Annotated in this window: 55 protein-coding genes and 1 riboswitch (2 of these 56 cut by a window edge); of the genes, 29 read left to right on the forward strand and 26 right to left on the reverse strand. The window is 72.7% G+C overall.

Annotated features, from left to right (window positions below; translation table 11 throughout):
* Positions 1–486 carry the 5' portion of an HAD-IIA family hydrolase gene (locus tag PZC42_RS01535; RefSeq protein ID WP_277207678.1) on the reverse strand. Its footprint begins 291 nt before the window's first position, so 486 of the gene's 777 nt are visible here — the first part of the coding sequence; the start codon lies at positions 484–486; the stop codon falls past the left edge of the window.
* A 31-nt stretch (positions 487–517) separates the two neighbouring features.
* Between PZC42_RS01535 and PZC42_RS01540 the strand changes: the two genes are divergently transcribed.
* The 3 genes from PZC42_RS01540 to fbaA all read left to right on the forward strand — a co-directional run bounded on the left by PZC42_RS01540 (position 518) and on the right by fbaA (position 3331).
* On the forward strand, positions 518–1495 hold the full coding sequence (locus PZC42_RS01540; RefSeq protein WP_277207680.1) for a DUF368 domain-containing protein: 978 nt from the start codon (positions 518–520) through the stop codon (positions 1493–1495).
* Entirely contained in the window at positions 1488–2120 is a 633-nt protein-coding gene (locus PZC42_RS01545; RefSeq protein WP_277207682.1) for a TrmH family RNA methyltransferase, read from the forward strand. The genes PZC42_RS01540 and PZC42_RS01545 overlap by 8 nt, the downstream gene beginning before the upstream one ends.
* A 191-nt stretch (positions 2121–2311) precedes the next feature.
* The gene (gene fbaA / locus PZC42_RS01550; protein ID WP_277207684.1) at positions 2312–3331 is read left to right on the forward strand and encodes a class II fructose-bisphosphate aldolase; all 1020 of its coding nucleotides are present in this window, start codon (positions 2312–2314) and stop codon (positions 3329–3331) included.
* A gap of 112 nt (positions 3332–3443) precedes the next feature.
* Here the strand turns inward: fbaA and PZC42_RS01555 are convergent, their stop codons facing one another.
* Positions 3444–3866 (reverse strand): STAS domain-containing protein, encoded by a 423-nt coding sequence (locus PZC42_RS01555; RefSeq protein WP_277207685.1) that lies wholly within the window; start codon positions 3864–3866, stop codon positions 3444–3446.
* Positions 3867–3980: 114 nt separating this feature from the next.
* Between PZC42_RS01555 and PZC42_RS01560 the strand changes: the two genes are divergently transcribed.
* The 4 genes from PZC42_RS01560 to PZC42_RS01575 all read left to right on the forward strand — a co-directional run bounded on the left by PZC42_RS01560 (position 3981) and on the right by PZC42_RS01575 (position 11535).
* Complete coding sequence (locus PZC42_RS01560) at positions 3981–6242, forward strand: ATP-binding SpoIIE family protein phosphatase (protein WP_277207688.1); 2262 nt, start codon at positions 3981–3983, stop codon at positions 6240–6242.
* Positions 6243–6459: 217 nt separating this feature from the next.
* Positions 6460–9732 (forward strand): DUF4978 domain-containing protein, encoded by a 3273-nt coding sequence (locus PZC42_RS01565; protein WP_277207691.1) that lies wholly within the window; start codon positions 6460–6462, stop codon positions 9730–9732.
* A gap of 25 nt (positions 9733–9757) precedes the next feature.
* A complete protein-coding gene (locus PZC42_RS01570) occupies positions 9758–10375 on the forward strand; it encodes a hypothetical protein (protein ID WP_277207693.1) in 618 nt (205 codons plus the stop codon).
* A 104-nt stretch (positions 10376–10479) separates the two neighbouring features.
* Positions 10480–11535: a hypothetical protein gene (locus PZC42_RS01575; protein WP_277207695.1), complete on the forward strand. Its 1056-nt coding sequence runs from the start codon at positions 10480–10482 to the stop codon at positions 11533–11535.
* A 154-nt stretch (positions 11536–11689) separates the two neighbouring features.
* Here the strand turns inward: PZC42_RS01575 and PZC42_RS01580 are convergent, their stop codons facing one another.
* Positions 11690–12133: a DUF3151 domain-containing protein gene (locus PZC42_RS01580; protein ID WP_277207698.1), complete on the reverse strand. Its 444-nt coding sequence runs from the start codon at positions 12131–12133 to the stop codon at positions 11690–11692.
* A 102-nt stretch (positions 12134–12235) separates the two neighbouring features.
* Here PZC42_RS01580 and PZC42_RS01585 point away from each other — a divergent pair, with 102 nt between their 5' ends.
* The 4 genes from PZC42_RS01585 to PZC42_RS01600 all read left to right on the forward strand — a co-directional run bounded on the left by PZC42_RS01585 (position 12236) and on the right by PZC42_RS01600 (position 16358).
* Positions 12236–12613, forward strand: a complete 378-nt coding sequence (locus PZC42_RS01585) for an STAS domain-containing protein (protein ID WP_277207699.1) — start codon at positions 12236–12238, stop codon at positions 12611–12613.
* Positions 12614–12743: 130 nt separating this feature from the next.
* A complete protein-coding gene (locus tag PZC42_RS01590; protein ID WP_277207701.1) occupies positions 12744–14039 on the forward strand; it encodes an adenylosuccinate synthase in 1296 nt (431 codons plus the stop codon).
* Positions 14040–14082: 43 nt separating this feature from the next.
* A complete protein-coding gene (gene purD, locus PZC42_RS01595; protein ID WP_277207703.1) occupies positions 14083–15378 on the forward strand; it encodes a phosphoribosylamine--glycine ligase in 1296 nt (431 codons plus the stop codon).
* The gene (locus PZC42_RS01600) at positions 15375–16358 is read left to right on the forward strand and encodes a phosphoribosylaminoimidazolesuccinocarboxamide synthase (protein WP_277207706.1); all 984 of its coding nucleotides are present in this window, start codon (positions 15375–15377) and stop codon (positions 16356–16358) included. Before purD ends, PZC42_RS01600 begins: the two co-directional genes overlap by 4 nt.
* 58 nt (positions 16359–16416) lie before the next feature.
* Here the strand turns inward: PZC42_RS01600 and PZC42_RS01605 are convergent, their stop codons facing one another.
* Complete coding sequence (locus PZC42_RS01605) at positions 16417–16875, reverse strand: DUF4190 domain-containing protein (RefSeq protein WP_277207709.1); 459 nt, start codon at positions 16873–16875, stop codon at positions 16417–16419.
* Positions 16876–17092: 217 nt separating this feature from the next.
* Here PZC42_RS01605 and purS point away from each other — a divergent pair, with 217 nt between their 5' ends.
* From purS to PZC42_RS01620, 3 genes are all read left to right on the forward strand, one after another.
* Positions 17093–17365, forward strand: a complete 273-nt coding sequence (gene purS, locus PZC42_RS01610; RefSeq protein WP_277207712.1) for a phosphoribosylformylglycinamidine synthase subunit PurS — start codon at positions 17093–17095, stop codon at positions 17363–17365.
* Positions 17365–18096 carry a phosphoribosylformylglycinamidine synthase subunit PurQ gene (purQ, locus tag PZC42_RS01615; RefSeq protein ID WP_277207714.1) on the forward strand — a complete coding sequence of 244 codons (732 nt, stop codon included), beginning with the start codon at positions 17365–17367 and terminating at the stop codon, positions 18094–18096. Before purS ends, purQ begins: the two co-directional genes overlap by 1 nt.
* A gap of 85 nt (positions 18097–18181) precedes the next feature.
* Positions 18182–18691, forward strand: a complete 510-nt coding sequence (locus PZC42_RS01620) for a GNAT family N-acetyltransferase (protein WP_277207715.1) — start codon at positions 18182–18184, stop codon at positions 18689–18691.
* Here the strand turns inward: PZC42_RS01620 and PZC42_RS01625 are convergent, their stop codons facing one another.
* From PZC42_RS01625 to PZC42_RS01655, 7 genes are all read right to left on the reverse strand, one after another.
* A complete protein-coding gene (locus tag PZC42_RS01625) occupies positions 18692–19597 on the reverse strand; it encodes an LLM class flavin-dependent oxidoreductase (RefSeq protein WP_277207717.1) in 906 nt (301 codons plus the stop codon).
* A 32-nt stretch (positions 19598–19629) separates the two neighbouring features.
* Positions 19630–20397 (reverse strand): MBL fold metallo-hydrolase, encoded by a 768-nt coding sequence (locus PZC42_RS01630; protein ID WP_277207718.1) that lies wholly within the window; start codon positions 20395–20397, stop codon positions 19630–19632.
* A gap of 31 nt (positions 20398–20428) precedes the next feature.
* Positions 20429–21466: an LLM class flavin-dependent oxidoreductase gene (locus tag PZC42_RS01635; RefSeq protein WP_277207720.1), complete on the reverse strand. Its 1038-nt coding sequence runs from the start codon at positions 21464–21466 to the stop codon at positions 20429–20431.
* Positions 21467–21649: 183 nt separating this feature from the next.
* On the reverse strand, positions 21650–22921 hold the full coding sequence (locus PZC42_RS01640; protein WP_438802884.1) for an O-succinylhomoserine sulfhydrylase: 1272 nt from the start codon (positions 22919–22921) through the stop codon (positions 21650–21652).
* On the reverse strand, positions 22918–23364 hold the full coding sequence (locus tag PZC42_RS01645) for a rhodanese-like domain-containing protein (RefSeq protein WP_277207721.1): 447 nt from the start codon (positions 23362–23364) through the stop codon (positions 22918–22920). The genes PZC42_RS01640 and PZC42_RS01645 overlap by 4 nt, the downstream gene beginning before the upstream one ends.
* Positions 23365–23658: 294 nt before the next feature.
* Positions 23659–24267, reverse strand: coding sequence for an OmpA family protein (locus PZC42_RS01650; protein ID WP_277207723.1), 609 nt, complete (start codon positions 24265–24267; stop codon positions 23659–23661).
* 4 nt (positions 24268–24271) lie between these two features.
* Positions 24272–24820 carry a hypothetical protein gene (locus PZC42_RS01655; RefSeq protein ID WP_277207726.1) on the reverse strand — a complete coding sequence of 183 codons (549 nt, stop codon included), beginning with the start codon at positions 24818–24820 and terminating at the stop codon, positions 24272–24274.
* Between the two features lie 184 nt (positions 24821–25004).
* Positions 25005–25120, forward strand: a riboswitch (SAM riboswitch).
* Between the two features lie 30 nt (positions 25121–25150).
* Between PZC42_RS01655 and PZC42_RS01660 the strand changes: the two genes are divergently transcribed.
* Positions 25151–26587 carry an aminotransferase class V-fold PLP-dependent enzyme gene (locus PZC42_RS01660; protein WP_277207727.1) on the forward strand — a complete coding sequence of 479 codons (1437 nt, stop codon included), beginning with the start codon at positions 25151–25153 and terminating at the stop codon, positions 26585–26587.
* A 36-nt stretch (positions 26588–26623) separates the two neighbouring features.
* On the opposite strand, the gene PZC42_RS01665 is transcribed toward PZC42_RS01660, so the two are convergent.
* Positions 26624–27115 carry a thioredoxin domain-containing protein gene (locus PZC42_RS01665; RefSeq protein ID WP_277207728.1) on the reverse strand — a complete coding sequence of 164 codons (492 nt, stop codon included), beginning with the start codon at positions 27113–27115 and terminating at the stop codon, positions 26624–26626.
* Positions 27116–27190: 75 nt separating this feature from the next.
* On the opposite strand from PZC42_RS01665, the gene PZC42_RS01670 reads away from it, so the two are divergent.
* Complete coding sequence (locus PZC42_RS01670; RefSeq protein WP_277207730.1) at positions 27191–27655, forward strand: MarR family winged helix-turn-helix transcriptional regulator; 465 nt, start codon at positions 27191–27193, stop codon at positions 27653–27655.
* Positions 27656–27661: 6 nt separating this feature from the next.
* Here PZC42_RS01670 and PZC42_RS01675 read toward each other — a convergent pair whose 3' ends face one another.
* Positions 27662–29110 (reverse strand): amidase, encoded by a 1449-nt coding sequence (locus tag PZC42_RS01675; RefSeq protein ID WP_277207733.1) that lies wholly within the window; start codon positions 29108–29110, stop codon positions 27662–27664.
* Positions 29111–29205: 95 nt separating this feature from the next.
* Here PZC42_RS01675 and PZC42_RS01680 point away from each other — a divergent pair, with 95 nt between their 5' ends.
* Complete coding sequence (locus PZC42_RS01680) at positions 29206–29964, forward strand: type 1 glutamine amidotransferase (RefSeq protein WP_277207734.1); 759 nt, start codon at positions 29206–29208, stop codon at positions 29962–29964.
* Between the two features lie 65 nt (positions 29965–30029).
* Here PZC42_RS01680 and PZC42_RS01685 read toward each other — a convergent pair whose 3' ends face one another.
* The 3 genes from PZC42_RS01685 to PZC42_RS01695 are packed head-to-tail and all read right to left on the reverse strand — an operon-like array spanning position 30030 to position 33785.
* Positions 30030–31085 (reverse strand): MaoC family dehydratase, encoded by a 1056-nt coding sequence (locus PZC42_RS01685; RefSeq protein ID WP_277207736.1) that lies wholly within the window; start codon positions 31083–31085, stop codon positions 30030–30032.
* Positions 31082–32431, reverse strand: coding sequence for a 3-oxoacyl-ACP reductase (locus PZC42_RS01690; protein ID WP_277207738.1), 1350 nt, complete (start codon positions 32429–32431; stop codon positions 31082–31084). The genes PZC42_RS01685 and PZC42_RS01690 overlap by 4 nt, the downstream gene beginning before the upstream one ends.
* Before the next feature lie 16 nt (positions 32432–32447).
* Positions 32448–33785, reverse strand: a complete 1338-nt coding sequence (locus tag PZC42_RS01695; protein WP_277207740.1) for an acetyl-CoA C-acetyltransferase — start codon at positions 33783–33785, stop codon at positions 32448–32450.
* A gap of 89 nt (positions 33786–33874) precedes the next feature.
* Between PZC42_RS01695 and PZC42_RS01700 the strand changes: the two genes are divergently transcribed.
* A complete protein-coding gene (locus PZC42_RS01700) occupies positions 33875–34609 on the forward strand; it encodes a TetR/AcrR family transcriptional regulator (RefSeq protein WP_277207742.1) in 735 nt (244 codons plus the stop codon).
* The gene (locus tag PZC42_RS01705) at positions 34609–36720 is read left to right on the forward strand and encodes an acyl-CoA dehydrogenase family protein (protein ID WP_277207744.1); all 2112 of its coding nucleotides are present in this window, start codon (positions 34609–34611) and stop codon (positions 36718–36720) included. Before PZC42_RS01700 ends, PZC42_RS01705 begins: the two co-directional genes overlap by 1 nt.
* Positions 36721–36744: 24 nt before the next feature.
* Here the strand turns inward: PZC42_RS01705 and PZC42_RS01710 are convergent, their stop codons facing one another.
* Both PZC42_RS01710 and PZC42_RS01715 read right to left on the reverse strand, forming a co-directional pair.
* A complete protein-coding gene (locus PZC42_RS01710) occupies positions 36745–37062 on the reverse strand; it encodes a hypothetical protein (RefSeq protein WP_277207746.1) in 318 nt (105 codons plus the stop codon).
* 157 nt (positions 37063–37219) lie between these two features.
* Entirely contained in the window at positions 37220–37693 is a 474-nt protein-coding gene (locus tag PZC42_RS01715; RefSeq protein WP_277207748.1) for a hypothetical protein, read from the reverse strand.
* A 154-nt stretch (positions 37694–37847) separates the two neighbouring features.
* On the opposite strand from PZC42_RS01715, the gene PZC42_RS01720 reads away from it, so the two are divergent.
* Complete coding sequence (locus PZC42_RS01720) at positions 37848–38393, forward strand: hypothetical protein (RefSeq protein WP_277207750.1); 546 nt, start codon at positions 37848–37850, stop codon at positions 38391–38393.
* On the opposite strand, the gene PZC42_RS01725 is transcribed toward PZC42_RS01720, so the two are convergent.
* Genes PZC42_RS01725 through PZC42_RS22445 form a run of 6 tightly spaced genes read right to left on the reverse strand, consistent with a single transcriptional unit; the run spans position 38359 to position 42511 of the window.
* Positions 38359–39255, reverse strand: a complete 897-nt coding sequence (locus PZC42_RS01725; RefSeq protein ID WP_277207753.1) for a prenyltransferase — start codon at positions 39253–39255, stop codon at positions 38359–38361. The genes PZC42_RS01720 and PZC42_RS01725 overlap by 35 nt on opposite strands.
* Complete coding sequence (locus tag PZC42_RS01730; RefSeq protein WP_277207756.1) at positions 39252–39563, reverse strand: lycopene cyclase domain-containing protein; 312 nt, start codon at positions 39561–39563, stop codon at positions 39252–39254. Before PZC42_RS01730 ends, PZC42_RS01725 begins: the two co-directional genes overlap by 4 nt.
* On the reverse strand, positions 39560–39910 hold the full coding sequence (locus tag PZC42_RS01735; RefSeq protein ID WP_277207759.1) for a lycopene cyclase domain-containing protein: 351 nt from the start codon (positions 39908–39910) through the stop codon (positions 39560–39562). Before PZC42_RS01735 ends, PZC42_RS01730 begins: the two co-directional genes overlap by 4 nt.
* Positions 39907–41517 (reverse strand): phytoene desaturase family protein, encoded by a 1611-nt coding sequence (gene crtI, locus PZC42_RS01740; RefSeq protein ID WP_277207761.1) that lies wholly within the window; start codon positions 41515–41517, stop codon positions 39907–39909. Before crtI ends, PZC42_RS01735 begins: the two co-directional genes overlap by 4 nt.
* Positions 41514–42374 (reverse strand): phytoene/squalene synthase family protein, encoded by an 861-nt coding sequence (locus tag PZC42_RS01745; protein ID WP_277207764.1) that lies wholly within the window; start codon positions 42372–42374, stop codon positions 41514–41516. The genes crtI and PZC42_RS01745 overlap by 4 nt, the downstream gene beginning before the upstream one ends.
* On the reverse strand, positions 42371–42511 hold the full coding sequence (locus PZC42_RS22445) for a hypothetical protein (RefSeq protein ID WP_277207766.1): 141 nt from the start codon (positions 42509–42511) through the stop codon (positions 42371–42373). The genes PZC42_RS01745 and PZC42_RS22445 overlap by 4 nt, the downstream gene beginning before the upstream one ends.
* 90 nt (positions 42512–42601) lie before the next feature.
* Here PZC42_RS22445 and PZC42_RS01755 point away from each other — a divergent pair, with 90 nt between their 5' ends.
* Positions 42602–43174, forward strand: coding sequence for a MarR family winged helix-turn-helix transcriptional regulator (locus PZC42_RS01755; RefSeq protein ID WP_277207769.1), 573 nt, complete (start codon positions 42602–42604; stop codon positions 43172–43174).
* Positions 43175–43342: 168 nt separating this feature from the next.
* Positions 43343–45688, forward strand: a complete 2346-nt coding sequence (gene purL, locus PZC42_RS01760) for a phosphoribosylformylglycinamidine synthase subunit PurL (RefSeq protein ID WP_277207770.1) — start codon at positions 43343–43345, stop codon at positions 45686–45688.
* A gap of 182 nt (positions 45689–45870) precedes the next feature.
* On the opposite strand, the gene PZC42_RS01765 is transcribed toward purL, so the two are convergent.
* Complete coding sequence (locus PZC42_RS01765) at positions 45871–46356, reverse strand: Dps family protein (protein ID WP_277207772.1); 486 nt, start codon at positions 46354–46356, stop codon at positions 45871–45873.
* A 166-nt stretch (positions 46357–46522) separates the two neighbouring features.
* Between PZC42_RS01765 and PZC42_RS01770 the strand changes: the two genes are divergently transcribed.
* The 3 genes from PZC42_RS01770 (at position 46523) to PZC42_RS01780 (ending at position 48723) form a co-directional block, all read left to right on the forward strand.
* On the forward strand, positions 46523–46915 hold the full coding sequence (locus PZC42_RS01770; protein WP_277207774.1) for a hypothetical protein: 393 nt from the start codon (positions 46523–46525) through the stop codon (positions 46913–46915).
* A 236-nt stretch (positions 46916–47151) separates the two neighbouring features.
* Positions 47152–48249 (forward strand): fatty acid desaturase family protein, encoded by a 1098-nt coding sequence (locus PZC42_RS01775; RefSeq protein ID WP_277207776.1) that lies wholly within the window; start codon positions 47152–47154, stop codon positions 48247–48249.
* Between the two features lie 111 nt (positions 48250–48360).
* On the forward strand, positions 48361–48723 hold the full coding sequence (locus PZC42_RS01780; protein WP_277207778.1) for a LapA family protein: 363 nt from the start codon (positions 48361–48363) through the stop codon (positions 48721–48723).
* 73 nt (positions 48724–48796) lie between these two features.
* Here the strand turns inward: PZC42_RS01780 and PZC42_RS01785 are convergent, their stop codons facing one another.
* The gene (locus PZC42_RS01785) at positions 48797–51028 is read right to left on the reverse strand and encodes an NADP-dependent isocitrate dehydrogenase (protein ID WP_277207780.1); all 2232 of its coding nucleotides are present in this window, start codon (positions 51026–51028) and stop codon (positions 48797–48799) included.
* Between the two features lie 122 nt (positions 51029–51150).
* Between PZC42_RS01785 and PZC42_RS01790 the strand changes: the two genes are divergently transcribed.
* From PZC42_RS01790 to PZC42_RS01805, 4 genes are all read left to right on the forward strand, one after another.
* The gene (locus PZC42_RS01790) at positions 51151–52647 is read left to right on the forward strand and encodes an RNB domain-containing ribonuclease (protein ID WP_277207784.1); all 1497 of its coding nucleotides are present in this window, start codon (positions 51151–51153) and stop codon (positions 52645–52647) included.
* A 21-nt stretch (positions 52648–52668) separates the two neighbouring features.
* A complete protein-coding gene (locus PZC42_RS01795; RefSeq protein WP_277207786.1) occupies positions 52669–53040 on the forward strand; it encodes a sterol carrier family protein in 372 nt (123 codons plus the stop codon).
* A 120-nt stretch (positions 53041–53160) separates the two neighbouring features.
* Positions 53161–53835 (forward strand): GAF and ANTAR domain-containing protein, encoded by a 675-nt coding sequence (locus PZC42_RS01800; RefSeq protein WP_277207788.1) that lies wholly within the window; start codon positions 53161–53163, stop codon positions 53833–53835.
* Positions 53836–53984: 149 nt separating this feature from the next.
* Positions 53985–55859, forward strand: the 5' portion of a protein-coding gene (locus PZC42_RS01805) for an ExeM/NucH family extracellular endonuclease (protein ID WP_277207792.1). Its footprint extends 969 nt past the window's final position; 1875 of the gene's 2844 nt are visible here — the first part of the coding sequence; its start codon is at positions 53985–53987; its stop codon lies beyond the right edge, outside the window.

Below are 55859 nucleotides of genomic sequence, written 5' to 3' on the forward strand. Positions count from 1 at the left end.
GGCGGGCAACGGCCCCTCGGCGGACGGACCGGTGGTGTCGGGGTTCGTGGCGATGAACCGCGCCCCGCCCTTGATGAGGCGGATCGCCTTGGTGATCGCCTCGAACGAGTACGTGCGGGTCTCGCCGAGCACCACGTAGTCCGGGTCGGTCTCGGTGAGGGTGTAGCCGGCAGCGTGCAGGGCAGTCGTCAGGCCGGCCTCCCCGATCGCGTAGGCCGAGCCGTTCGGCACCTGGCCGGCAAGGAACTTGGCGGTGGCCAGGGCGGACGTCCAGATCGCCGCCTCCGGCACGTCGATGCCGGAGCGCGACAGCCGCGCCGCGAGGTCGCGTGCGGTGAAGATCGAGTTGTTCGTCAGCACCAGAAACGGGCGCCCCGCGTCGCGCAGCGCCGCGATGAACTCCGCGGCCCCGGGGATCGCCTGGCCCTCGTGCACCAGGACGCCGTCCATGTCCGTCAGCCAGCAGTCGATCGTCCGCTCCGTCATGGGTCTCACCGTAGCCCGTAGGCTTCCCTGCGTGACGAACGAGGAGCAGGATCCGACGGCGCACTCCGGCGCCGTCCGCCGCCACGCGACACCCGCCACGGGCACGCCCTGGACCGCCGCACCCGGACTGGTGGTCCGCGGCGGGCTCGTGGGGCTGGCCGAGGCCGTCCCCGGAGTCTCGGGCGGCACGATCGCCCTCGTCGTCGGGCTGTACGACCGGCTCCTCGGCGCCGCGAGCGACGTGATCCACGCCGGTCGCGAGCTCGTGCAGGGCGTGGCCCAGCGACGCGGGCTGCGTCCCGGTGGTCGTGCGCTGCGCGCCGTGGACTGGCGGTTCCTCGTCCCCGTCGTCGTCGGCATGATCGTCGTGCTCCTGGTCGCCCTCAGCCTGGTCGCCCCGCTGCTCGAGGAGCACCCGGTCACCATGCGGTCGCTGTTCTTCGGCATGATCGCCGTCTCGGTCGCGGTGCCGGTGCGGATGATGCCGGGCAGGTTCCGTCCACGGGACGTCCTGCTGCTGCTCGGCGCGGCCGCCGCCGCGTTCGTACTCACCGGCCTGCCACCCGCCGGCGTCACCGACCCCCCGCTCTGGTACGTCGTCATCGGGGCGTCGATCGCGATCAACGCCCTCGTGCTGCCGGGCGTCTCCGGCTCGTTCCTCATGGTGGTCATGGGCCTGTACATCCCGGTGCAGCAGGCACTGAGCGATCGCGACCTCGCGTTCGTCGGCGCGTTCGCCCTCGGAGCGCTGATCGGGTTGTCCTGCTTCGTCAAGCTGCTGCACTGGCTGCTCGAGCACCGCCGGCAGGCCACCATGGCGGTCCTGGCGGGTCTCATGGTCGGTTCGCTGCGCGCCCTGTGGCCGTGGCAGGACGCCGACCACGCCCTCCTCGCCCCGCCGGGCACCGGCGCGGGTGCGGTGCTCGGGCCGGTGCTGATCGCCGTGGCGGGCGCCGCCGTCGTCGGCGCCGCGATCTGGTGGGAGTCGTCGCGGGCCGCGGATGAGTGAGGTCCCGGAGGGCGAGGTCGGCGTCGGACCCTGGCCCGGCGAGCCGCCCACCGACCCTCGGTACGACCCCGAGCTGCTCGCCCACGGCGACCGGCGCAACGTCGTCGACCGCTACCGCTACTGGAGCGTCGACGCGATCGTCGCGGACCTGGACGCGCGCCGGCCGGCAGGCCGGGAGCTGCACGTCGCGATCGAGAACTGGGCGCACGACCTCAACATCGGCTCGGTGGTCCGGACCGCCAACGCCTTCAACGTCGCCGGGGTGCACATCGTGGGCCGACGGCGCTGGAACCGGCGGGGAGCGATGGTCACCGACCGCTACCTGCACGTGCAGCACCATCCGGACGCGGCGGCGCTCGCGGCGTGGGCGTCGGGCGGGGAGAGCGGTGACGCGCTGCCGATCATCGGCGTCGACAACGTGCCCGGGTCGGTCCCCCTCGAGCACCGGGCGCTGCCGGGCCGGTGCGTGCTGCTCTTCGGCCAGGAGTCGACCGGGCTCACGCCCGAGGCGCAGGCGGCGAGCGACGTCGTCGTGCACATCACGCAGCACGGCTCCACGCGCTCGTTGAACGCCGGTGCGGCCGCGGCGATCGCGATGCACACCTGGGCACTGCAGCACCTGTGAGCGCAGGTCAGCGGCTCGCCGGGCGCGGTGGGCCGAGGCAACCGTCTCACCCGTGCGACGAGATGTGACGTCCATGACCCGATCGTGAGAAAATCTGGATGCATGCGGGCCCGGAGGCCGCTCGCCACCAGTGAGGGTGTCTCGCCCGCCCGCCTGCGTTCCTCGTACGTTCCCTCATTGGAGTACCGCAGATGCCTATCGCAACCCCCGAGGTCTACGCCGAGATGATCGACCGGGCGAAGGCTGGCAAGTTCGCCTACCCCGCCGTCAACATCACGTCGTCGCAGACCGTCACCGCCGCGCTCCAGGGCTTCGCCGAGGCGGAGTCGGACGGCATCATCCAGGTCTCCGTGGGCGGCGGCGAGTACGCCTCGGGCGCCACGATCAAGGACCGTGTCACCGGCTCGCTGGCCCTCGCCGCGTACGCCGCCGAGGTCGCGAAGAACTACCCCGTCAACATCGCGCTCCACACCGACCACTGCGTCAAGAAGAACCTCGACTCCTGGGTCCGCCCGCTGCTTGCTCTCGAGGCGGAGCAGGTCAAGGCCGGCAAGAACCCGACCTTCCAGTCGCACATGTTCGACGGCTCGGACATCCCGCTGGAGGAGAACCTCGTCATCGCCGAGGAGCTGCTCGAGCTGTCGCAGGCCGCGCGGACCATCCTCGAGGTCGAGATCGGCGTCGTCGGCGGCGAGGAGGACGGCCACGAGGCCGAGATCAACGACAAGCTCTACACGACCGTCGAGGACGGCCTGGCGACGGTCCGTGCCCTCGGCGCCGGTGAGAAGGGCCGCTACCTGACGGCCCTCACGTTCGGCAACGTGCACGGCGTCTACAAGCCCGGTGCCGTCAAGCTGCGTCCGGAGATCCTCGCGGAGATCCAGCGGGCCGTCGGTGCGGAGATCGGCCAGGAGAACCCGTTCGACCTCGTGTTCCACGGCGGGTCCGGCTCCACGGCCGCGGAGATCTCCGAGGCGGTCGACAACGGCGTCATCAAGATGAACATCGACACCGACACCCAGTACGCGTTCTCGCGCCCGGTGGCCGGCCACTTCTTCACCAACTACGACGGCGTCCTGAAGGTCGACGGCGAGGTCGGCAACAAGAAGGCCTACGACCCGCGCGCCTGGGGCAAGCTGGCCGAGGCCGGCATGGCCGCCCGCATCGTCGAGGCGTCGCAGCAGCTGCGCTCGGCCGGTCACAAGATGTGATCGCACCCTCTGGTGCGCAGTGCCCCTCCACCGTCGTGGTGGAGGGGCGCTGTTCGTCTCCAGGGCCGTTCGTCCCCCGGGCGCGAGACCTCGTGGCCCCGCGCCCCGTGCGTTACCGTGGGCCGGCGGTGGTGACGTCCAGGTCGACGCCCGGGTCCTCGTCGACGATCTCCAGCAGCTCGCCGATCCGGGTGACCTCGAGAAGGAACCGGACTGTCGGGGGTGCGCGCAGGACGCGCACCTTGTGCGGGCTCCGTGACGCCAGCCGGGCCAGGAACGCGACTCCGGAGGAGTCCATGAAGGTGACGTGGTGCGCGTCGAGCTCGACGGGGAGGCCTGACGCCTCGGCGTCGGAGATCGCCTCTCCGAGCTCGGCGCTGACGTCGGCGTCGATCTCGCCCGAGAGGACGACGCGTGCCCGGGAGGTGCCCACGATGACGTGGATGCTCGCGGGGTCGCCGATCTGGGGCGTCGTGTGCTCCGCGCCGGCCCCGCCCGTGGGGGCGCTCGGCGTCGCGCTCGATCCGTCCTGCACGGTGCTCCTTCCTCGAGCTGCTCGCTCTCCTCGGGTCTCAGCGGACACCAATCTACGGTTGAATGTGCAGCGAATGCACCAACTTGGCCGCGACACGTCGGAAACGGAGGGGGTATGACCGAATTGCCCCACCCTTCTGGCCTCGCAGCGCCCGTCTCGGGCGCGCAGCTCGCCGTCGCGCTGGCCACGACCACGGTCCCCACCTTCATCACCGGCTCGTGGGAGTCCGGTATGCCGGTCATCTGGGTCAACGCGGCGTTCGAACGGCTCGTGGGCGTCGGCGCGGACGACCTGCGGCTGCTGGGACCGCACCCGCTGCTGGCGCTGGTCGAGGACGATCCGAACCGGGCCGCGGCGCAGGCGGACCTCGCCGCCGGACGCGCGATGCGCCGGATCGTCAGCGCGCGCAAGCGCGACGGCGGGGTCAGCTGGCTGCAGGTGGACGTCACGCCGATGCCGCACGCGGAGGGCGAGGAGATGCGCTGGGTCGGGGTCACGACCGACGTCTCCGAGTACGTCGACCAGCAGGCCGCCCAGCTCGCCTCCCTGGAGGTCGAGCGCCGGCAGCGTGCCGACCTGGACCTGATCGCCCAGACGACGGAGCTGCTCGGTGACCTCGAGTACCCGTTCGCGTTGCGGGACATCGCCGACCTGCTGCGCTCCCTCGTCCCGTGGAGCGGGTTCTACCTCAACGACGACGGGCTGCAGTACGCCGAGGGGGTCGACGTCGCGTCCCCGCCGTCCGGCCGCGGACGCCGGCACGCCCGGTACGTGCCGGAGACCTGGCACGGCGACCACCTGGACGGCGGTGCCGACGAGGCGCAGGGCCCCGTCGAGGCCGGGTCCGATGGGAGCGCTCGCACGGCGAGTCGTGTCTCCCCGGTCGACCACGTCCAGGAGCTGCTCGACGGGGTCGTCGACGGGCCGGTGCGGCTCGACCTCGGCCGGCGCTACGAACCGCACACCGCCTCGGGCTGGTTGCGCCGGGACCTGGTGCACCGGGTCGTGGAGGAGTCCGGGGTGGTGCCGCGCTCCGTCGTCGTGCACGCCGTGGCGGGACGGCGGAGGGTGCTGGGCCTGCTCGTGACCTGGCACGGGGACGCCGCGCGCGGCCCGGGCGCCTCGGACGCCGGAGGCTGGGCGGAGCCCGGACCGGAGCACATCCTCACGGTCGTCGAGGTGGTCGCGCGCCGTGCGGGCACGGCGATCGACAACGCCCGTCTCTACGCCCGTGAGCACCGGCTGGCGGAGGCTCTGCAACGAGCGATGCTCCCCGAGCAGGCCGACGTGACCGGGCTCGACGTGTGGACCTACTACGCGCCCAACGCGGAGCACGCCCAGGTGGGCGGCGACTGGTACGACGTGCTGCAGATCGCCGAGGGCACGGTCGGTCTGGTCATCGGTGACGTCGTCGGGCACGACGTCGAGGCCGCGGCGGCGATGGGGCAGCTGCGGTCGGTGGTGCGGGCCTACGCGTACGAGCTGACCACGCCGGGCACGGTGCTCGACCGCGTCGACCAGCTCGTCACCGGCATGCGTGTCCCGCGCCCTGCGTCCATGGTCTACGCCACGCTCCACCACGTGCCCGACGACGACACCTGGTCGGTCGAGTACACGCGTGCCGGTCACCTGCCCCCGCTGCTGCTGCGCGACGGCGAGGTCCGGCAGCTGTCCGGTGCCGGGGGATCGCTGGTCGGGTTCGGCACCGCGGCGCGCACGACCGGGCGCGAGGTGCTGCACCGCGGCGACGTGCTGCTCTTCTACACGGACGGCCTCATCGAGCGTCGGGACCGGTCGTTGAAGGTCGGGCTGGACACGCTCGTGGAGATGTCGGCGCGGATCACGGCGCGCGACGCCGCCGGTGTCGGGGAGGAGCTGCTCTCCCGGCTGGCCGACTCCCCGGAGGACGACGTGGCGATCGTGGTCGTGCGGGTGCCCGACCCGGTCCAGGACGCCCAGGTGACCGCGCTCAGCCCCCGTTCCCGGCGCTGGCTGCTGCCGAGCGAGCCGGCGTCGATCGGGCGGGCGCGGCACGCGGTGCTGCGCACCTGTCAGGCCTGGGGCCTGACCGATTCCGCGGCGGCGGAGCTGGTGGTCTCCGAGCTCGTGGCGAACGGCGTGCTGCATGGCTGGGGCAACATCGCACTGCGACTCTTCGACACGGGAGACGGGCTGCGCATCGAGGTCGAGGACGCCAACCCGGCGCCACCGGTGGCCACCGACGGGCACCCGAACCGGGTGGGCGGGTTCGGCATGCAGATCGTCGAGCGGCTCGCCGACTGGGGTTGGCGCCCCGCGGGCTCGGGCAAGCTCGTGTGGGCCAAGCTGCGACCGCAGAAGGTGGAGCCCACCGAGCCCGCCCCGCTGCCGAACTAGTGTCGCGTGTCTCTGGTTGGTGTTCGAGACCAGGGGTATGGCGGCCGGCTCGTTCGAGATCCAGGCGCGTGGGCGCCGCCGTGAGGCTCGCCATGCTGGCCGGGCGTCCGACCGGAGTCCTTGACAGTGATTGTGATCGATCACTAATCTCATCGAAGCGCAAATAATGAACGTTCACATTCGCGCGTCCATCCATGGTGTGCAAGGGAGCACGAGCATGAGAGCAGGAGCGGCGGGCAGCGCGGTTGCGGTAGGTGCCGTGGTGCTGGCGATGGCCGGTGGGGTCGCCGCCCCGGCGACAGCGGAGGACGGGCGAGCCCACTCCGAGGTGGCCTTGAAGTCGGCGGGCAGCGGTTTCGACCGCGACCAGGTGCTGCAGGTCGATGGGGAGCCGTACTGGTACAGCGGCATCCAGCTTCGCGCCGACAAGCTGCTGACCCAGATCGGCTACCGTGCAGACGTACCCCTTGAGGAGCACGATTCGTCGGATCCCCAGAAGCGCAGCCTCGAGCAGATCTACAAACAGGTGGCCGAGGACGGATACAACACGGTCAACGTCCAGGTGCTGTGGTCCGATCTGCAGAAGGACAAGGTCACGACTCCGGAGCAGACGCAGACGGCCACGATCTCGGCGGACGGTTCGCCGGCCGACCTGACGACGTTCCAGACGAGCTGGGTCGCGGACGACGCCACGGCGCAGCAGCTCGGCTATGTGCGGTTCGACATCCCGGACGAGGTGGAGAACGTCGACGGTTCCAAGATCCGGCTGTACGTGAACAGCTCGGACGAGCGTCAGCGGGAGTTCCCGCAGACCGGCGGGATGTACTACAGCCACTACCTGAACCTGTACGGGGTGCCGTCCGACCAGAACGTCGAGGACCTCACCTGGGACAACGCCGGTCTCGGCGACGTCACCTATGACGGGACGCAGCTTGAAGCGCCGGACGGCTCGGTCATCGAGCCCACCTCGGTGACGCCGAAGTGGGACCGCATCAAGCGCACGTACTTCTACGACCTCGACGTGACCGACTACGTCGCGGACGCGCACGATGCCGGCGACCAGAGCGTGAGCTTCCTCGTCGCTTCATCGACGCCGGCCGACCGTACCGACAAGGCCGCAGTCGCCGCCGAGACGGTCACCTTCGAGACCGCGGCGTCGACGAGGGACGACAGCGACACGAACAGCGCCTGGCTCAAGCAGCCGCTCCGGCCGCGCATGTTCTTCTCGGACGCGAGCCTCGAGAACATCGACTGGACGTACTACGACCAGCTGGTGCGGTACGCCGAGAAGTACGGCCTGAAGTTCGAGGTGATCTGGTTCGGCTCGGACTCCACCGGATGGGCCTCCGACTACCGGGTGCCGTTCTACGTGTTCCACAACTATCAGATGACCACCGTGGACCAGGACCCGGAGAACGTGCTCTACAACGGCTCGATCGGGACCCCGCTCTTCCAGAAGAAGGTCGGTGAGCCGAATTCGATGTACACGTTCCTCGGCGATCGTGCCGACACGGCGCTGATGGAGAAGGAGGGCGACATGCTCCACGCCATCATGGAGCACACCGCCACCCTCACCGACGAGGCCGGCAAGAACATCGGCGACACCCTGATCGGCGTGCAGACCCAGAACGAGCCGTACAACGGCACGCTCAACGGCACGCCGATCAAGTGGCCGGACAACAACGATGGGCTCGCGACCGACAGCATGTCCCGCTCGCCGATCTCGCTCGCGCAGCGCGACCTGTGGCGTACGGAGGGGGATGCCGATCACGGTGGGTACCTCGTGACCAGTGACTCCGAGTTCCGCAAGTACCAGACCTGGTACTACAACGACTACCTCGGCAAGCGCGTCAAGGAGAGCTCGCTGCCGGTGTGGGCCCGGGTGAACCACCAGCAGAACTCACCCACGTACATGGTGGACATCAACGAGGCGATGCGTGCGAACCCCGAGGTGGGCACGAACGTCGACTTCGTCGGCATCGACACGTACAACGTCTCCGTGGAACGCATGTACAACATCGGCAACGGGCGGCACCCGTTCAACATCGCCAAGGGCGAGAACATCCCGGTCGTCATGGAAGACGGCATGAACAACACCGACGCCGCCGAGAAGAAGTTCGCGACGGTCGCCGGGGGTGCGCTGCACAACGGCTACAACGCGTGCTCGTTCGACGGTGACGGCCTCTACGACTCGTTCAACCCGGTGGACGCCTGCGGCCGGACCGACCGGCCCGCCGACGCGAGGACGGGATCGGGCACGCCGGGAACGATGACCTTCGCGCAGAAGATCGAGCGCGTCGCCCTCGTGAACACCCTCTACAACAAGGTCGGCTACGACCTCGCGACCCGGAACACGGACGCGGTCGGCGGCTCGACGTTGAAGTTCTTCGACCCGAAGGGGCTGAGCCCGGACGGCGAGACGGTCGAGCAGTCGATCCGCTCGGTGGGCATCTCCTACGCCGTCGTGAACGACCCGCACGGCTTCGACACGAGCTCTCGCGGCTTCGCCATCGAGCGTGCGGCGAACGAGATCGCGCTCGGGACGACCGAGGAGACGACCTTCCGCCTGGCCGGACTCGCCAACCACGTCGCGAGCGTCGAGCTCGGCACCTACGACGCCGACGCGACCGACGGGGACGTCACGACCGGCAATGCCCGGACGGACAACACCTGGACGAAGTTGGGCGACGCCGAAACCTCCACGGAGGGCGACGACCTCGTCGTCACCATTCCTGCAGGCGACGTGGCGCGGGTGCTGACCAACGGCGACATCCCTCCGGCCCTGGCCGAGTACCGCTTCGAGGCCGAGTCGTCGAGCCCGACCGCGAACCAGCCGATCGAGAAATGGGACGACGGCGCATCGGGCGGCGCCTGGAACAAGCTGCCGGCGACCGGCGCCGGGGACTACATCGAGTACACCATCGACGTGCCCGAGGCGGGGACCTACGACCTGCACACGGTCTACCGCACGGGGAGCCTGCGCGGTATCGCACAGGTATCCGTCGACGGCGAGGACGTGGGGGAGCCCTACGACCTGTACGACGAGACAGCGTGGTTCCCGACGGTGACGGCCGGCACGATCACCGTGACCGAGCCCGGCCCGGTCACCGTCCGGTACACCGTGACCGGCAAGAACCCCGAGAGCAGCGGCTACGGCCTCGGCGTGGACGTGATCACGTTGCGCCATCCGGTATCGGCGACGTCCTTCGAGGCGACCGCCTCGGCGGCGGTGCGTTGCGTGGCCGGGAAGGCCGTGGTGACCGTGCGGGTCGCGAACGGGGGTGTCGCGCCGGCGTCGTTCGCCGTCTCGTCCGAGTTCGGTTCGCGCACGCACGACCTCGGCGTCGACAAGAAGGCGGCCGCGAGCTTCACCTCGCGACAGGCCTCGGTCGACGCGGGAGAGGCGGCTGTCGCGGTGAGCGGCGAGATCGGTGGCAAGGCCGTCGCGGAGACCCTCACGGCGCCGTACGACTCGATCACCTGCGCCTGATCGCAGAGAACACAGGAGAGTCATGATGAAGCGGGATACGGCGACGCGGGTATCGGTGGCAGCCCTGGGTGCCACGCTGCTCGCGGGAGTGGCAGGCGTCGCCTTCGCGGAGGAGCAGGTCGGACCGGGTGGCGAGATCGACGTCCGCGTGCAGATCGAGGACGACCATGCGGGCATCCTCGCCATGAGCGTGGCGGGGACCAGCGCGCAGCTCTCCGAGGACGGGTCCACCGGTACTGTCCGGCAGTTCACGGGCGCGCTCCCGACGGTGACGGTGACGGACACCCGGACGGCGGACGAGATTCCCGAGGGCGCCTTCTGGTGGGTCGAGGGCACGGCGTCCTCGTTCGTGGGCGACGCCGCCCAGCCCGAGATCGGCCCGGAGCACCTCGGCTGGTCGCCGTCGGTGGCCGACGACGGCGACGGCGTCGTCGCGGTGGGACCAGAGGTGGCGCCCACGCTGGACGACGATGCGTCGCCGAACAACGTGGGGCTGGAGGGCCGCGAGCTCCTCGCCATGGCGCTGACGTCCGAGGAAGCGGTGGGATCGTGGCAGGCCGGTGCGCAGCTCCTGCTGCAGGTGCCCGTCGGCACCGAGGTGGGAACTTATACCTCGACACTGACTCTGTCGCTGTTCGAGTGAGCGGCTCGGGCGCTCCGGCAGCGCGCTGAGCACCGTGGTACCCGAGGGCGTCGCCGCCGGCGGCGCCCTCGGCCCACGACCATGGAAGGTGGACGATGTCCTTCGTGTTCTCACCACGCCGCCGGGTCACTGTGGTGGAGATGCTCGCAGCGGCCTGCGTGGCGCTGCTCCTGACGGCCCCGCCCGCAGCCGCCGGGCCGCGAGAGGCGGACGACGTCGACGGCACCGTGACGTGGTCGGTGCGCCCTGCAGACGCCTCCGGCGAGGACGGCCGGGCGTGGGTGGAGCAGGAGCTCGACCCGGGTGAGACCGCGACGGAGCATCTCGCTCTGCGGAACCTGTCGGATCAGGACGTGACCTTCCGGATCACCGCGGCCGACGGCTACTTCGGTGAGAACGGCCGGTTCAGCATGCTGCCGTCCGACCAGGAGTCCGTCGACGCGGGCTTGTGGATCGACGTGACCGACGAGGTCACGGTGCGGGCCGACGAGACCGCGATCCTGCCGTTCACGACGGTGGTTCCCGAGAACGCGTCCCCCGGTGACCATGCGGCGGGTATCGCCGCATCGATCCTGTCGCGGCAGGCAATGGACGGGGGCGGGACCGTCGGGGTGGAGTCACGGGTGGGGTTCCGCGTCATGACACGGGTGGCGGGGGACGTCGACCCGGGCGTGACGGTCGACGGCGTGTTCGCGTCGTATCGCGCCTCGGGGAACCCGTTCGCGCCGGGCGCGGCCGCCGTGCGGTTCGATGTCGTGAACATCGGCAACACGCGCGTCGTCGTGACCGGGGCGGTGGAGGCGGCGGGCCGCGTGATCGAGTTCCCGGCGGACGCCGAACCCGATCAGGAGCTGCTCCCGGGCGACCGGCGCACCGTCGTCGTGCCGGTCGACGACCTGTGGCCGACGGTGTTCGTGCCGGCGCATCTGCACGTCACTCCTCGCGTCCTCGAGGGGAGCGGTTCCGAGATGGCCCCGCTGTCCGTCTCTCTCGGTGTGTGGGCGTGGCCGTGGTCGCAGCTCGCTGTGCTCGCCGGTCTCGCGCTGATCGTCGGTTCGGGCCTGTGGGGGAGGGTGAGGTCGAAGCGCCGTCTGACGCGCATGCTGGCCCTGGCGCGCGAGGAAGGCCGTCGTGAGGCGCGCCGTCGAGACGGGGCGTGAGCCGCCCGTACGGGCGGCACGCTCCGGCCGACACCCTGCCCGCGACACAGCGCGTTCTCCTGGACCGCGACATCCCGCGCGCCTGCGGTGACCCCACTACCATCGACGCATCACCGCAGGTCAAGATCACGATCTACGGTTGTCGTACTCACCGTCAGGTCAGCGTCCGGACCTCGCTCACCGAGGTGCCGGCGTCGACGAGGAACTGGGCGCACCGATCGGCCTCGGCGCCCTCCCCGATGCGGTCAGCTGCGCGGGACAGCGCGAGCAGCGCGCGCAGGAAACCCTGGTTGGGCAGGTGGTCGGCAGGGATCGGCCCCTGGCCGCGCCACCCCGCGCGACGCAGCGCGTCAAGGCCACGGTGGTAGCCGGTCCGGGCGTAGGCGTAGGCCGTCACGGCGTGGACGAGCTCGTCGCCCCCGTCGAGCGTCTGCTCGGCCAGCACCGCCCACACGAGGCTCGACGCCGGGTGTGCGGCGGCGACGTGCGCAGGGTTCTGGCCGTCCTCCAGGGCCGCGCGGGCAGCGGAGTACGCGTCCGGCAGGTATGTCGGGGGCGGTCCGCCGAGCAGGTTGTCCACAGGCTGGGATGAGCTCATGCCGACCATTGTCCCAGGCGGTCGGCGCCGTGCACGCACTCTGGGAGGTCAATTGCGGGTTCGGCGGGCCTGCGGCGTCCTGACGCGGGTAGTCTCGTACGCATGATCGAGATCGCGACGTCCTCGACGACGACGACGCTCGTGATCGCCGGGGACCTCGATCTTGCCGAGCGGGATCAGTTCCCCGAGATCGCGGCGCGTGTGGTCGGGCTGCGCCGCCAGCTGCTGGTGATCGACATGTGCCGGGTGACCTTCATGGACTCGACCGGCGCCGCCTTCCTCATCTCCTTGGCGGACTCCGGGCGCAAGAGGGGCGGCGCGACGGTGCTGCGTGGCTCCGACGAGCGCGACCTGTTCGTGCTGGAGGTCTGTGGAGCGCTCGACCTGTTCCGGGTCGACCACGACCACCAGTGCGAGCAGTCGGACACGTCCACCGGGGCGACGCCGGTGCAGCTCCCGCAGCGTCCGCGGCCCGCCTGAACCGTCGTCGACGCACCCGCTCGCACGGCCGCCGCACGCACCGTCGCCCGGCCAAGGTCATGGCCGGGTAAACTCTGCCGAGGCCCGGCGGCAGCCCCCGGGCTCACCGATTCACGAGGAGAGTTGATCCATGCCAGCCGTGGTGCTCGTCGGCGCCCAGTGGGGCGATGAGGGCAAGGGGAAGGCGACCGATCTTCTCGGAGACCGCGTCGACTACGTGGTGAAGTTCAACGGCGGGAACAACGCCGGGCACACCGTCGTCATCGGGGACGAGAAGTACGCCCTGCACCTGCTCCCGTCCGGCATCCTGTCGCCCGGTGTCACGCCGGTGATCTCGAACGGTGTCGTGGTGGACATCGAGGTCCTCTTCGAGGAGCTGGACGGCCTGATCGAGCGTGGGGTGGACGTCTCGCGTCTGCTCGTCTCGCAGGGCGCCCACGTCATCGCCGGCTACCACCGCACGGTGGACAAGGTGACCGAGAGGTTCCTCGGCAAGCGCAAGATCGGCACCACGGGCCGGGGCATCGGGCCCGCCTACGCGGACAAGATCAACCGTGTCGGCCTGCGGATCGCCGATCTCTTCGACGAGAAGATCCTCGCCGAGAAGATCGAGGGCGCGCTCGACCAGAAGAACCACCTGCTCGTGAAGGTCTACAACCGTCGGGCCATCGAGGTCCAGGAGACCCTCGACGAGCTGCTCCAGCACGCCGAGCGGCTGCGCCCCATGGTGGCCGACACGGGGCTCGCGCTGAACCAGGCGCTCGACCGCGGTGAGACCGTCCTGTTCGAGGGCGGTCAGGCGACGATGCTCGACGTCGACCACGGCACCTACCCGTTCGTGACGTCGTCGAACGCGACCGCCGGCGGCGCCGTGACGGGCTCGGGCGTCGGGCCCACGCGCGTCGACTCCGTCATCGGGGTGGTCAAGGCCTACACCACCCGGGTGGGCGAGGGTCCCTTCCCGACCGAGCTCTTCGACGACAAGGGCGCCTACCTGCAGAAGGCGGGCGGCGAGTTCGGCGTCACGACGGGGCGTCCGCGGCGCTGCGGCTGGTACGACGCCGTCATCTCGCGGTACGCGGCGCGCGTCAACGGTCTCACCGACCTCGTGCTGACCAAGCTCGACGTGCTCACCGGGCTCGAGAAGGTCCCGGTGTGCGTCGCGTACGACGTCGACGGCGAGCGATACGACGAGATGCCCATCGACCAGACGGCGTTCCACCACGCGAAGCCGATCTACGAGGAGCTCGACGGCTGGTGGGAGGACATCTCGCACTGCCGCACGTTCGAGGACCTGCCGGTCAACGCCCAGCGCTACGTGCGTCGCCTCGAGGAGATCTCGGGCTGCCGCGTCTCCGCGATCGGTGTGGGCCCGCGTCGCGACGAGATCATCGGCATCCACGACCTGATCCACCCGCGCGCCTGAGACGCCGTGGCGCCCCGCGCGCTGGCACCTAGACTGGCTCACCGTGAAGATCCTCGTCGTCGGGAACGGTGCTCGCGAGCACGCCATCGTCCACTCCCTCGCCTCGGAGCCGGCTGCCGGTGGCGCCACGCACGAGCTGCACGCCGCGCCGGGCAACCCGGGGATGCGTGAGCAGGCCACGCTGCACGCGATCGACGCGAACGACGGCGGTGCGGTCGCCGCGCTCGCCACCGCGCTGGGCGTGGACCTCGTCGTCGTCGGCCCCGAGGCACCGTTGGTCGCCGGGGTGGCCGACGCCGTGCGGGCCGCCGGCGTGCCCGTCTTCGGCCCGTCGGCCGAGGCGGCGCGCCTCGAGGGGTCGAAGGCCTTCGCGAAGGAGGTCATGGCCACGGCGGGCGTGCCGACCGCGATGGCGCACGTGTGCACCACGACGGACGAGGTCGCCGCAGCGCTCGACGCCTTCGGCCCGCCGTTCGTGGTCAAGGACGACGGCTTGGCCGCAGGCAAGGGCGTCGTGGTGACCACGGACCGGGACGTGGCGCTCGAGCACGGGCGGGTGTCGCTGGAGGCCCGCGGCGACGCCGGCACGGTGGTGATCGAAGAGTACCTGGACGGCCCCGAGGTGTCGCTGTTCTGCGTGTGCGACGGCACGACGGTGGTCCCGATGGTGCCCGCGCAGGACTTCAAGCGGGTCGGGGACGGCGACGCCGGTCCGAACACGGGCGGCATGGGTGCCTACACCCCGCTCGACTGGGCGCCGTCCGGGCTGGTCGGCGAGGTCGTCGACCGTATCGCCCAGCCCACGGTCGACGAGATGGCCCGCCGGGGCACCCCGTTCTCCGGCGTCCTGTACGTCGGGCTCGCGCTGACCTCGCGCGGCACCCGCGTGGTCGAGTTCAACGTGCGGTTCGGTGACCCGGAGATCCAGGCGGTGCTCGCCCGCCTGCGCACCCCGTTGTCGGTCGTGCTGCTGGCCGCGGCGCAGGGCACGCTGGCGGAGCTCGCGCCGTTGAACTGGACCGACGAGGCGGTCGTGAACGTCGTCGTGGCGTCGCACGGGTACCCCGAGTCGCCTCGCAAGGGCGACCCGGTCACGGGCATCGACGCGGCGGCCGGTCTCGACGGTGTGCACGTCCTGCACGCCGGGACCGCGGTGGCCGAGGACGGCACGCTCGTCAGCGCGGGCGGTCGAGTCCTGTCGGTGGTCGGGCGAGGGGACGACCTCGCGGCGGCGCGGGCGGCGTCGTACGCGGGGGTCGGGTTGATCGACCTGCCGGGCTCGCACCACCGTGGCGACATCGCGCTCAAGGCTGAGCAGGGCGAGGTGGAGGTCCCGTGAGCGACGCACCGGAGACGTTCACGGACGGCGCCTTCGCGGGCGGCCGGATCGACCTGCCCGGCTGGACCCACGTCTACTCCGGCAAGGTCCGTGACCTCTACGCCCCTGACCTGCCGGTGCTGGGCGGGGTGCACCCGCTGGGCGACGTCGTCCTCGTGGTCGCCTCGGACCGGGTGTCGGCCTACGATCACGTGCTCGCTACCGGCATCCCCGACAAGGGCGTGGTGCTGACCCAGCTCAGCCTGTGGTGGTTCGAGCAGCTCGCCGACCTGGTCGACAACCACGTGGTGTCGACCGAGGCGAGCGCCGAGCCGGGGGACGGGCTGGTGCCCGACGTCGTCGCGGGCCGCGCGATGATCTGCCGCCGTCTCGACATGTTTCCCGTGGAGTGCGTGGCCCGTGGCTACCTCACCGGTTCCGGGCTCGCGGAGTACCGGTCGAACGGAGAGGTGACGGGCATCCCGCTGCCCGACGGGCTGGTCGACGGATCCCGGCTGCCGGAGCCGATCTTCACTCCCGCCACCAAGGCGGAGGTCGGCGAGCACGACGAGAACGTGACGTTCGCCGAGGTCGCCCGCACGGTCGGCGACGAGGATGCCGCTCGGCTGCGCGACCTGACGCTGGCGGTCTACCGCCGTGCCGAGGAGATCGCCCGGGAGCGCGGCGTGATCCTCGCCGACACCAAGCTGGAGTTCGGCAGGCTGCCCGACGGCGGCACGGACGCGGGGCGGATCGTCCTCGGTGACGAGGTCCTCACCCCGGACAGCTCGCGTTTCTGGCCCGCGGACTCCTGGGAGCCGGGTCGCGCGCAGCCCAGCTTCGACAAGCAGTTCGTGCGCGACTGGCTCACCTCGGACGCCTCCGGCTGGGACCGCGCGGGAGACACGGATCCGCCCCCGCTGCCCGCCGACGTCGTGCGCCGCACCCGGGACCGCTATCTCGAGGCGTTCGCGCGGATCACGGGCACGGCGCTGGTCTGAGCGGCCGGACCTCGGGTGCCGGGCCCGGCACCCGAGGTCCGTCGTGCGCGACCGGCTGCTAGTACGAGTAGAAGCCTCGCTCGATCCCGTCCCGGACCTCCGGGCTGTTGACCAGGGCGACGAAGAACACGATGAACGCGATCCAGGCGATCGTGGACAGCGCGCCGAGGATGATGCCCGCGATCGCGAGGCCCTTGCCGGGGCGGCCGGACCTCTTGGTCCGGACCAGGCCGGCGATGCCGAGGCCCACGGCGATCAGGGCCATGCCGAGGATGCCGGTCACCAGCGCCGCGATGGAGAAGCCGTCCGTCCCCTGGCCCTGCTGTGCCGGGTAGGGAGACTGGCCCGTCGGGGCCGGCATGGACGGCTGGCCCGCCGCGTACGGTGAGCCGCTCTGGTAGGGCGGCGGCGTGCCCTGGGGGGACCCGGTGCCGTACGGGTCGCCGCCCGCGGGCGGGGTCGCCGGGTCGCGCCCGCTTCCGGGCCGGTACGGGTCGGGCGAAGAGGTCGATGTCACGAGAGTCTCCCGGGTGTGTGGTGTGTGATGCCGCGTCTGACGCGACCCTAGCGGTGACCACGGCGCCTCGCGAGATCCAGCCCCCGCACGGCGGCGGGTAGACTGGCGGCGGAATCCCGCCGTCGTGCTCCCGCCCGTCCCACGCGCACCCTTCGTACCCGCGTCGTGTGCCGGGATCCCGGAGCGACGGCCCGTGCAGAGCCCCTAGGAGCCCGAAGTGGGACGCGTCGTCGTCGAGGTCATGCCCAAGCCCGAGATCCTGGACCCCCAGGGCAAGGCCGTGGTCGGGGCGCTGCCGCGCCTCGGTTTCACCCAGTTCTCCGGTGTCCGGCAGGGCAAGCGGTTCGAGCTCGAGGTCGAGGGCGAGGTGACGCCCGAGGTGCTCGAGGCCGCCCGCCAGGCCGCGGAGAAGCTGCTGTCCAACCCGGTCATCGAGGACGTCGTGCGTGTCGCCGACGCCTCGCAGGAGTCCTCCGGAGCGGTGGCCTGATGAGCACCGGTTCGTCCAGCAGCACCCTGAGCAGCGCCCGCATCGGCGTCATCACCTTCCCCGGCACCCTCGACGACCGGGATGCGGCCCGCGCGGTGCGCCTGGCCGGTGGCGTGCCGGTCCCGCTGTTCCATGCTGACGGTGACCTGCAGGGCGTCGACGCCGTCGTGCTGCCCGGTGGGTTCTCCTACGGCGACTACCTGCGCGCGGGCGCCATCTCCCGGTTCGCCCCCGCGATGGACGCCGTCGTCGACGCCGCGCGCGGCGGTATGCCCGTGCTGGGCATCTGCAACGGCTTCCAGGTCCTCACGGAGTCGCACCTGCTGCCCGGTTCGATGGTCAAGAACGATCACCTGCACTTCGTGTGCCGCGAGCAGGTCCTCGCCGTGGAGAACGCCGGGACGGCCTGGACGAACCAGTACACCGCGGGTCAGCGCATCACGATCCCGCTGAAGAACCAGGACGGCCAGTTCGTCGCCGACGAGCGCACCCTCGACGAGCTCGAGGGCGAGGGGCGTGTCGCCTTCCGCTACGTGGGGACGAACCCCAACGGATCACGCCGCGACATCGCGGGCATCACCAACTCGGCGGGCAACGTGGTCGGGCTCATGCCGCACCCCGAGCACGCCGTGGAGGCCGGGTTCGGTCCCGACAGCGACGCCGGTCAGCGCGCCGGGACCGACGGGCTGGGTTTCTTCACCTCGGTGCTGGCGTCACTCGTCCACGCATGACCGCGAGAAGCCCCCGCGCAGGGACGCCGAGGGACGAGGTGCGCCGGAGCGAGGCACCGCTGTGGTCGTGCGAGGCGAGCGCGGCATGACCGCCGAGGCGCAGGTCGACGTCGTCGAGCTCGTCGAGGTCCCGTGGGACCACGAGGACGCGGCGCGGCTGCGGTCCGAGGCCGTCGCCGACCTCGGACGTCGCTACGGCGGCGACGACGACGCGAAGGAGGTCATCGACCCGGCGCGCATCGTCGTGACCCTGCTGGCACGCATCGACGGTGTCACGGTGGGTGGCGGCAGCGTCCGGGACGTGTCCGGGACCGACGACGGCCGTGGGCGAGGCGCCACGCACCCTGCCGCCACCGGTGAGGTGAAGCGGGTCTACGTGCTCGACGGCCACCGCGGGCGAGGCGTCGCCCGCCGGCTGATGGGCGAGCTGGAGCGCGCGGTGCGGGAGGCGGGCTTCCGCCGGCTCGTGCTGGAGACCGGGACGGCCCAGCCCGAGGCGATGGCGCTCTACGTCGCCCTCGGGTACGAGCCGATCGAGGCGTACGGGCGGTACGCCGGAGAGCCCGACCAGCGCTGCTACGGCAAGCGGCTCTGATCACGCCGCGCTGAGCAGCGGCCGCACCTCACGCCCGAGGAAGTCGACGAACCCGGCCAGGTCCGGCTCGTCCGCCGTGGGCTGGATGGCCACGGCGGTGGCCCCCGCGTCGGCGAGCGCGAGCACCGCCGCCGCGATCGTCGCGGCGTCCCCGGCGGCACCGATGCCCCGGTCGGTGGCGGCGCCCCACAGCGGCAGCTCCCGGGCGAGCCGCTCCTCGGCTCCCGGACCTGTCGCGGTGACGAGCGTGGCGTGCACGTCGGCGAGCTCGTTCCCGGCCGTCCGGGCGGCGTCACGGGCGGTGGCCACCGTCGTGCGGACATCGTCGGGCGTCAGAGCGTTCGCCAGGATCAGCCCGTCACCCAGCTCGCCGGCCAGGGCGAGAGAACGCGGGCCGACACCGCCGAGCCAGAGCGGCACGAGATCGGCCGGCGGCCAGTCGAGGCGGACGGCGTCCAGGTTGACGTAGCGGCCCGACGACGTCACCTCCTTGCCGGCGAGCAGGGCGCGGAGCGCTTCGGTGCTCTCCCGCAGCAGCGTGAGCGGCGAGGCGACCTTCACGCCGGACTGGGCCATCCACTCCTGCACCCCGTGGCCGACCGCCGGCACGAACCGGCCGGGGAACATTCGCGCGAGCGTCGCGATCTCCATGGCCGTGATCGCGGTGCTGCGCAGCGGCGCGGGCATGAGCCCGAGGCCGACACGGATCCGGTCGGTCCATGCGAGGGCGGCGGCCGCCGAGGCGAGGCCGCTCTGCTTGAAGCAGTCCTCCCACACCCACAGGTCGTCGAGCCCGGCCCGCTCCACGGCGGTGGCCAGCGTGCGCAGGCTCTCGGGCGGGTGCGTCGGGACGTAGGCGACGCCGAGGCGGGGGGCGGGGGACGTGTGCGGCATGGCATTGCTCATGGCTCGATCATCCCGGGAGCCACCCACAGGGCTCAGCCGGACACGCGCAGGTAGGCGAGCTGTGCGGCTACGGACTGGCGCGCCGCGGGAAGCACGGCAGGGTCGACGTCCGCATACACGTGCGCGACGACGTCGTCCACGGCCGTGTCGGGCCCGAGCGCGACCAGGGCCCGGCGCACCTGGTCGAGGCGCTCGTGACGATGGGCGCGGTAGGCCCGCACGGCGGCCCCGAGGTCGGGGATCGCCGGGCCGTGAGCGGGGACCGCGAGGCGTCCGTCGCCGATCCGCTCGAGGGTGTCGAGGCTCGCCAGGTAGTCGGCGAGGGACCCGTCGGGCTCCGCGATGACCGTGGTCCCCCGGCCGAGGACCGTGTCGCCGGTGAGCACCACGGGCTCCTCGCCGGGCCCGGTGACCACGAACGACACGGAGTCGCCGGTGTGACCCGGGGTGGCGACGACCTCGATCCGCACACCGGCCACCTCGATCACCTCGCCGTCCCGCAGGGGCGCGCCGCCGTGGCAGTGGTCCGGGTCCGCCGCCCGCACCGGCGCGCCGGTGCGGGCGCGCAGACCGGGGGAACCCGCCGTGTGGTCCGGGTGCCGGTGCGTGACGAGGATCAGCTCCACCGGGCCGGCCGCGGCCAGCGCACCCAGGTGGGCGCCGTCGTCGGGCCCGGGGTCCACGACCACGCACGACGGCGACCCCGGTGCGCGCAGCAGCACCGAGCGGGTGCCGTCGAGCGTCATCGGGCCCGGGTTCTCGGCCCGCAGCACGGTCACGATGGACGTCACGCGGTCCATCGTGGCACGGGTCGACCCCCTGGAGCCGCCCTCAGCCGACCAGGAGCTCGAGGGTCTGCACCCGGCCCGGCGTCGCGTCGAGCGGCTCGCCCGCATACGTCCCGGCGACCGGCACCACCATCACCTCGTTGACACCGTGGCGGGCGGCGAGCGCCGCGACCTGCGTGCGGACCGGCTCCGGCTCGCCGATCAGCCAGCGGGCCCGCATGTCCTCGATCATCTGCTGGCCGAGCGTGTCCAGCGGCGTCGCGAGGGCCTCCTCCACGGTCTCGGCCCGGCCCATCGGGCGGCCGGTCCGCAGCCGGGCCATGGCCCGCAGCTGGGGCAGCGCGCGCTCGTCCGCCTCGTCGCGTGTCGGCGCCACGACGGCGTTCACGGTGAGGAACGTCCGCGGCTCCGGGTGCGCCTCGCTCGGGCGGTAGCCGTCGCGGTACAGCGCGAGCACCTGGTCGATGCCGGCGCCAGAGAAGTGGTTGGCGAACACGTAGGGCAGGCCGAGCTCCGCGGCGAGGCGTGCCGAGTAGTCGCTCGAACCGAGCAGCCACACGGTCGGGGAGCCGGTGGCCGCCGGAGTGGCGCGCACGTCGTAGACCTTGCCGTCCGTCAGTCGCAGCCGGGCGCCGTCGGGCTCCATGAGGGCGAGGATGTTCTGCACGTGCTCGGCGAACCGCTCGACGTCCGACGTCGGCCCGGACGCCCGCAGCAGTGCCGTCACCACGGGGTCCGAGCCCGGCGCCCGGCCGATGCCGAGGTCGATCCGTCCGGGAGCGAGGGCCTCCAGGGCGGCGAACTGTTCGGCGACCACCAGCGGAGCGTGGTTCGGCAGCATGACGCCACCCGAACCGACACGGATCCGCGCCGTCCGTGCGGCCGCGGCCGCGATCATGACCGGTGGCGTCGAGGCGGCGACGGCGGGCATGTTGTGGTGCTCGGCGAACCAGTAGCGCTCGTAGCCGAGATCGTCGGCGCGCTGCACGAGCGCGAGCGAGGAGGTCAGCGCCTGGGCGCTGGTCTGCCCGGTGCGCACGGGGACGAGGTCCAGGACGGAGAGGGAGGGTGAGGTGCTCATCGTCGGACTCAACCGACGCGACGCCCGGGACCTTCCGCAGCCGCGGTGTCGCGCGTCACGCATCGCCGGATGCGGTGAGGCGCCGCCGAGCCCACGATCAGCGGGGGCAGGAGTCGTGAGGAGGAGGGGCCCCGTTCCGGGCGTGAGCGGCACCGCGCCGCGCGCGACGCCGCGGCGTGCGGCTCAGGCCTGCAGCGCCTGCGCCACGTCCTCGACGATGTCCAGGGGGTCCTCGAGCCCGACGGACAGCCGCACGGTGGTCTCGCGGATGCCGACGGCGGCACGCCCCTCGGCGCCCAGGCGTCGGTGGGTGGTGGTCGCCGGGTGGGTGATGATCGACTTCGCGTCGCCGAGGTTGTTGGAGATGTCGATGATCCGCAGCGCGTCGAGGAACGCGAAGGTGCGCCGCTTCGCCTCGTCCGGTGCGGTCCCGGCGGGCACGTCCAGGTCGAACGTCACCACGGTGCCGCCGCCGGTCTGCTGGGACAGCGCCAGCTCGTGCTGGGGGTGCGAGGGCAGGAACGGGTAGCGCACCCCGGTGACGCCGTCGGCCCCCTCGAGGAACTCGGCGACCTGCAGGGCGGCGGCGTTCTGCGCGCGGACGCGCACGTCCAGCGTCTCGAGGCCCTTGAGCAGCACCCAGGCGTTGAACGGGCTCAGCGAGGGACCGGTGTGCCGCAGGAACGTCTCGACCGGCCCGGCCAGGAACTCCTCGGGACCGAGGATCGCCCCGCCGAGGACGCGCCCCTGGCCGTCGATGTGCTTGGTCGCGGAGTAGACCACGACGTCCGCGCCGAGCTCGAGCGGCTTCTGCAGCACGGGGGTGGCGAACACGTTGTCGACGACGACGACGGCCCCGGCCGCGTGGGCGAGCTCGCACACGCGGCGCACGTCCACGAGGTCCTGCATGGGGTTGGACGGCGACTCGAAGAAGACGACGTCCGCGGGGGTGGCGAGCGCCTCCTCCCACTGCGAGGTGACGTGGCCGTCGACGAGGTCCACGTCGACGCCCCACTTGGCGAGGATCTCGTCGTAGATGACGTTGGTGGAGCCGAACAGCGCGCGGGCCGAGACGATCCGCGAGCCGCTGGACACGAGCGCCGCCAGCGTGGTGAAGACGGCGGACATCCCGGTGGTGGTGGCGTAGCACGCCTCGGCACCCTCGATCAGGCGCAGCCGTTCCTCGAAGGTGCGCACCGTGGGGTTGCCGTAGCGGGAGTACACGAACCGGGAGTGCTCCCCGGCGAACGCGGCCTCGGCGTCGGCGGCGGAGTCGTAGGTGTACCCCTGGGTGAGGAACATCGCCTCGGACGTCTCGGAGAAGTCCGAGCGGCGGTGGCCACCGCGGACGGCGAGCGTGGCGGACCGTGCGGAGTCCGGCAGCGGTCGGTGGCCGGCGCCGCCGTACGGTGCGGGGTTGGCGCCCGGCCCGGTCGGGATGTCGGTGCGGCTCACGGGGTGTGCTCCCGGTGGGGCAGGCCGCGGACCTTCCAGCCGGTCTGGTCGCGGACCCCGCCGAATCCGGGCGCTCCCTCGAACCCCTCGAGGACGTTGTACGACGGGCCGATCCCGGCGGAGGTCGCCAGGCGGGCGGCACCGATGGAGCGCTGCCCGGAGCGGCACAGGAACACCACCGGCCGGCCGGGGCCGACGCCGGCCGCCTCGAGCTCGGTGAGGAACCCGGGGTTGGGGCGGCCGTCGGCGGTCACCCACTGGCTGAGCACGGTCTCCTTGCCGAGCCCGCCGACGTCGGGGACGCCGATCGTGCGCCACTCGCCGTCCGTGCGGACGTCCACGAGGACGGCCTCGGGGTCGGCGGCGAGCAGGTCCCATGCTTCCTGCGGGGTGATGTCTCCGGCGTAGCCCTCGGCGGGGCGGGCCTGCACTGGTGCGGTCATCGCACTCCTCCCATCGGTCGTGGCGGTAGCACCCACGCCCGGTCCCGTGCCTCGTGCCTGCCTCGCGGTGGAGGTTCGACGACGGCGGCCCGGTCCCGCGGGTTGCTGCGGCGTCGACGTGCCACGTCACTCGGCCGCTCGGGATGGTCAGGGCGATCGTACGACACGGCGTCCGGTGCGTGGGACGGGTGTCTCGCCCGTTGAGCGGAGCCGTCTCGGCGGGTGCTCACGGGTCCGTCGGTCGGGTGTCTGAGTGCTGTCCGATCCGTAGCCCACGGATGCGCCGATCAGTCGTTATTCCTCGTAGCGGATCTCGACGCGGCGATTGGCCGCCCTCGCCGCGGCAACGGTCTCCTCGTCACCGATCTCCTGCTCCTTGAGCTCCGTCTCGCCGAACCCCTGGACGTCCAGCACCAGGTCGGGGCGCTCCGCCTCGACGGCGTCGGCCACGGCCTGTGCCCGTCGTTCGGACAGCTCCTGGTTGAACTTGTCCGTGTCGACGGTGTCCGTGTGCCCGTGGACCTTGACCGGAGCGCCGTCGGGGACATCGGCGACCAGCTCGCCGATCCTGCCCGCGGCGGATGTCGCGAGAGTCGCGTCGCTCGGGTCGAAGAGGATGTCGGAGGACAACGTCACAACTGTCTCGGTGGCGTCCTTCTCGATCGTCTCGACCGGGACGACCCTCCCGGTGCCGTGGTGCACGACCGGGGTGTCGTACGCGACCACCTCGCCGGCGGCGTCAGCGAGGGCTTCGCCGTCCAGGTCGAGGTCTGCGAAGCCCGGCCAGTCGTAGGTCGGGGACTCCGTCACGGGGTCATCGTCGGGCGTGCAGGCGACGAGAGCGGCCGCCGTGAGCAGCAGCACGGTCGTCAGCACGGCGGGGGACCGCGGAAGGTGGGTCATCGACTCAGTCCTCGATCGTCAGCGGGACGTCCTCGAAGACGGGCCAGGAGTCATGGACCTTGACGTCGATCACGGTGATGTCGTCCTCAGGTGCGGCGTAGAACGCCTGGAACCCGACGGACTCGCCCTGCGCGGCCTTGGCGCCGACGACGTCCGTCGTGTACCCCGACCGGTACTCCTTGAGGTGCTCCCGGTCGATGAGGTCGAGCCCGCCGGATGCCTGCCCCAGCATGTCGAAGACCGAGACGGGCTTGGTGGAGTACTGCGGTGTGAACACGAGCCGCAGCTCGGTCACGTCGCCGCGGACCGTGAGCGACGTGATGCCGATGCGCACGTCGTCGTCCGTGCCGGGGAGGGTGAACGTCCCGTCGGCGATGACGGCGTCGGGGTCGGGGAAGTCGACGCCGATCGTGCCGAGGGGCTCGGCGTCGTCGGTGCTGCTGGACTGCGCGGCGACACCCTCCTGGGCGTCTCCCCCGGTCGGGGTCGAACAGCCGCTGACGGCGAGCGCGACCGCGAGAGGAATCGGGGTGAGTCGGGCCACGGTGCGCATGAGCGTTCCTTCGAGGTGTCGGCGGAGCGGTGCTGGGGAGACTAGCGCAGGGGCGTTCCCGGCGCGTGGCCGGAGATCGGTACCTGGGTCTCACGGACCACGGTGGGAGCCGACCGTGACCGCATCTTGAGACGCTGCGCCCATCTGTTGACATCTTCGCGCGTGATTGGTGACCATGGCGGCAGGTCATGAGCGCCAGCGCGAAGCCCCGGCTCGCTGGCCGGCAACCCTCCCCTCGCGGCGGGGTGCCCCGGGTGACGACCTGGCTCCGCGCCGTCCGGCGTCGGGCAAGCGCGGGGAGGTCGCTCCCCGGGACACTGAGGAGGACCCATGACCGCTCTCGCCGAGACCCCCGCCTGTACCGAGGCGGGCGCCTCCGTCGCGGGGCTCGCCCCCGTCCTGCCGGTCGTGGGGCACGACACCCCCGCGCCGCTCGTCGACGGCCGCCGGGTGCCCTACGCGAACCTCGACGTCGCCGCCTCCGCCCCCGCGCTGCAGGCCGTCGCCGACCGCATCACCCAGACCCTGCCCCTCTACGCCTCCGTGCATCGCGGCGCCGGCTATCTCTCGCAGGTCTCCACCTCTCTGTACGAGACCGCGCGGCGCACCATCGGCGACTTCGTGGGTGCCCGGGACGACGACGCCACGCTGATCGTGCGCAACACCACCGACGCGCTCAACCTCCTGGCGGGCTGCGTCCCAGCGGCGGACGACGGCGCGGCCGGCCGCGTCCTCGTCCTCGACGTCGAGCACCACGCGAACTTCCTGCCCTGGCGGCGAGCTGCCCGGACCACCGTGCTCACCGGGCGTGACACGGCTGCCGAGACCGTCGCGGCGATCCGGGCCGAGCTCGCGGCGGGTGCCGCGGCCGGCGACGGCTACGCGCTGGTGGCCCTGACCGGCGCCTCCAACGTCACGGGTGAGGTGCTGCCCGTCGCTGACGTCGTGGCCGCCGCGCACGCCGCCGGCGCCCGCGTGCTGCTCGACGGTGCGCAGCTCGTGCCGCACCGCCGCTTCTCCCTGGCCGAGACCGGGGTCGACTACCTCGCCTTCTCCGGGCACAAGACCTACGCCCCGTTCGGTGCCGGCGTGCTGGTCGGGCGCCGGGACTGGCTCGACGCCGGGACCCCCTACCTGGCGGGTGGCGGCGCCGTGCGCAGCGTGCGGGTCGACGACACCGAGTGGCACGACGGGCCCGCCCGGCACGAGGCCGGGTCGCCCAACGTGCTCGGCGCGGTGGCGCTCGCCGCCGCCTGCGAGGCGCTGGCCGAGGTCGACCCCGTCGCGCTGCGCGAGCACGAGGACGCCCTGCGCGGGCGCCTCGTCGCCGGGCTGGAGGCGCTCGAGGGCGTCGAGGTCGTGCGGCTCTGGGCCGACGCGGCCGACGCGGTCGGTGTCGTGACCTTCACCGTCGCCGGCTACGAGCCGGGCCAGGTCGCCGCGTACCTGTCGGCCGAGCACGGGATCGGGGTGCGCGACGGCCGGTTCTGCGCGCACCCGCTGCTGTCCCGGCTCGGGTACGGCGCCGGGGCGGTCCGCTCGTCCGTGGGGGTCGGCACCGCGGGCGAGGAGGTCGAACGACTGGTCGCGGCCGTGACGGCGCTCGTCACCGAGGGCCCGAGGGCGCGCTACGACGTCGTCGACGGCCTGTGGATCGTGGTCGACGACCCGCGCCCGGTGCCCGAGGGGTCCGGCCTCGAGGGCCTGCTGGCCACCGCGGGGCCCGGCCGGGACGAGGCGTTCGGCTGCCTGCCCGAGGACGCCTGAACCGCGCCTGACCGCGCCTGGACCGGCGCCGCTGGCTCAGGCGGCCGGTGCGGGGGAGAGGGCTGTGCGGACCTCGTCCGCCGAGAAGCTCGAGACCGGCAGCGCCGAGGTGCGCGCCGACCGCACCACGCCGCGGGCGTCGAGGACGAACGTGCCGCTGTGCTGCAGCAGCGCGACCTTGCGCAGCCCCGCGTCCCCGTGGTCGCCGGTGGCCCACACCTCCGCCAGGGGTGCTCGGCGTGCCGCGCGCTCGGCGGCCGTCGCCGCCTCGGCGGCGGTGCCCGGCGCCAGCAGCAGGAACGCGGCGCCCCCGAGCTCGCCGGCGTCGTGCATGCGCTGCACCTGTGCCGCGTGGGCGAGGCACGCCGGGCAGGTCGCGGACCGCATGAAGTGGACGACGGCGGCACGGCCCGCGATGACCTCGTGGAGGCCGCGGCGGCGTCCGTCCGGGCCCACGAGGCTCAGTGGCGGCAGCGTCGTGCCGAGGGCGGGGTGCTGATCCTGCGTGCGTCGTGCGTCGGCGCTCATGAGGTCTCCTGCGGTCGTAGACTGGTGCCATGATCGTCAACCGAGTTGCGCATAATGTCAAGGGGGTTGCGCAGTTTGTTCGATGACGCCCTCCTCCAGTTCGCGGCCGGCGCTCGCGACGACCTGGGCTTCCTCCTGCTCGCCGCGGCCGACACCGTCGTGACGGCGACGCTCGCCGAGGTCGCAGCCCAGGGACACCCGCAGATCCGCCGCGTGCACGTACCGGTCTTCATGCACCTCGAACCGGCCGGGGCGACCATCAGCACGCTCGCCGACCGTGCCGGGGTGACACGCCAGGCCATGACCGGCGTCGTCCGTGAGCTGGAGGGGCTCGGCTATGTCAGCGCGACGCCGGACCCGACCGACCGCCGCGCCCGTCGTGTCACGCTCACCGCCCTCGGCGCCGAGTACTGCGGGGCAGCGACGCTGGTCAGCGAACGGATGACCGCGCAGTGGGCCGAGCGGCTCGGTGGCGACGCGATCGACCGGCTGCGCGACCAGCTCCGGTCTCTCGCGGCGCCGGCCCCCACCGAGGGATAGGGCTTCTCACCACACCGGCGGGTGCTGCTGCGCCCAGCGGAGCACGTCCTCGAGCTGAGCGGCCAGCGCCAGCAGGGTCAGCTCGCCGCCCGGCCGCCCGATGAGCTGCACGCCCATCGGCAGCCCGGCGTCGGTCCAGTGCGTCGGCACCGTGATCGCGGGGAGCCCGGCCACGTTGAGCCACGACGTGAACGGCGTGTATTGGCACTGCTGGGCGAAGTTGCGGTCCGGGTCGTCGGCGTCGAACCACCCGACCGGGCGCGGTGTCATGGCCAGCGCCGGGGTGACGACCGCGTCGAGCTCGCCGAACCCGGCGATCAGCCGCCGCTCGAACGCCGAGAGGGTCCGCAGGGCCTCGACGAGCTCGCGGGCCGGCACCCGGCGGCCGCGGTCGATCAGCCAGGCGGTGAGCGGCTCGAGCCGGTCCAGGGCCGCCGAGTCGTCGATCGGCACCGCCGACGCCCCGCCCATCCACAGGCTGCGGAAGGCGTCGCCGTACTCCGGCGCGGGGTCCCAGGAGTGATCGGCGACCTCGTGCCCCAGCCCGGTCAGCGCCGCCACCCCGGCATCCAGTGCCGCGCGGGCCTCCGGGTCCACGGTGATCTCGTAGTAGTCGTCCCACGCGGACCAGGTGGTGACGCCGAGGCGGAAACGGCCGCCGTCGTCGTCCCGTCCGGGTACCTCGCCGCGCCGCGCCGCCGCGAGGTAGGCCCCGGCGTGCGCGGCCGGCGTGCGCAGGGTGTACCGGTGCGCGACCGCGCCGTCTGTCCGCCGGGCGAGCATGCCCTCGAGCAGCAGCGCGGTGTCCGCGGTGGTGCGGGCGAGCGGGCCGTTGACGACCAGCCCGCCCGGCGACTCGACACCTGAGCCGGACGGCAGCAGGCCGCGGCTCGGCTTCAGCCCGACCACACCGCAGGCCGCGGCAGGGATGCGGACGGAACCTCCGCCGTCGGACCCCGGGGCGAACGGCAGCAGGCCGGCCGCCACCGCGACGGCCGCCCCTCCGCTGGACCCGCCCGCACCGAGCCGCAGGTCCCACGGGTTGCGCGCGACCGGCCCGGCGAGAGGTTCGGTGTACGCGGGGAAGCCGAGCTCGGGGGCGGTGGTCCGCCCGAGGCTGACCGTGCCGGCCGCGTCGAGGTCGCGCACGACGTCGTCGGAGGCGTCCGGGACGAACCCGGCCAGCGCGCGCGAGCCGAACCCGGTCGGCACCCCGGCCCGGGCGAAGAGGTCCTTGTCGCCCGTCGGCAGGCCCCACAGGGTGCCCGACGGCGACCCGAGCGTCGCGACGCGCTCTCGCGCGAGCTCCGGGGTCACCAGCGCGAACGCCCCGAGGTCGGCGTTGCGCGCGGCGATGCGGTCCAGGAAGTGCTCGGTCACCTCGGCCGGGGTGAGCTCGCCCGCCCGGAGACGGTCACGCAGCTCGACGGCGGTCTGCTCGTGCAGGGCGTCCATGGGCACGAGGCTACGCCGACGGTCCCCACGGAGTGCGGGGGAGGCCGTTCTATAGTGCCTGGTGACGTAGGTCGTGAACCCAGAGGAGCCGCCGGATGCCGCCACGTACCGTCCTGATCCTGCAGCACGTCGCCGTCGAGAAGCCGGGGCTCATCCTCGACGCCCTCGACGGCAGGGGCCTCGACATCGACGTCCGCACCGTGGTGGGCGATCCGTCCACGACGGCGCGCGACCTGCCGGCCGTCGAGGAGCTGGCGGGGCTGGTCGTGATGGGTGGCCCGATGAACGTCGACGACCTCGGGACGCATCCGCAGCTCCAGCTCGAGCGCGCCCTGCTGGCCGCCGCCGTCGCTGCCGACGTCCCGACGCTGGGGGTGTGCCTGGGCGCCCAGCTCCTGGCGCGGGCGCTGGGGATGTCGGTGCTCACCGCACACGGCCTCGGTCGCCGGAGCGAGATCGGGTGGGCGCCGCTGGACGAGGTCGACCTCGACGACCCGCTGGTGGGCCCGCTGGCCGAGGCCCCGGGTGTGCTCCACTGGCACGGTGACCGCATCGTGCCTACCGACGGTGCCCGTGTGCTGGCGCGGACCGCGACCACCGAGTGTCAGGCGTTCCGGGCCGGGCCGGTCGCGTGGGGTCTCCAGTTCCACCTGGAGGTCACTCCGCTGCTCCTGGACGAATGGCTCGCGGACCCGTCGTTCGCCGCCGAGGCCGTCGAGCACCTCGGCGACGGTGCGCCGGAGCGGCTGCGGACCGACGCTCGGGAGATCGAGGCGGGACTGCGCCCGCTGGCAGAGCAGAGCCTGGCACACCTGCGCGATCTCGTGCTGGCCCGGGCCGGTCTCCCGGCGTAGTGGAGAGTCAGGCATCAGGAGCAGAAGCCTGACTCTCCGCTACGTCACCGGACCGGGACGGACCGTCAGAGCGGTGTGACCGCCCCGGAGAAGTGCTGCCGGTGGCGACGGGCGTTCCAGCCGACGTAGGCGAACCCGTCCGTCTCCGGGGTGATCGCCATGTCCACCGTCCCCGGCAGCAGCACCGGCTTGGCGAACTCCACCGTCCAGCGGTAGGCGTCGCCGCGCACGTGCCCGACGTCTGCCAGCGCGCGGGCGGCGGTGTACATGCCGTGCGCGATCGCCCGCGGAAACCCGAACGCCTTCGCCGAGAGCGCCGACAGGTGGATCGGGTTGCGGTCACCCGAGACGGCGCCGTAGGCACGCCCGGTGCCGGGCCCGAGCGCCCAGCGCCCCGTCGGCAACGGCGGCAACCACGTCTCTCCCCGCGAAGTAGTACCGGCGGTCGCCGAGTCGTACCCGCGGGGTACTTCGCCGGCGCCGGAGGTACTACTCCGGGAGCCCGGCAGCTCGAAGCCCTTGGCGAGGTACGTCGAGACGCCCCGCCACAGCGGGTCCGGGTTCCCCTTGGCATCGTCCGGCCGGATCTCCGTCACGAGGTCCACCTGGACGCCGCGCCGATGCGCCCGCAGGTTCTCCGCCCACGCCCGCACCTCGAGCACGTCGCCGAGGCGGACCGGCCCGCGCAGCTCGACGACGTTGCGCAGGTGCACCATGCCGAGCAGCGGCAGCGGGAAGTCGCCGCGCACCATCACGGCGGTGGCCAGCGGGAACACGAGCACGTGCAGGTAGCCCGCGGGCAGCACGTCGCCGACGGGCTCGTGCAGCAGCCGCTGGTACTCGTGCAGGTGCCGGGCGAGGTCGGCGGTCGTGACCCCCGGGACGCGGTACGCGACGTCAGGCAGGGTCAGGAGGTCGCCGCCGGCCGCGTGGTCGGCGGGCCGGTCCGACGCCGTGCGCCCGGTCCCGATGATCGGCAGCGACGGCAGGGCGCGTCCCGCAGCGATGCGGCCCGACGCCGCGGCGCCGCGTGCGTAGAGGCCCCCGAGCCCCGGGAGGCTCGGCTGGGTCTCGACGCGGAGTGCCGCCCCGTCGGTGGTCCGCAGCGGTTCGGCGGTCACTGGCCCACCAGGTGCTGACCGCACACCCGCAGGACCTGGCCGTTGACCCCGGTCGCGGCCGGGGAGGCGAGGAACGCGATCGCCTCGGCGACGTCCACGGGCCGGCCGCCCTGTGCCAGGGTCGGCAGCCGGCGCGCTACCTCGCGGGTGGCGAACGGGATCGAGGAGGTCATGTCCGTCTCGATGAAGCCCGGGGCGACGGCGTTCGCCGTGCCGCCCCGCGCCGCCAGCAGCGCCGCCGTCGCGCGGGTGTGCCCGATGACGCCGGCCTTGGTGAAGGCGTAGTTCGTCTGGCCCTTGTTGCCGGCGATGCCGGAGGTCGAGGCGAGCGAGACGATGTGCAGCCCGTCCAGGCCGGCGGCGAGCAGCGTGTCGTTGATGCGCAGCTGGGCGGCAAGGTTCACCGCGACCACGGCCTCCCACTGCGCCGGCTTCATGTTGGCGAGCAGCTTGTCGCGCACGATGCCGGCGTTGTGGACGACGACGTCGAGGCCGCCGTGGCGCTCGCGGGCGTGGGCGAGGATGCGCGTCCCCGCGTCGTCGGCGGTGACGTCGAGCTGCAGGGCGGTGCCGCCCACGGAGTTGGCCGTACGGCTGAGACCCTCGCCGGCCGCGGGGACGTCCACGCAGACCACCGTGGCGCCGTCGCGGGCCAGGGTCTTCGCGATCGCTGCGCCGATGCCGCGGGCGGCCCCGGTGACCACGGCGACCTTGCCCTCCAGCGGGCGGTCGGTCGTCAGGTCGGTCCCGGCGGCGGTGTCCGCCGGGCCGACGCGCAGGAGCTGACCGTCGACGTACGCGCTCTTGGCCGAGAGGAAGAACCGCAGGGCCGCGAGCGCCGACCTGGCCTCGACGGCCGCGCCGTCGGTGAGCACGACGCCGTTGGCGGTGGCGCCGGCGCGCAGCTCCTTGGCGAGCGAGCGCAGGAACCCGTCGACGCCGTGGCGGGTGGCGGCCAGCGTGGGGGAGTCTCCCTCGCCGGGTGCCCGGGAGACGGTCATCACGCGGCCGTTCGGTGCCAGGTGCCGCAGCACCGACCCGGCGGCGAGGACCGGCTCTGCCAGCTCCGTGGGTTCGGCGGCCTCGGTGAGCACGAGGACGACGGCGCCCCAGCGCACGTCGTCCGTGGGCTGGCGGCGCACGTCGACGTCCCACTCGAGCAGCGCCTGGGCGAGCGTGTCGGCGGCACCCTTCGAGGCGCCGTCGGACACCACGAGTACGGGGCCGACGGTGAGCGGGTCGCCCGCGCGGTAGCGGCGCAGGATCGCCGGGCGGGGGAGCCCGAGCTTCTTGGCGAGCGTCTTGGTGACCCCGGAGTTGACGGCCTGGGTGTAGCGGTCGGTCATCGGTTTCCTTCCCGGGTCAGACGGACTCGACGACGGCGGTGGCCCCGAGGCCGCCGGCGGCGCAGACGGAGATCAGGGCGCGGGCGGGCTCGCCCGTCTCGGCGGCACGCTGCGCGACGAGCTTGGCAGCGGTCGCGACGATCCGCCCGCCGGTGGCGGCGAACGGGTGGCCGGCGGCCAGCGACGACCCGTTGACGTTGATCTTGGTGCGGTCCACGGTGCCGAACGCTCCGGGGAGCCCCAGCTCGTTCTTGCCGTAGTCGGCGTCCTCCCACGCGGCCAGGGTGGTGAGCACCGTCGAGGCGAAGGCCTCGTGGATCTCGAAGAAGTCGATGTCGTCGAGGGTGAGGCCGTTGCGGGCGAGCAGCCGGGGCACGGCGTGCACCGGGGCCATGAGCAGGCCCTCGTGGCCGTGCACGAAGTCCACCGCTGCCGTCTCGGCGTCGACGACCCGGGCGAGGACGGGCAGGTCGTGGGACTCGGCCCACTCGCGCGAGCCGAGCAGCACGGTCGAGGCGCCGTCGGTCAGCGGGGTGGAGTTCCCGGCCGTCATCGTGGCGGGGGCCTCGAGCGACCGGCCGAAGACCGGCTTGAGGCTCGCGAGCTTCTCCAGCGAGGTGTCCGCGCGCAGGTTGTCGTCGCGGGTCAGGCCGCGGAACGGCGTGACCAGGTCGTCGAAGAACCCGGACTCCCACGCGGCGGCGAGGTGCTGGTGGCTGGCGAGGGCGATCTCGTCCTGCGCCTCGCGGGCGATGCCCCAGCGGGCGGTGGTGATGGCCTGGTGCTCGCCCATCGACAGCCCGGTGCGGGGTTCGTCGGTGGCCGGGACGAGCGGCTTGAGGTCGCCGGGCCGGATCGCGGCGAGCGCCTTGGCGCGCGCCTGCCAGGTCTTGGCGTGCTGGACCTCGAGCAGCGCGCGGCGCAGGCCCTCGCTGACGGCGATCGGCGCGTCGGAGACCGTGTCGCTGCCGCCGGCGACCCCGGACTCGATCTGGCCGAGGCGGATCTTGTTCGCGACGTTGATGGTCGCCTCGAGGCCGGTGGCGCAGGCCTGCTGGAGGTCGAACGCCGGCGTGGCCGGCGACAGGGAGGAGCCGAGCACGGACTCCCGGACCAGGTTGAAGTCGCGGGAGTGCTTGAGCACCGCGCCGCCGACCGCCTCGCCCAGGCGCTCGCCCTGCAGCCCGAACCGGGCGACGAGGCCTTCGAGGGCGGCGGTGAACATCTCCTGGTTGGAGGCGTCGGCGTACTTCTTGCCGGCGCGGGAGAACGGGACGCGGTTGCCCCCGACGACGACGGCGTCGCGGACGCCCTGTCGGTCGGCGGCTGCGCTGGTCTTCTGGCGAGTAGCCACTGCGTGCTTCCTTACACTCCGACGGTACAGATGAGACTCACAGTACCTGATACTCTGAGTCTCGTGAGACGAGTCACAGGGGGTGACCGATGACGGTCGCAGCACAGGGAGGCCCGCAAGGTCCCGCCGGCGCGAGGCCTGACGGCCGATCGACCCGCTGGGACGATCATCGCGCCCAACGGCGGACCTCGCTCGTGCGGGACGCCCGCCGCGCGATCCACGAGCTCGGGCCCGGCGCGTCGATGGACGAGATCGCGGCCGTCGCCGGTACCTCCAAGTCGATCTTCTACCGGTACTTCGACGACAAGGCGGGCCTGCGGCTCGCCGTCGCCGAGGCCGTGGTGGCGGGCATGCACCGCAAGCTCGCCGAGGCGGCCCACGAGGCGCCGACCCCCCACTCCGCCCTGCGGGCGATGGTGCGGGTCTACCTGCAGACCATCGAGCGCTCGCCCCACGTCTACTGGTTCGTCACCCGTACGGCCATCGGCGGCAACGGGCCCGACGACGGCGCCTCCGGACCGGTCGAGGCGCTCGGCGCCTACCTGGACTCGGTCATCACGCTCGTCGCCGAGCCCGCCGCGCAGGCCGCGGGCGTCCCGGCGCGGTCGGCGGCCGCCTGGGCGGCCGGCGCCGTCGGCTTCGTGCGTGGCACCGGCGAGTGGTGGCTCGGCCACACGCTCACCGCTGGCCTGACGCGTGAGGAGCTCACCGACCAGATCACCACCTGGCTCTGGACCGGGCCGGTCGGCGTGCTGCACCACGGCGCGACCGGCGGGCCCGCGGACCCCCCGGACACCCCCACCACCGAGAAGCAGGAGTCCTGATGACGACGACGTCCGACCGCCCCGCGGCCGACCACGGCAGCACCACCTCGGCCAGCACCCCCTCCGCGAGCGGCACCGGCGGCCGCATCGACGTCGACGGGCTGTCCGAGCTGCTGCTGGGCCGTTGGCCCGAGCACCGCCGTGCGGCCCGTGCCCGCGCCGGGGACCCGCGCTTCCACAAGGACGAGACGCTGACCCCGGCCGAGCACCGCGAGCGGACCCTCGAGCAGATGCGCGAGATGGTCGCCGAGGAGGGCAAGATCTCCTGGCTGGCCTTCCCCGAGCGGATGGGGGGCCTCGACCAGCCCGGCGCGAACCTCGCCTGCTTCTCCGAGCTGGTCGCGGCCGACCCGTCGCTGCAGATCAAGGCCGGCGTCCAGTGGGGCCTGTTCGGTGCGGCGATCCTGCACCTGGGCACCCCCGAGCAGCAGGACCGGCTGCTCCCGGCCGCGATGGACCTCACGGTCCCCGGGGCCTTCGCCATGACGGAGACGGGGCACGGCTCCGACGTCGCCTCGATCGGCACCACGGCGACCTACGACCCCGAGACGGAGGAGTTCGTCCTCGACACGCCGTTCCGGGGCGCCTGGAAGGACTATCTCGGCAACGCGGCCCAGCACGCCACCGCCGCCACGGTCTTCGCCCAGCTCATCACCGGCGGCGTGGACCACGGTGTGCACTGCTTCTACGTGCCGATCCGTGAGACCAACCCGGACGGGACCGCCGGCCCCTTCCTGCCCGGCGTGGGCGGCGAGGACGACGGCCTCAAGGGCGGCCTGCGCGGCATCGACAACGGCCGGCTCCACTTCTCCGGCGTCCGCGTCCCGCGCACCGACCTGCTGGCCCGCTACGGCTCCGTGGCTCCGGACGGCACCTACTCGTCCCCGATCGACAGCCCCGGCCGACGCTTCTTCACCATGCTGGGCTCGCTCGTCCAGGGTCGCGTCTCCCTCGACGGGTCAGCCGTCAACGCGGCCAAGATCGGCCTGGCGATCGCGGTGAAGTACGGCGCCGAGCGTCGCCAGTTCGCCGGCCCCGGGGTCGACGAGATGGTGGTCCTGGACTACGCGACGCACCGCCGCCGGCTGTTCCCCCGTATCGCGGAGGCCTACGCCGGGCACTTCGCCAACGAGCGTCTGCTCGACCTGTTCGACGACGTCTTCTCGGGCGAGCACGACACCCCGGAGAACCGCGAGGACCTGGAGACGACGGCGGCAGCCCTGAAGTCGACGTCGACGGCGTTCGCGCTCGACACGCTGCAGGAGTGCCGCGAGGCCTGCGGGGGCGCCGGGTTCCTCACCGAGAACCGCATCACGTCGCTGCGCGCCGACCTCGACGTCTACGCGACCTTCGAGGGTGACAACACGGTGCTGCAGCAGCTCGTCGCCAAGCGGCTCGTGGGTGACTACGGCCGTGAGCTCAAGGGCGCCACGAGGACACCGACGGGCATGGCGCGGTTCGTCGTGGAGCGGACCACGGACGCGGCGCTGCACCGCACGGGCCTGCGCCGTGTCACCCAGGCGCTCGCCGACATCGGCGACCCGCGGCGTGCGGCCGGCCACCTGCGCGACGCCGAGACCCAGCGCGAGCTGCTCGCCGACCGGGTCGCGACGATGGTCGAGGAGGTCGCCCTGGCACTGCGGCCCGCGCAGAAGGCCGCTCCCGCGGAGGCGGCCCGCATCCTGGACCAGAACCAGGTGGCGCTCGTCGAGGCTGCGAAGGCGCACGCCGACCTGCTGCGTTGGGAGGCGTTCACCGACGGGCTGACCTCGATCGAGGACGCGGCCACCCGCCAGGTGATGACCTGGGTGCGTGACGTCTTCGGGCTGACGGTCATCGAGCGGAACCTCACGTGGTACCTGCTGCACGGTCGGCTCTCCGACCAGCGGGCTCGCACCGTCACCGGCTACGTGGACCGGCTGCTGCTGCGCCTGCGGCCGCACGCCGTGGACCTGGTCGACGCCTGGGGCTTCGGGCAGGAGCACCTGCGGGCCAAGATCGCCTCGGGTGCGGAGGCCGAGCGGCAGGACGAGGCCCGGGCGTACTACGCGGCGCGGCGCGCGAGCGGAGCCGCGCCGGTGAGCGAGAAGGCCCTCAAGAAGAAGCACTGAGGCGCGGGGCTCGCCCCCGCGGCCTCAGGCGGCGACGGGTACGGCCTGACCGGCCGTGCTCGGGTCGTGGCCGGCGCCCGGGTGCACCAGGGCGTCCTCTGTCGCGGACGCGGTCTCCAGGTCCTCCGTCGAGACCTCTCGCAGGGGGAGCCCGAGCGTGACCGTGGCGGGGCGTGCCCGGGGGCGTGGCGGAGGCGTCATCATCGCGACCCCGAGGGTCCCGGCCCCGCCGACCGTGATCGCCAGCAGCGCCAGCACCGTCCATCCGAGAGCGATCGCCGAACCGAGCAGCAACCCGTCGCCGATGGCGACGGCGCTCCCCGCGAGCAGCACCCGTCTCATGTCCCCACCTCCACGGTCCGCCTCATCCGTGCCCTTCCCAGGACACGACATCTGTGGGGTGGGCGCATCCGCTGGAGGTGGTGTGCCGGGTCACAACTCGATACCAACCCGGGTGAGACCTCAGAAGGACCTCAGGACGGTGTGAAGGTCGGGCGCTTCACGCGTGCGAGTGGCGGCCGGTCAGGCTGTGGCCGAGCAGCAACGGCGACGGCGCGGGGCTGGCCTGGCGGTGCACCTCACCGGCGAGCCGCAGCGCGAGCTCGAAGCGGACGGGTGCCACGGCGTCGGCGCTGAGCCGGCCGCCGAGCTGCGGGTGGGGGATGAACGCCAGCACCTCGTCGTCCTGGGGAACCACTCCGCGCCGGGCGGCCTCGACGGCGAGGTCCGCGAGCAGCAGGTCGCTGCGGCCGTCGGGGGACTCGAGCTCGGCCGTGAGCTCGACCGCGTTCGTCCAGCGCAGCTCGAACGTGCCCTCCACGGTGTCCAGGAACCACCATCCCTCGAGGGACTCGAAGAACACGTCGCCGAACAGGGTCGCGAACTGGGGCGTCTTGCCGTGGATGCCCAGCCACGACCAGGACGCCAGCCCGTAGGCGAAGGCGCTGGGGGTGAATGGTCGGAGGAGGTCCACGAGCGCATCAAAGCACGGTGCAGGGCGCAGGAAAACCCTCCCGCCGAATGAACAAGATGTGACCCGCTTCACGGGTGGAAGTCACATGGTCCAAGGGTTGTTCAAGGTGCGATCCGCGGGGAACCGGTGCGCGGTCCGGCGCGTTGTCACCGGCATGAGCCTGTCCGACCTGTCGCCCGCCACCCTTCCCGAGGCCGCGCCGGCGCGCGTCGACCTGCGTTCCGTCGCCCTCAGCGGGGTCGCCACCTTCGCGTGGTACGCGGTCCCTGATCTCGTCCGGCCACGGTGGGCGCGCGCGCTCGCCAAGACCGCGGTGCTCACCACGGCTGTCGCTCTCGCGCTCGCGACGACGAGGGAGGGCGAGGAGGCTCGCGGCGCCCTCCGTGAGGTCCAGGACCAGGTGCGCGGCGCCGTCGACCAGGCCGACGAGCAGGTCCTCGACCAGGCGTCGGCTGCCGTCGAGCCCGGTACCGGACGCGCGGTCGCGGCAGGTGCCGCCCTCGTGGGCGGGCTGGCACTCGCCGGCACCGTCGCGGTGCTGGGGGAGCGGTGGGCGTATCGCACCGGTGAGCGCCTGGGCGAGCGTGGCCTGCGTGCCCCGCACTCGACCGTGGGGCTGGTGCTCGGGGCGGCCGCAGCAGGGCTGGCCGCGGTCGAGGGGCCGCTCAGCGCAGGGCGATCCAGATCAGCAGCTGCGTGACGAGGAACCCGGTGAAGATGTTGAGCCACAGGAACCGGCGCCAGCCGGCGTGCGCCCGCTCGCAGTCGTCGTCGGCAAGGTGGCGGAACTGCGCGATGCTCACCACGTACGGCACGGACAGCAACGCGGCCAGCATGCCCGGCCAGCCCGTGGCGAGCAGCACGAGGCCGCCCACGGCGTAGCCGGCCATCGCGAGCCGCACGGTCCGGGCCGCGCCCAGCCAGGTCGCCACCGAGCCGAGCCCGGCCGCACGGTCGGCCTCGACGTCCTGCACCGCTCCGAAGGCCTGCGAGGCCATACCCCAGCAGAAGAACCCGGCCAGGGCGGCGAGGGCCGGGCCCGTGAACGCCCCGTCTGCCAGGGCGATCCCGAAGACCGCAGGGCTGACGAAGTGCGTGCTGGACGTCGCCGAGTCCAGCACCGGGCGCTCCTTGAAGCGCAGGCGCGGAGCCGAGTACGCGACCACGGCGAACACGCTCACGGCCAGCACCGCCGTCGACGTCGCGTCGCCCACGGCGACCAGGTACGCGAGGAACGGCAGGTTGGTCACCACCGCCGCCCACACGGTGAGGCGGTGCCAGCGGCGCGACAGCACGACGCCCTCGATGCCACCCTTGCGAGGGTTGCGCAGGTCGGACTCGTAGTCCCAGACGTCGTTGAGCCCGTACATGAGCAGGTTGTACGGCACCAGGAAGTACAGGGCTCCGAGGACGAGCTCGGGCAGGCCGGTCCCGGCGATGCCGCCCGCCATCACGTAGGCGGCGGCGAACGGGTAGGCGGTGTTGACCCAGCTCACCGGGCGCGACGAACCGACGACCTGGCGCAGTGCGGCGACCGCCCCGTGCTCGGCGGTGGCGGTCATGTGGATGCCTCCCTCGGGGTGGCCAGTGCCCAGAGGCTCGGCAGCAGCAACGCGGCCACGACCGGCCAGGCCAGGTCCTCGACCGGCGTCAACCAGATCGCTGCCCCCAGCAGGGCGTCGTCACCGTAGCGGAACAGGTCTGCGGCGATCATCAGGCTGTCGAAGACGATCGTCAGCACGACGAGCACGGCGGCGGTCGCGCCGACCGTCGCCCACCACCGCGCACCCAGCCCGCGGACGGCCGCGGCCACCACGGCGATCACCAGGGAAGCAGCCACGACCACGACGGCGAGCAGCGCGTACGTCATGGCGCCACCCTGCGGCCCTGGCTCCGGCGCGCGGCGGACCATCGGGCCAGCAGACCGTGCAGCACCAGGGTGACGTAGCAGAGGAAGAGGATGAAGAACAGCTCCTCGAGGGGCAGGTGCGGGGCGAGCTCGATCCCGGTCATCGCGGCGCCGCCGCGCTCGTAGTAGCCCTCCGCGATCGCGACGACGTCCCACGCGAGGAACACGACGGTGCCGACCAGCAGGACGACGGCGCCGCGCACCGGGTGTGCCGAGAACAGCAGCAGCCGGGCGCGGTGGTCGACCAGGGCCATGCACGCCAGGGCGCCGAGCAGCAGCCCGAGGTAGACGAGGTGGGTCCAGCTCACGGTACCTCCGCCGTCCTGCGGTCGTCGGGTCGGGGCGCCGGCACCGGTCCGGCGCTCGTGTCGCCCCGGACGCGCTTGAGGACGAGCTCGGCGCTGATGAGGCACATGGGCAGCCCGATGCCAGGAATGGTCGAGCCTCCCGCGTAGACCAGGCCGCCCACGTGGCGCGAGAGGTTGCCGGCGCGGAACATGGCGCTCTGGCGCAGCGTGTGTGCCGGGCCGAGCATCCCGCCGGACCACGAGGACAGGTCGGCGGCGAAGTCCCCGGGCCCGACGGTCCGACGCACCGCGATGCGCTCCCGCAGGTCCGGGACGCCTGCCCGGTCGGCGACGCGGTCGATCGCGGCGTCGGCGACCCGCTCGACGCCCGCGTCCCCGGCGCCGTCGAGGCCGCCGCGGCCGAGCGCCGGGTCTGCCGGGACGGGCACGAGGACGAACAGGTTCTCGTCGCCGGCCGGTGCGACCGTCCGATCGGTGCGGGACGGGGCGCACACGTAGAGCGACGCCGGATCGGGGACCCGCCCGGCCCTGATGTCACCGAAGTTCGTGTGCCAGTCGGCGGTGAAGAACAGCGAGTGGTGGGCCAGCTCGGGAACTCGTCCGCGCACCCCCAGCATCGCGAGCACGCCACCCGGCCCGGGGTCGCGACGGTCCCACCAGCGCTGCGGGTAGGTCTGCAGCCACGGCAGCAGGAGCTCGGTCTCGACGTGGTTCAGGTCGGCCGCCGCGACGACGACGTCGGCACGCACCTCGTGCGCGGCGCCCGCCGCGTCGGTCCACCGCACGCCGGTGGCGTGGGCGCGAGGGCGGTGCGGAGCCGGCACGCCGGTGGGGCCGGGGCCGGGCGCCGTCGTGATCTCCGTGACCCGGGCGCCCGTCCGGACCCGCGCGCCGGCCTGCTCGGCCCGGCGGACGACGGCGGCGACGAGCGCGTGGAACCCGCCGTGCGGGTAGCGCACCCCGCCGTCCAGGTCGAGGGCGCTCATCAGGTGGTATATGCTCGGGGCGCGGTCCGGCGAGGAACCGAGGAAGACCGCCGGGTACCCGAGCACCTGACGCAGCCGGACGTCGTCGAAGGAACCGGCGACGAACGACTCCAGCGAGCGGCCCAGGAGCGGTCCGAGCCGGGGCAGGCGCGCCAGCACCTCGCGGGAGGCGAGGCCGTGCCACGACGCGAAGGTCGTGTACAGGAAGTGCCGCAGCGCCATGTCGTAGGTGTCGTGCGCCGAGTCGAGGTAGCGCTCCAGCCGTGCCCCGGCCCCGGGCTCGACGGCCTCGAACGCGGCCACGTTGCGGGCGCGCTCCCGGTCGATGTCCAGGGGGTCGGTGTGCCCCTCGAAGAACACCCGGTAGGCCGGGTCGAGCGCGTGCAGGTCCAGCTCCGCGGCCGCCGAGGACCCCATGAGCCGGAACCAGTGGTCGAACACCTCGGGCATGAGGTACCAGGACGGCCCGGTGTCGAAGCGGAACCCGGCCGACTCCCACGACCCGGCCCGGCCACCGGGAGCGTCGTGGCGCTCGAGGATGTCGACGTCGTGCCCGTCCCGCGCCAGGAGCCCGGCGGTCGCGAGCCCGGCGATCCCGCCGCCGACGACCACGACCCTCATCGGACCGCCTCCCCGGCGAGAGCGCGGGCGACCAGCCGTGCCTTGGCGACGTCCGGCACGCGAAGCCGCTGGTGGCGCAGCACCGCGGCCGGAGTGGCGCGCAGACGCCGGGTCAGCTCGGCGAAGAGGTCGTGGGCCACCTGCACGGCCACCCGGCTGGACCGGGGCAGGTCCAGGATCGCCCGCTGGGCGACGGCGAGGTCGGCCTCGATGTCGTCCAGCAGCAAGTCCTTGGTGGCATCGTCGAACGCCGCGGGGTCGAGGCCGGGGAAGTAGGACCGCCCGCGAGCGTCGACGTCGTCGGCGAGGTCCCGCAGGAAGTTCACCTTCTGGAACGCCGCACCGAGCCGGGCGGCGCCGGCCGCACGGCGCGCGTACGCGCCGTCGGCGCCGTCGACGAAGATCCGCAGGCACATCAGTCCGACGACCTCCGCCGAGCCGTGCACGTACCGCGCGAAGCTCTCGGCATCGTGCACGGTGACCGTCAGGTCGGTGCGCATGGAGGCGAAGAAGGGGTCGACCAGGTCGGCGCCGATCCCGAACCGGCGGGCGGTGCGGGCGAAACCGTGCGCCACGAGGTTGTGGCTGTAGCCGCGCTTGGCGGCGAGTGCCACCTCCTGCTCCAGGCCGGTGAGCAGCTCGTCGCGCTCGGCGACGGTGAGGTCCGCGACGACGTCGTCCACGATCTCGTCCGCGACCCGTACCAGCGCGTACACGGCGCGCACGTGGTCCCGCACCGACGGTCCCAGGAGACGGCAGGCCCAGCCGAACGACGTCGAGTAGGTGTCGACGACGGCGGCCGCGGTGCGCCGGGCCGCGCGGTCGTAGTCGGTGGTGCGCTCGAGGTGGGTGGTCACGGGGCGACCGCCCACGGAGGCGGGCCGACCGCGTCGACCCCCGTCGTCAGCACGTTCTCCAGCATGGAGCACGGTGCTGGGAGCAGCGACCTGTCCGGGAGGTCGCCCCCGGCGCGCTCCTCGTGCCGTCGTCCCACGTGCGTTCCTCCCCGTCGCGGCCCGTGCGGACCGTCCAACAAAGTAGCTAACTAGGTTAGATAGTAGCGAAGTGAGGTTACGATGTCGGCGTGAGGCAGGCAAGGGCTGGGGCGGAGCCGTACTGGTACGGCGCAGGCGACGCCGAGGCGCGCGGCCTGCTCGAGGCCGTGCGCACCTTCCGGCACGCGGACGACGCCATGCGCCAGCGGGCGAGCCGGGACATGGACATGAACGCCAGCGACCTGCGCGCGCTGCGCCTCGTGATCGACGGCGAGCGCTCGGGGGAGCCGGTCACACCCCGAGCCCTGGCGACCCACCTCGACATCTCGACCGCCGCGACCACCAAGCTCGTCGACCGGCTCTGCGCCTCCGGCCACCTCGAGCGCCGCCCGCACCCCAGCGACCGTCGATCCGTGGTGATGGTCGCCACCCTCGACGCGCACGACGAGGTCCGTGAGCGCCTCGGGCGGATGCACGCCCGCATGCTCGACATCGCCCGCGAGGTTCCCGTCGGCTCGCGGGCCGCGGTGCGCGACTTCCTGCTCGCCCTGGCGGCCGAGCTCGGGCGCGAGGACGACGACGCCGCGACGCACCTGGTCACCGCCTTGCGGGCCGGCCGGACGGACACCGCCCCGGGAGGCGTCGCCACCCCGGTAGACTGACCTCTGCGCCGCCCCGTCCCGCGTCGAGCCGCGCTCGTGGACCGCCGTCGGGGCTCGGGGTCGCGTGCGACCCGACCCGGACCGACGCCGGATTCCGTGGGCGTGCGGCGACGCCGCGTGCGCACGGAGATCACCCGGTCCGGTACCCCGTGCGACCCGAGGGAAGTTATGACCGCCGCTGCCGACCGTGCCGCCACCGCACCGACCCCGCGCCCGACGCTCGACACCGTGGAGAACGCCGCGGCGACCCCGGGCGAGACCCAGCCGTACGGCGAGCTCGGGCTCAAGGCCGACGAGTACCAGCGGATCCGCGACATCCTCGGGCGGCGCCCCACGGCCGCCGAGCTCGCGATGTACTCCGTGATGTGGTCCGAGCACTGCTCGTACAAGTCGTCCAAGAACCACCTGCGCAAGTTCGGTGACCGGGTCACGCCCGAGATGACCGAGCACCTGCTCGTCGGCATCGGCGAGAACGCCGGCGTCGTCGACATCGGCGACGGCTGGGCGGTCACCTTCAAGGTCGAGTCCCACAACCACCCGAGCTACGTCGAGCCCTACCAGGGCGCCGCCACCGGCGTCGGCGGCATCGTGCGCGACATCATCTCGATGGGCGCGCGCCCCGTGGCCGTGATGGACCAGCTGCGCTTCGGCGACGTCAACCACCCCGACACCGCGCGCGTCGTGCACGGCGTGGTCTCCGGCGTCGGCGGCTACGGCAACTCGCTCGGCCTGCCGAACATCGGCGGTGAGCTCGTCTTCGACTCCTCCTACCAGGGCAACCCGCTCGTCAACGCGCTGTGCCTGGGCGTGCTGCGGCACGAGGACATCCACCTCGCCAACGCCTCCGGCACCGGCAACAAGGTGATCCTGTTCGGCGCGCGCACCGGTGGCGACGGCATCGGCGGTGCCTCCATCCTCGCCTCGGAGACGTTCGAGGACGGCGTGCCCGCCAAGCGGCCGTCGGTGCAGGTGGGCGACCCCTTCATGGAGAAGGTGCTCATCGAGTGCTGCCTCGAGCTCTACGCGGCGAACGTGGTCGAGGGCATCCAGGACCTCGGCGCGGCCGGCATCTCCTGCGCGACCTCCGAGCTCGCCTCGAACGGCGACGGCGGCATGCACGTCGACCTCGACGACGTGCTGCTGCGCGACCCCTCCCTGAACGCCGGCGAGATCCTCATGTCGGAGTCGCAGGAACGCATGATGGCCGTGGTCACCCCCGAGAAGCTCGACGAGTTCCTGGCCATCACCGGCCGGTGGGACGTCGAGACCTCCGTCATCGGCGAGGTCAACGGCTCGGGGCGCCTGACCATCGACCATCACGGCCAGCGCATCGTCGACGTCGACCCGAAGACCGTGGCGCACGAGGGCCCGGTCTACGACCGCCCGTACGCGCGCCCGGCCTGGCAGGACGAGCTGCAGCGGGCGTCCGTCGCGGGCCTCGGTCTGGCCCGCCCGGAGTCCGGTGCCGAGCTGCGCGCCACGGCGCTGCGCCTGCTCGCCTCGCCGAACCTCGCCTCGGCCGCCTGGGTGACGGACCAGTACGACCGCTACGTCCAGGGCAACACGGCGCTCGCGCAGCCCGACGACGGCGGTGTGGTCCGCGTCGACGAGTCGACCGGGCTGGGCGTGGCCCTGGCCACCGACGCCAACGGCCGCTTCGGCAAGCTCGACCCGCGGGCCGGCGCACAGCTCGCCCTGGCCGAGGCCTACCGCAACGTGGCGACCACCGGCGCGCAGCCGCTCGCCGTCACCGACTGCCTCAACTTCGGCTCCCCGGAGCACCCCGACTCGATGTGGCAGCTCGTCGAGGCCATCGAGGGCCTGGCCGACGCCTGCCAGGAGCTCGGCGTGCCCGTCACCGGCGGCAACGTCTCGCTGTACAACGGCTCGGGCGAGCCCGGGCAGATCGACTCCTCGATCCACCCGACGCCGGTGGTCGGCGTCCTCGGTGTCATCGAGGACGTGCGCACCGCGCTGCCGTCCGGCTGGCGTGCCGAGGGGCTGGCGGTGCTGCTGCTCGGCGCCACCGCCGACGAGCTCGACGGCTCGGCGTGGGCCGATGTCGAGCACCAGCACCTCGGCGGTCTCCCGCCGCGGGTGGACCTCGCCGCGGAGCGTGCGCTGGCAGGCGTGCTCGTCGAGGCGCGGCGCTCCGGTGCGGCGAGCGCGGCGCACGACCTGTCGGAGGGAGGCCTCGCACAGTCGCTGATCGAGGCGTCGCTGCGCTACGGCGTCGGGGTCTCGGTCTCGCTCGACGCGCTGACGGCCCGTGACGACGTGACCCCGTTCGCCGCGCTGTTCAGCGAGTCGACCGCGCGGGCGCTCGTGGCGGTCGCGCAGGACCGCGAGGCCGAGGTCGTGGCGGCCGCGGAGACGGCGGGCGTGCCGGTCACGCGTCTCGGGGTGACCGGTGGCGACGCCGTCGCCGTGGCGTTCGGCGACGAGTCCTTCGAGATCCCGCTGGACGAGGCGCGCGAGGCGCACGAGGGCACGCTGCCCCGCATCTTCGGCTGAGACGGAGGTGCAGCGGAGGGTGCGGGCCGAGGCACGAGGCGCTCGCCCGCAGCGGAACCGCAGGCTCGGCCGACACGAGCTCGGCTGAGACGGAGGTGCAGCGGAGGGTGCGGGCCGAGGCACGAGGCGCTCGCCCGCAGCGGAACCGCAGGCTCGGCCGACGACGGCTCGGCTGAGACTGCTCAGGCTTCCGAGTTCTCCGAGGAGATCATCCATGCCTGCTTCTCCAGGTCGGCGATGATCTCGTGCAGCAGGTCGGCCGAGGTCGGGTCCTCGGCGTCGACGTCGTCGTGCACCTCGCGGACGATCTCGACCGTCTGCGCGACCCGCTCGACGATCGCGTCGACGGTGTCGCCGACCGGGACGAGCCCTGCGGGGTAGGGCGACAGGTCGGTCGTGGTGGCGACCGTCTCCGTGCGGCCGTCGGGCACGGCCTGGAGCGCGCGGAGGCGCTCGGCGACGGTGTCGCTGTGGTCGCGGGCGACGTCGACCAGCTCGTCGAGCTGCAGGTGCAGGTCGCGGAAGCCGCGGCCGGTCACGTTCCAGGGGGCCTGCTTGCCCTGGGCGTGCAGGTCGACCAGCGCCACGAGGACCCGCTGCAGGTGGGTGCGGAGCTTCTCCGACGCGGTGGCGCGCTGCGTGCTGCGGTGGATCGACGGTGCGGACATGGTGTTCCTCGCTCTCTGGAACGATTCCAGGTGAGGCGCATCTCCGCAGGTCCGCCAGCAAGGCCCGGCATACATGGGGCGGGTGGCCAAGGGCAGCCGAACCTTCCTCGAGGGCTCAGCAAAAAGGTGGCGCACCTCACTATGATGGGGGGAAGGGAGGTTCCCGATGACGTGGCCGCTGGTGTACCTCATGGCGGTCGTGCTCGTGCTCACGACCATGGCCGTCGGCTCCTGGCTGCGCTCGGCGCCCCACCGGGCGTCCGTGGATCGCCGCCGTCGCCGGCGGGCGGGGCCCGACCCGCTCGTCACGCTGGCGATCCAGATGCGTCTCGGCGAGCTCGCGCACGAGCTGCGTGCGGTCGCCGAGGATCCCGAGGTCTATGCCCGGGCGCACCACTGGCGTGCCGTGCAGGGCGCCTACGACGCGATGCTGCGCGAGGCGTGCCGCGCGGCCGGGCTCGCCGTCGTCGACCGGCCGCTGCGGGCGGACGAGGCGTCCACCGAGTCGGAACGCATGCGTGAGGAGCTCGAGCTCGCCTCGCGCGGCTGGTCCTGGTGAGGGCCGCCGGGTGTAATGTCGAAGTGACGCCGCTCACTCGCCTGGACAGGGACGGCACGAGCCGAGGCGGCTCCGAGGATCGGACGGCACGATGATCAGCTCAACCTCTTCCCCCACGGTCCAGGACGCGGCGCGGTCCCTCCAGGGTGTGCCGGGCACGGGATTCCCTGGCCAGCTGACGCGTCGGTACGCGGCGCAGGCCCAACGTGCCGCAACGGACCGGACGGAGGTCTGACATGTCCGGTTCGAGTGACAGACCGCTCGCGGTCCCGGCCGCCGTACGCCCCCGCTCGGCGGGGCGGCAGATGACCCGCGACTACTCGGTCCTGGCCAAGATCGTCCGGGAGTCCGGGCTGCTCCGACGCAGGTACGGCTACTACTGGACACGACTGGGCCTCACCGTGACGGCGTTCGGCGCGGTGTGGGTGGGCGTCGTGCTGGTCGGGGATTCGTGGTGGCAGCTGGCGCTGGCGGCCGCGCTGGCGTTCGTCCTGGCCCAGCTGGCGTTCCTCGGCCACGACAGCGCCCACCGGCAGATGTTCCGCTCCCGGCCGTGGAACGACTGGACCGCTCGCATCCTCGCGAACGCGTTCGTCGGGCTGAGCTTCTCGTGGTGGACCGCCAAGCACGACGCTCATCACACCGCGCCCAACCAGGTGGGCCAGGACCCGGACATCTCGCCGGGTGTCATCGCCTTCACGCCGGAGGTCCTCGCGAGCCGGCGTGGCTGGCGGGGCGTGCTCGCCCGGCGCCAGGGCTGGTTCTTCTTCCCGCTCCTGACCCTCGAAGGGCTGAACCTGCACGTCGCGAGCGTGCGCACGCTGGTCGCCCGGCGTCCCGTCCCGCACCGGGCCGTGGAGCTCCCGCTCCTCCTGGGGAGGCTGGTGCTCTACGTCGCGGCTCTCGCGATCCTGCTGCCGCCCGGGATCGCGGTCTCGTTCCTCGCGACACAGCTCGCCGTCTTCGGCGTGCTGCTGGGCGGTGCGTTCGCCCCGAACCACAAGGGCATGCCGATCGTCCCGGCCGGCGCCGACGTCGACTTCCTGCGCCGGCAGGTGCTCATGTCCCGCAACATCCGCGGCAACCTGGTGGTCGACCTCCTCATGGGGGGTCTCAACCGGCAGATCGAGCACCACCTGTTCCCGAGCATGCCGCGGCCGAACCTCAAGCAGGTCCAGCCCCTGGTCCGGGAGTACTGCGCAGAGCTCGGCGTCACCTACACCGAGGTGGGGTTCTTCACGTCCTACCGGATCGTGGTCGGCTACCTCAACGACGTCCCGGGGCGCGCTCGGGACCCGTTCTCCTGCCCGCTCGCCGCCAGCCTGGGGCGGTAGCGGCGACGCGCGGTCTGGGCGGCCTCGTGAGGAACGAGGTGTAGCGTCGAGATATCCGGGCGAAGGTGCCCCGTCTGAGGTGCGCGGGCCCGGAACCGCTAGGAGGCCGTCATGGCCGCCCCACACGTCTACCGCACGACCAACGGCCAGCCGAGCACGCCCGGCCCGCTCTGGACCGGGGCAGGAACGTCCCCACGGTCTCGACGGACGGTCATTCCCATCGCGCGGACGCCGCGCACCCGCGCCGGCGTGGCATGGGTCGGCCTCTGCATCGCCGGTCTGCTCCTGGTCGCCCTCGTGACGTTCATGGTCCAGAACACGCAGCCGGTGCTGATCTCGTTCCTCGGCATGCAGGGCACGATCTCGCTCGCCCTCGCCCTCCTCGTCGCGGGGGTCGGGGTGGGCGCCATCGCCCTGGTCGTGGGGACGGTCCGCATCGGACAGCTCCGCCGTCGGGTCTCCCACGGCGGCTGACCCCCGGGGACACACCGACGGCCCCGCGCCTCGCCCACTCGGGGCGGGCGCGGGGCCGTCGTGCGTGCTGTGGTCAGAGCGTGTCGATCGCCGAGTTGAGGGTCTTCGACGGCCGCATGACGGCAGCGGCCTTGTCTCCGTCCGGGTAGAAGTAGCCCCCGACGTCGACCGGGTTGCCCTGCGCCGCGAGCAGCTCGTCGACGATCCTCGACTCGTTCTCGGTCAGGGTGGCGGCCAGCGGGGCGAACGCCGCGGCCAGCTCGGCGTCCTCGGTCTGCGCGGCCAGCTCCTGCGCCCAGTACAGGGCGAGGTAGAAGTGCGACCCGCGGTTGTCGATGCCACCGACCCGGCGCGTCGGGGACTTGTCCTGGTCGAGGAACGTCCCGGTCGCGCGGTCCAGCGTGTCCGCGAGCACCTGGGCGCTCGCGTTGCCGGTCACCCGGGCGAGGTGCTCGAACGACGCCGCCAGTGCGAAGAACTCGCCGAGCGAGTCCCAGCGCAGGTAGTTCTCGGCCAACAGCTGCTGGACGTGCTTCGGCGCCGAACCGCCGGCGCCCGTCTCGAAGAGCCCGCCGCCGTTCATCAGCGGCACGATCGAGAGCATCTTGGCCGACGTGCCGACCTCGAGGATGGGGAACAGGTCGGTGTTGTAGTCGCGCAGCACGTTCCCCGTCACCGAGATGGTGTCGAGTCCCTCGCGGATCCGGTCCAGGGAGTAGCGCGTCGCCTCGGCCGGGGCCATGACGAGGATCTCCAGACCGTCCGTGTCGTGGTCCGGGAGGTACTGCTCCACCTTGGCGATGAGCTGGGCGTCGTGCGCGCGGTTCGCGTCCAGCCAGAACACGGCCGGGTCGCCGGACTCGCGGGCGCGGCGGACGGCCAGGGCCACCCAGTCACGGATCGGTGCGTCCTTGGTCTGGCAGGCGCGCCAGACGTCGCCGGCCGCGACGTCGTGGGAGATGAGCACCTCGCCGGCGGCGTTCACGACCTCCACGGTGCCGTCGGCGGGGATCTCGAAGGTCTTGTCGTGCGAGCCGTACTCCTCGGCCTTCCTGGCCATGAGGCCCACGTTGGGCACCGATCCCATGGTGGCCGGGTCGAGGGCGCCCTTGGCACGGCAGTCGTCGATCACGGCCTGGTACACCCCGGCGTACGAGGAGTCGGGGATGACCGCGAGGGTGTCGTGCTCGGCGCCGTCCGGGCCCCACATGTGGCCGCCGATGCGGATCATCGCCGGCATCGAGGCGTCGATGATGACGTCGGAGGGCACGTGCAGATTGGTGATGCCCTTGTCGGAGTTCACCATCGCCAGGGCGGGGCCGTCCTCGAGACCCTTCGCCACGGCGGCCTTGATCGCCTCGCCGTCGGGCAGGGCGTCGACGCCGGACAGGATGCCGGCCAGGCCGTCGCGGGACGAGAGCCCCGCGGCCTTGAGCTGCGCGCCGTACTGCTCGAAGACCTCGGGCAGGAACGCCTCGACGATGTGGCCGAAGATGATCGGGTCGGAGACCTTCATCATGGTGGCCTTGAGGTGCGCGGAGAACAGCACGCCCTCGGCCTTCGCCCGCTCGATCTGCTCGGCCAGGAAGCGGTGCAGCGCGGCGACGGACAGGAACGTCCCGTCGACGACCTCGCCCTCCTCGACGGCCAGGCCGTCCTTGAGGACCTCGGTGCCCTCGGCGGTGCGCAGGCGGATCGTCAGGGTGTCCGCGGCCGGCATCGTCACGGACTTCTCGTTCGAGAAGAAGTCGTCCGCGCCCATCGTGGCGACGTTCGTCTTCGACTCCGGGACCCACTCACCCATGGAGTGGGGGTGCGCCTTGGCGTAGTTCTTCACGGCCGCCGGGGCGCGGCGGTCGGAGTTGCCCTCGCGCAGGACGGGGTTCACCGCGGAGCCCTTGACCTTGTCGTAGCGGGCGCGGGTCTCGCGCTCGGCGTCGGTGCGCGGCTCCTCCGGGTAGTCCGGGATCGCGTAGCCCTGGCCCTGCAGCTCGGCGACGGCTGCCTTGAGCTGCGGCACCGACGCGGAGATGTTGGGCAGCTTGATGATGTTCGCCTCGGGCGTCGTCGCCAGCCGGCCGAGCTCGTCCAGGGCGTCACCGACGCGCTGGGACTCGGTCAGGTGCTCCGGGAACTGGGCGAGGATGCGCCCGGCGAGGGAGATGTCGCGGGTGTCGACCTCGACGCCGGCCTTCGCCGCGTACGCCTGGACGATCGGGAGGAACGAGTACGTCGCCAGCAGCGGCGCCTCGTCGGTGTAGGTGTAGAGGATCCGGGCGGCGGCTGGCTGGGACTGGGTCGTCATGCGGAGGCGCTCCTGAGGACGTCGAGATTGCTTGATGTCAAGATACTTTGCCGCGAGGTGCCGTGTCGAAACCACGTCTCCCTCGGCGCGCGTCGGCGCACCGGCAGAACTACGGTCGTGGCGTGCCCACCCGAGACCTGCGACTAGCGCCTGCCAGCCCCGAGGACGTCGTGTCCGCGCTCGCCGCGCTGCGCGCCGAGATCGGGGTCCCGGCGATGTACCCGGCCGACGCCCGGGCGGAGGCGGAACGTGCGGCACGCGGCGACCTGAAGGACTTCCGGCAGGACCGTCGGGACATCGACTTCGTGACGATCGACCCGCCCGGGTCCCTCGACCTGGACCAGGCGGTCCACGTCGCGTCGTCGGGCCACGGGTACATCGTGCGCTACGCCATCGCGGACGTCGCGGCGTTCGTCTCGCCCGGGGGTGCCCTGGACGCCGAGCTGCACCGACGCGGGCTGACGTTCTACGGGCCCGACGCGCACACGCCGCTGCACCCGACCGTCCTCTCGGAGGGGGCGGCGAGCCTGCTGCCCGACCAGGACCGCCCGGCGGTGCTGTGGACGACCGCTGTCGACTCGTCCGGCGAGATCACGAGCACCACCGTCACCCGGGCGGTCGTGCGCTCGCGGGCGCGGCTCACCTACGGCGAGGCGCAGACGGCGCTCGACGCCGGGTCCGCGCCGGAGTCGCTGACGCTCCTGGCCGACGTCGGGCGGCTGCGGCACGCGCGCGAGCAGGAGCGCGGGGGCGTCTCGTTGGCGGTCCCCGAGCAGGAGGTGGTGCGCCGCGCCGACGGCGGCTACGACCTGGAGCTGCGCCGCACCCTGCCGATCGAGGAGTGGAACGCGCAGATCTCGCTGCTCACGGGCATCGCGGCGGCCGGGCTCATGCGTGAGGCCGGGGTGGGGATCTTCCGGACCCTGCCCCCGGCGGCGTCCCGTGACGTCGCCAGGCTGCGGCGCACGGCGGCGGCGCTCGGGATCGAGTGGCCGGAGGACACGAGCTACGCCGAGCTGCTGCCACGCCTCGAGTCCCGTCGGGCGGCCCACGCGGCGTTCCTGAACGAGGCGACGACGCTCTTCCGCGGTGCGGGCTACCTCGCGTTCGGTGTGCCGGGGCCGGACGGCGGTGCGCGCGTCGGCCTGCCGGCGGACGCCCGGCACACGGCGATCGGAGCGGAGTACGCCCACGTCACAGCGCCGCTGCGACGTCTGGTCGACCGGTACGGCGCGGAGATCTGCCTCGCGCAGTCGGCTGGCCGCGACGTGCCCGAGTGGGTCCTCGCGGCGCTGCCCGCGCTGCCGGGGACGATGCAGGACGCCGCGCGCCGCGCCGGCACCTTCGAGCGGGCGTGCGTCGACATCGTCGAGGCGGTCCTCCTCGGGTCGCGCGTCGGCCGGCACTTCGACGCGGTGGTCGTGGACGTCGACGGCGGTACCCGGGCGGGTGCCGACAGGCCTGGACGGGCGCGGGGCCAGGTCATGCTCAAGGAGCCGGCGGTCCGTGCCGCCGTGGTGGGCGCGGACGGTGCCGAGCTGCCGCTCGGGGAGCGGGTACGGGTGACCCTCGCAGAGACCTCGGTCGCGGAGCGGCGGGTGCTCTTCACCCTGCCGTGACGCGGCGTCTAGGGTGTCCGCATGCCTGCACGACGACGGACGGACCCGGCGGCCGGCCGCGCCGCGGTCGCGCAGTGGCTGACCGGCGGGACGGACCGCCGCGGCACGACGACGGCCGTCCGGTTCACGCTGGAGGAGCTCGCCGCCGTCGCGCCCGGCAACGCCGTCGAGGTGCGGGTGCCGCCGGCCGGCGCGGTGCAGGCCGTGGCCGGACCTCGCCACACCCGCGGCACGCCGCCCAACGTCGTGGAGACCGACGCCGAGACGTGGCTCGCCCTGGTCACCGGGCGCCTCGCATGGCCCGACGCCGTCGCGGCGGGACGCGTGCACGCGTCCGGGGAGCGGGCCGACCTGTCCGCATGGCTCCCGCTGCAGGCGGCGCGCACGCGTTGAGCCCCCGGCACGGCGGCGCCCGGGCGAGTCCGTCGGCGATGTGCCTACGGTGAGGAGCCAGGCGGTGGTCGGACCTCGGCACCTCGTGCCGTCCTGACCCGGTAGACAAGGAGCGGCGCGATGAACATCTCGGCGTACCCCGACGAGTTCGCGCGCCGGGCGGCCTCGGTGCTCGGTGCCACCATCGAGGCGAGCGTGATCGTGCGTGAGCACGGGGTGTCGTTGCGGGCGGGCAGCAGCACCGCCTCCGCCGCCCGCTGCGACCAGGCCGAGTCCATGGCGAACAGCGGTCCCTGCATCGCCGCGATGGACCAGCACTCGGTCCGTGTCGTGCCGGAGATCTCCGAGGCGGCCGGCTGGGTGGCCTGGCGCGACCAGTCGCTCCGGGAGGGCTACTCGTCCGCGCTGGCGGTCCCCGCGCTCGTGGGAGACGGGATCGCGGTCGCGCTGAACCTCTACTCCCGCTCGCCCGACCCGTGGACGCCCGAGCTGCTGACCGCCGCCGACGGCTACGCCCAGCTCATCGCCTCGATGGTGCGCGTGCACATGGAGCTCGCCGAGCTGGAGGACGTCACGGCCGGCCTGTACCGCCACATGTCCGACGCCCTCGTCACCGAGCGTGCCGTGGGGGCCATCATGCACACCAACGAGTGCAGCGAGGACGAGGCACGGCGGATCCTGGAGTCCGCGTCGCACCACCGCAACGTCGGGCAGCGCGAGGTCGCCGAGACCATCCTGCGTGCCCTGGTCGACGTCGACGTCCCCGGGCAGGAGGAGCAGGGGTCGACCGCCTGACCGGCTCGTGGTGCGGTTGTCGGTGGGCGGCGATAGCGTCGCGGGCACCGGCCTGCTGCCGGCAGCACAGCCGTGACCTGGGGTTCAGCCCTCGTTCACACCGGGCTGCTTGGCTGGGCCCACCTGTCGACCCAGCCGAGGAGACCAGCGTGACCGCCACGTCACCGACCCTGCGACGCCTCCGGACCACCTGGACGGCGGCGCTCGCCGCGGTGCTCGTGCCGGCCGCTGTCGCGTTGCCCACCGTCCCGTCCGCCGCCGTGCCGTCGCCGGGCTCCGCCGTCGTCATCGACGAGGTCTACGGCGGCGGTGGCAACAGCGGCGCCGTCTACGACCGGGACTTCATCGAGCTGTACAACCCGGGGGACGAGCCCGTCGCGCTCGACGGCTGGTCCGTGCAGTACGGCTCCGCCACAGGCACCACCTGGTCAGGTCAGACCGACCTGACCGGTGAGGTCCCTGCGGGCGGGTCGTTCCTCGTCGCGCAGGCCTACGGCAGCAACACCGACCTGCCCGACCTCCCGGCACCCGACGTGGAGGGAACCATCGCCATGTCGGGCACGGGGGCGAAGGTCGCGCTGGTCTCCTCGACCGAACGGCTCTCGTGCCTGGGCGCGGCATGCGCTGACGTCGCCGACCTCGTCGACCTGGTCGGCTGGGGCTCGGCGAACACCTACCTGGGGGGCGCACCCGCTCGGGCCACGACCAACTCGACGTCGGTGTCGCGGGTCGAGCACGTCAACACCGTCGACAACGCCGCCGACTTCACCATCGGGACGCCGACGCCCGCCGGCAGCGGCGCCGACCCGGAGCCCGAACCGACCCCCACGCCGACCGACGAGCCCGAGCCGCAGACCGTCACGATCGCGGAGATCCAGGGCACCGGCAGTGCCTCGCCGCTCGTGGGCGAGACCGTCACCACCCGCGGCGTCGTGACCGCGGCATACCCGACCGGCGGCTTCGACGGCCTCTACCTGCAGACCGAGGGCTCCGGGGGCGACCCGGCCGAGGACGCCACGCCGGGCGCCTCGGACGCCGTCTTCGTCTACTCGGCGGACGCGGCCGGGCAGGTCGCCGTGGGTGACCATCTCGAGGTGACGGGCGTGGTCGGCGAGTACTTCGACCTGACGCAGGTCACGCCGACGTCGTGGACCGTGCTGGACGAGCCCGCCGCCGCCGTCAAGCCCACCGCGACCACCTGGCCCGCCACCGAGGCGGAGCGTGAGGCGCTGGAGAGCATGCTGCTGGCGCCCCAGGGCGACTACACCGTGACCGACAACTACTCCACGAACCTCTACGGCACCGTCGGGCTGGCCGCGGGGGACACCCCGCTGGTGCAGCCCACCTCGGTCGGCAGGCCCGGCTCGGACGAGGCGACCGCCCAGGCGGCCGACAACGCGGCACGCGCCGTCCAGCTCGACGACGGCGCCACGTGGAACTACTCGGGCTCCGCCCGTTCAGCCACGCCGCTGCCGTGGCTGAACGACGCCGACCCGGTGCGCGTCGGCGCGACGGTCACGTTCACGGGGCCGGTGATCCTCGACTACCGCTACAGCGCCTGGTCCTTCCAGCCGCTCGAACAGCTCACCGGCGAGAACGCCGACCTCGTGCAGCCCGCCACGTTCGCCGACACCCGGGAGGCCTCGCCCCAGGACGTGGGCGGTGACCTGACCGTCGGCACCTTCAACGTGCTCAACTACTTCACCACCACCGGGGACCAGGTCGACGGCTGCCAGTACTACACGGACCGCGCGGGCAACCCGATCAGCGTGCGCACCGGCTGTCTCGCCCGCGGTGCCGCCGACGCCGAGAACCTGGAGCGCCAGGAGGCCAAGATCGTCGCCGCGATCGGCGAGCTCGGAGCCGATGTCGTCGCGCTGGAGGAGGTCGAGAACTCCGCCGCGTTCGGCAAGGACCGGGACCAGGCGCTCGCCGACCTGGTCGACGCACTGAACGCTGCGGAAGGGGCCGGCACCTGGGCGTACGCGCCCTCGCCGGCGGAGGTTCCGGCCGACGAGGACGTC

This window comes from Isoptericola croceus, from assembly GCF_029382255.1.
Lineage (GTDB): Bacteria > Actinomycetota > Actinomycetes > Actinomycetales > Cellulomonadaceae > Isoptericola > Isoptericola croceus.

Coding starts and splice junctions, on each gene's coding strand:
- PZC42_RS01545 (WP_277207682.1), top strand. CDS start 1,488: ATGAGTGAGGTCCCGGAGGGCGAGGTCGGCGTCGGACCCTGGCCCGGC.
- fbaA (WP_277207684.1), top strand. CDS start 2,312: ATGCCTATCGCAACCCCCGAGGTCTACGCCGAGATGATCGACCGGGCG.
- PZC42_RS01560 (WP_277207688.1), top strand. CDS start 3,981: ATGACCGAATTGCCCCACCCTTCTGGCCTCGCAGCGCCCGTCTCGGGC.
- PZC42_RS01565 (WP_277207691.1), top strand. CDS start 6,460: ATGAGAGCAGGAGCGGCGGGCAGCGCGGTTGCGGTAGGTGCCGTGGTG.
- PZC42_RS01570 (WP_277207693.1), top strand. CDS start 9,758: ATGAAGCGGGATACGGCGACGCGGGTATCGGTGGCAGCCCTGGGTGCC.
- PZC42_RS01580 (WP_277207698.1), bottom strand. CDS start 12,133: ATGAGCTCATCCCAGCCTGTGGACAACCTGCTCGGCGGACCGCCCCCG.
- PZC42_RS01585 (WP_277207699.1), top strand. CDS start 12,236: ATGATCGAGATCGCGACGTCCTCGACGACGACGACGCTCGTGATCGCC.
- PZC42_RS01590 (WP_277207701.1), top strand. CDS start 12,744: ATGCCAGCCGTGGTGCTCGTCGGCGCCCAGTGGGGCGATGAGGGCAAG.
- purQ (WP_277207714.1), top strand. CDS start 17,365: ATGAGCACCGGTTCGTCCAGCAGCACCCTGAGCAGCGCCCGCATCGGC.
- PZC42_RS01620 (WP_277207715.1), top strand. CDS start 18,182: ATGACCGCCGAGGCGCAGGTCGACGTCGTCGAGCTCGTCGAGGTCCCG.
- PZC42_RS01625 (WP_277207717.1), bottom strand. CDS start 19,597: ATGAGCAATGCCATGCCGCACACGTCCCCCGCCCCCCGCCTCGGCGTC.
- PZC42_RS01630 (WP_277207718.1), bottom strand. CDS start 20,397: ATGGACCGCGTGACGTCCATCGTGACCGTGCTGCGGGCCGAGAACCCG.
- PZC42_RS01635 (WP_277207720.1), bottom strand. CDS start 21,466: ATGAGCACCTCACCCTCCCTCTCCGTCCTGGACCTCGTCCCCGTGCGC.
- PZC42_RS01645 (WP_277207721.1), bottom strand. CDS start 23,364: ATGACCGCACCAGTGCAGGCCCGCCCCGCCGAGGGCTACGCCGGAGAC.
- PZC42_RS01650 (WP_277207723.1), bottom strand. CDS start 24,267: ATGACCCACCTTCCGCGGTCCCCCGCCGTGCTGACGACCGTGCTGCTG.
- PZC42_RS01655 (WP_277207726.1), bottom strand. CDS start 24,820: ATGCGCACCGTGGCCCGACTCACCCCGATTCCTCTCGCGGTCGCGCTC.
- PZC42_RS01660 (WP_277207727.1), top strand. CDS start 25,151: ATGACCGCTCTCGCCGAGACCCCCGCCTGTACCGAGGCGGGCGCCTCC.
- PZC42_RS01665 (WP_277207728.1), bottom strand. CDS start 27,115: ATGAGCGCCGACGCACGACGCACGCAGGATCAGCACCCCGCCCTCGGC.
- PZC42_RS01675 (WP_277207733.1), bottom strand. CDS start 29,110: ATGGACGCCCTGCACGAGCAGACCGCCGTCGAGCTGCGTGACCGTCTC.
- PZC42_RS01680 (WP_277207734.1), top strand. CDS start 29,206: ATGCCGCCACGTACCGTCCTGATCCTGCAGCACGTCGCCGTCGAGAAG.
- PZC42_RS01690 (WP_277207738.1), bottom strand. CDS start 32,431: ATGACCGACCGCTACACCCAGGCCGTCAACTCCGGGGTCACCAAGACG.
- PZC42_RS01700 (WP_277207742.1), top strand. CDS start 33,875: ATGACGGTCGCAGCACAGGGAGGCCCGCAAGGTCCCGCCGGCGCGAGG.
- PZC42_RS01705 (WP_277207744.1), top strand. CDS start 34,609: ATGACGACGACGTCCGACCGCCCCGCGGCCGACCACGGCAGCACCACC.
- PZC42_RS01710 (WP_277207746.1), bottom strand. CDS start 37,062: ATGAGACGGGTGCTGCTCGCGGGGAGCGCCGTCGCCATCGGCGACGGG.
- PZC42_RS01720 (WP_277207750.1), top strand. CDS start 37,848: ATGAGCCTGTCCGACCTGTCGCCCGCCACCCTTCCCGAGGCCGCGCCG.
- PZC42_RS01725 (WP_277207753.1), bottom strand. CDS start 39,255: ATGACCGCCACCGCCGAGCACGGGGCGGTCGCCGCACTGCGCCAGGTC.
- PZC42_RS01730 (WP_277207756.1), bottom strand. CDS start 39,563: ATGACGTACGCGCTGCTCGCCGTCGTGGTCGTGGCTGCTTCCCTGGTG.
- crtI (WP_277207761.1), bottom strand. CDS start 41,517: ATGAGGGTCGTGGTCGTCGGCGGCGGGATCGCCGGGCTCGCGACCGCC.
- purL (WP_277207770.1), top strand. CDS start 43,343: ATGACCGCCGCTGCCGACCGTGCCGCCACCGCACCGACCCCGCGCCCG.
- PZC42_RS01765 (WP_277207772.1), bottom strand. CDS start 46,356: ATGTCCGCACCGTCGATCCACCGCAGCACGCAGCGCGCCACCGCGTCG.
- PZC42_RS01770 (WP_277207774.1), top strand. CDS start 46,523: ATGACGTGGCCGCTGGTGTACCTCATGGCGGTCGTGCTCGTGCTCACG.
- PZC42_RS01775 (WP_277207776.1), top strand. CDS start 47,152: ATGTCCGGTTCGAGTGACAGACCGCTCGCGGTCCCGGCCGCCGTACGC.
- PZC42_RS01780 (WP_277207778.1), top strand. CDS start 48,361: ATGGCCGCCCCACACGTCTACCGCACGACCAACGGCCAGCCGAGCACG.
- PZC42_RS01785 (WP_277207780.1), bottom strand. CDS start 51,028: ATGACGACCCAGTCCCAGCCAGCCGCCGCCCGGATCCTCTACACCTAC.
- PZC42_RS01795 (WP_277207786.1), top strand. CDS start 52,669: ATGCCTGCACGACGACGGACGGACCCGGCGGCCGGCCGCGCCGCGGTC.
- PZC42_RS01800 (WP_277207788.1), top strand. CDS start 53,161: ATGAACATCTCGGCGTACCCCGACGAGTTCGCGCGCCGGGCGGCCTCG.